The organism is Bacillus sp. DB-2 (assembly GCF_003315125.1).
Lineage (GTDB): Bacteria > Bacillota > Bacilli > Bacillales > Bacillaceae_G > Bacillus_A > Bacillus_A mycoides.
This window is the reverse complement of sequence record NZ_QNRN01000015.1, coordinates 115,343-173,013: the sequence shown is the minus strand read 5'-3', so window position 1 is coordinate 173,013 and position 57,671 is coordinate 115,343. Positions and strand designations below refer to the sequence as shown.

Genomic DNA, 57,671 nt, shown 5'->3' with positions numbered 1-57,671 from the left:
GATGAATTGTAAATTGTAAGTTAGTTTGATTTTTATGGTATTTTTACAATTCGTTTATTTTATATCCATATTTTATTGATACACTGGAAGAGATAAGAAATGAGAGGTAGGATGCTATGGAGAAGGTAAAAGCAATATTATTTGATAAAGACGGGACATTAATGGATTTTCATTCAATTTGGATAAAAGTAGCTGAAGAGCTTGTTGCAGAATGTATAAATTTATATCAATTACCAGAATCAATGCAGCAGGCTTTATTAAAAGAGATTGGCGTAGATGGAGCATTTGTTCATCCGCGTAGTGCGCTCGCTGCTGGAACGAGTCTTGATGTGGCCAAGGGGCTTTGTAAGTATATTGCATCATCTAGAGAAGAAGAGATGCATCAATGGGTGAGTGAAAAGTTGTTTGCTCTTATGTACGAGCATCGTTCACATATGAGAATGACGGCAGATTTACCGAAAGTTTTACAAGCGTTAAAGGATAGAGGGTTTATTCTAGGTGTCGTTACAGCTGATGATTTCGCGCCGACAGAATTATTTTTAAAGCAATATCAATTGGAAGCTTTTTTTGATTGTGTTATAGCTTCAGATACATTTCCAGCACAGAAGCCAGATAAAAAAATTGTAGAATCGTTTTGTGAGAGATTTAATTTAGAGACATGTGAAGTAGCAGTCGTCGGGGATACACCGACGGATTTATATTTAGCGAAAAATGGTGGCAACTGTTATGCGATTGGCGTACTATCTGGTACGGGTGATCGTCAAACGCTAGAACCACTTGCAGATTTAGTATTACAATCTGTTGAAGATTTAATTTCTCATTCAGGTGAGTTTATTTGGGAACAAGGAAAGTCTAATGTATAAATGAATAAGTCTATAAGGACTCTATATGAGTCTTTATAGACTTATTTTTTTATGCCGAGATAGTAAGAGAATGGGATGAATACTAGAAAGAGGAAGTTGGCATACATCTTGCAATATAAAGAGAAAACATTGTATAGAAAAGGATGGGGTACACAATGAACACAAAAAAATTTGCTAAAGTAAATGAACAAATTCCTGGACCGAAAGCAGCGTCTTTATTAGAACGCCGCCAAAATATAGTACCAAAAGGAGTAAGTAACGGCATCCCAACGTTTGTACAATCTGCAAATGGTGCACTCGTAACAGATGTGGATGGAAATCAGTACATTGATTTCGCAGGAGCAATTGGGACAATTAATGTAGGACACTGTCATCCAGCTGTTAAAGAAGCGCTTCATAAACAAGTAGATCAATATATTCATACTGGATTTAATGTGATGATGTATGAGCCATATATTGAATTAGCGGAAAAGCTTGCCGCAGTAGCACCAGGTAATTTCGATAAACAAGTGCTGTTTTTAAATAGTGGGGCAGAAGCGGTTGAAAATGCAGTGAAGATTGCTCGTAAATATACGAAGAGACCTGGAATTATCGCATTTTCTAAAGGATTTCATGGGCGTACATTAATGACAATGACGATGACAAGTAAAGTAAAACCATATAAATTTGGATTTGGCCCATTTGCTCCAGAAGTATATAAAGCGCCATTCCCATATGAATACCGTCGCCCAGAAGGGTTAACAGAAGAGCAGTATGATGACTTTATCATTGAAGAGTTTAAGAACTTCTTCATATCAGAAGTAGCACCAGAAACAATTGCAGCAGTTGTAATGGAACCTGTTCAAGGGGAAGGCGGATTTATCGTTCCAAGTAAGAAATTCGTTCAAGAAGTACGCAGCATTTGTTCAGAGCACGGTATTTTATTTGTAGCTGATGAAATTCAAACAGGCTTTAGTCGTACTGGAAAATACTTTGCAATTGATCATTATGATGTCGTTCCAGACTTAATTACGGTATCTAAATCATTAGGTGCTGGTGTACCGATAAGTGGCGTGATTGGGCGTAAAGAAATTATGAATGAGTCTGCACCGGGAGAACTGGGCGGAACGTATGCAGGAAGCCCACTAGGATGTGCGGCTGCATTAGCTGTGCTTGATGTAATAGAAAAAGAGAAATTAAATGATAGAGCGATAGAAGTAGGGAAAGTTGTAATGAACCGATTCCAAGAGATGAAAAACAAATACAATTGCATCGGTGATGTGCGCGGCTTAGGGGCAATGTGTGCATTCGAGCTCGTTCAAGATCGCAAGACGAAAGCGCCTGATAAAACATTAGCGTCTAATTTATGTGCAGAGGCAAATAAGCATGGATTACTTCTACTATCAGCAGGAACATATGGGAATGTTATTCGTGTTTTAATGCCATTAGTGATTACAGATGAGCAACTTGAGGAAGGTTTAACAATAATTGAAGAATCATTGCAAGCTTGTTATGAGCAAGCAAATATCGCTCGTGTATAAAGAATTGGGATAACTTAAAAAAGGGCATAAAGCTTTTCTTTTTAGGCGAAAGAGAGCATCTGGCCATGCATAGAATCGGTCAGCCCCTTTTCCTGCCCCATGCCAAGCTAAAACAAAGTGAGGGTGTGGTTGCGATGGCATTCTGTATTTTTCAAGGCAGCGAATTATGTGTTGAAAAATATAAATAGATTTGTATAAATAACAAATTGAAAACATTCTAGCTTACTCTATGTTAAATGCAGAAAATTCACTTTATAATAAAGGTAGTGAAGTGAATCGATGGATTTGAAGTAAGGGGTGGCTAGGATGGTTGCAGAAAAGGAACGAGTGTTGATGGATTTACAAGATGTATTTGAATATGCATTTGACGAAATTTTTGTTACGGATGATAAAGGAATCGTTGTACGTGTAAATAGCATGTGTGAAAGACATTATCAGCTCTCTGCTAAGGAATTAGTAGGAAAGCATGTAAAAGAACTACAAAAAGAAGGGATTTTTTATCCATCTGCAACGTTAGAAGTAATTGAAAAGAAAAGGCCAGTTGAACTTGTTCAAACAACGAAATCAGGAGAGTATTTGCATGTTCGTACAAGGCCTGTTTTTGATGATGAGGGAAATTTAAGAAGAGTGATTAGTTATTCTCGTGATCTTACAGAACTCTATCAATTACGTCAAAAGGTAGAGGAAATGGATAATCAGTTAAAAACATATAAAAAAGAATTAAGAGAAACATATGAACACGAAGGACTTATTTTTAAAAGTATCGCTATGCAAAAAATAATCGAAACAATAAAAAAAGTATCAGTAGTAGATAGTACTGTTCTCGTATTAGGTGAGACTGGAGTGGGAAAAAGCCGATTAGTACGCCATTTGCATGAAGTGAGTCACCGGAAGAATGAAAGTTTCTATGAAATTAATTGTGCGGCATTGCCGACGAATTTAATCGAATCTGAGCTTTTTGGATATTCAGGTGGGTCTTTTACAGGTGCAAATCGTGAAGGGAAAAAGGGGCTATTAGAATCAGCGCATAAAGGAACTCTTTTCTTAGATGAAATTGGTGAAATGCCGCTTGAAATTCAAGCGAAGCTTTTGCAAGTATTGCAAGAAAAAACGTTTCGTCCTATAGGCGGAAGAGAATTAAAAAAGGTGGACGTTAGAATTGTAGCGGCAACAAATAGAGATTTAAGTACGATGGTGAAACAAGGAACATTCCGGAAAGATTTATACTATCGTCTGAATGTCATTCCAATTTCAATTCCGCCACTTCGGGAGAGAACAGAAGACATTTTGCCGCTCATCTATCATTATTTACAGCATTTTAATAAAAAGTACGGACGTGATGTGAAGTTAGCACCTAGTACGTTACAAATGTTTGTAGGGTACCCTTGGGAAGGAAATAATAGAGAGATTGAAAATGTAATTGAACGAATTGTTATCACTGTTGATGATTTTGTAACGGTAGAAGATTTGCCACTATCTATGCAAGAGGCAACAGTTGAACAATCTGGACAAAGTCTTTATAGAATGCTGGAAGAGGTAGAGAGAAATATTATTCTTAAAGCGTATAAAACGTATGGATCAAGTTATAAAGTGGCTGAGTTTTTGCAAATAAGTCAATCTGCTGCTACTAGGAAAATTAAGAAGTTTATAGAGGAGGAAGAAAACATTGGATAAAAAAGCGACGTTCGTAAACTTAGATAAAAAAGCGATGTATATAAATGGTGAGTGGATTACACTGCAAGAACAAATCGAAGTGAATAATCCAGCGACAAAGGAAGTATTTGCAACTGTGCCAAAGGGCGGGATTACAGAGGCAAAGCAAGCAGTTGATGCTGCACATGAAGCCTTTAAATTATGGTCAAAATTAACGGCAGCGGATCGCGCAGTAAAGTTAAAAAAATGGTTCACGCTCATTGATGAAAATAAAGAAGAAATTGCAGCAATCATGACGAGAGAGCAAGGGAAGCCGTTTGCAGAAGCACTTGGTGAAGTGAATTATGCAAATAGTTTTGTTGAATGGTACGCAGAAGAAGGAAAGAGAATATACGGTGAAATGATTCCTGCTTCTCATCCGAATAAGCGTATTTTAGTTATGAAGCAACCAGTTGGGGTTATGGCAGCTATTACGCCTTGGAATTTCCCGGCTGCTATGATTACGAGAAAGGTAGCTCCAGCACTTGCAGCAGGCTGTACGGCAGTTGTGAAACCAGCGAGTCAAACGCCATTAACTGCATTGAAGTTAGTTGAATTAGCACATGAAGCAGACATTCCAAAAGGTGTAATAAATATTGTAACAGGTAGTGCAAAAGCAATTGCCGATACGTGGATGGAAGATGAGCGCGTTCGAAAAGTTTCTTTTACAGGATCAACTGAAATTGGGAAAGAATTAATGGCTAGCGCTGCGCAAACGATGAAAAAGGTTTCGCTTGAATTAGGTGGTCACGCTCCATTTATTGTTATGAATGATGCTGATTTAGATAAGGCGGTAGAAGCGGTAATTGGTTCGAAATTCCGTAATGCAGGACAAACGTGTATATGTACAAACCGCGTCTTTGTTCAAGAAGAAGTGTACGAAGAATTTGCAGTGAAGTTCACAAAAGCTGTAGAGCAGCTTAAAGTTGGAGATGGATTCTGCGAAGGAACAACTGTAGGGCCACTTATTGATGCGAATGCAGTTTCGAAAGTACAAGAACATATTGAAGATGCAATTCAAAAGGGCGGAGAAGTTTTATACGGTGGCCATAAATTTGCAGAGTTAGATGGTTATTTCATTCAGCCAACAGTAATTGGATTGGCAAATGACACGATGCTTTGTATGAATGAAGAAACATTTGGACCAGTTGCACCAGTTGCGAAATTTAAAACAGCTGAAGAAGTAATCGAGCGAGCAAATAATACACCATATGGCTTGGCTGCTTATATTTTCACAAAAGATATTAGTCAAGCATTCCAAATTAGCGAAGCGTTAGAGTACGGTATTATCGGTTTAAATGATGGACTTCCATCAGTTGCACAAGCACCGTTTGGTGGCTTTAAAGAAAGTGGTATCGGCCGTGAGGGAGGCCATTTCGGTATCGAGGAATATTTAGAAATTAAATATATTTCGTTAGGACTATAAGTAGTATACTAGAATCTCTATAAGGTAACAGAGAAGGAGATTCTAGTATGGTATATTGGCTATTATTACTTGTAACAATTATTTTTGAAGTAGCTGGAACGATTGCGATGAAGTTATCGAACGGTTTAACAAAGCTTGTTCCAAGTGTACTTATTTTCGTATTCTATGGAATTTGTTTCAGCGTGTTTGCTATCGTTGTTAAAAAGATTCATTTAAGTATTGCTTATGCAATTTGGTCTGGTGTGGGAACGCTACTTATTACAATCATTAGTGTGTACTTTTTTAAAGAGCATATTAATTTATTCCAAGCATTTTGTATTCTCTTTATTGTTTTAGGCGTAATTGGACTGAAAGTGTCATCGGCATCATAAAAGGCTATCTTCCGGCGTGGAAGATAGCCTTTTATTTTTATTAAAACGCCCAGTTACCTTTACGGAAGATCGGCTCATGTCTTCCATCAGCTGTAATGCCGTCGATATCAAGCTCAGCTGATCCAATCATGAAGTCTTCGTGTGTAATACTAGCGTTTGCGCCATTTTCAGCAAGTTCTTCTTTAGACATTGTTTTTCCGCCAATTAAGTTAAATGCATAAGCATTTCCGATTGCAAGGTGGCAAGATGCATTTTCATCAAATAGCGTATTGTAGAATAAAATATTTGTGTTTGAAATTGGTGAATCATGAGGTACTAAAGCTACTTCGCCTAAGAAGTGAGAACCTTCATCTGTTTCTACTAAATGTTTTAAAGCATCTTCACCAGATTCAGCTTTATAGTCTACGATACGTCCGTTTTCGAATGTTAATGTAAAGTTATCGATAATATTACCTGCAAATGCTAACGGTTTTGTGCTAGATACTTGGCCGTTCACACCTGTTTTAAGAGGCATTGTAAATACCTCTTCAGTTGGAATGTTAGCCATAAATGCTACGTTCTTTTCATTTAAGCTACCAGCACCAGCCCATACATGCTTCTCTGGAAGTTCGATTGTTAAGTCTGTTCCAGGGCCTGTATAGTGAAGAGCTTTATAATGTTTTTCGTTTAAGTAATCTACTTTTGTATGTAGTGTTTCATCATGTTCTTTCCATGCTTCCACAGGATTTTCTAAATCAGCACGAGCAGCTTTGAAGATAGCATCCCATAGTTTTGTTTCTTGTTCTTCTGGCGCTACGTCAGGGAATACTTTTGCAGCCCATTCTTTCGTAGGAACAGAAATTACGCACCAGCTTACTTTATCTGCTTGTACATAATCACGGTATACTTTCATCGCTTCTCCAGCTACTTTATGAGCTGTTGCAATTTTCTTTGGTTCTACACCTTTTAATAGATCAGGATTCTCTGCATAGATGGACATAAATGCAGCGCCTTCTTTTGCTAATTCTTCACGAGCATTTGCTTTCCAAGAAGGGAATTCAGAGAAAGCTTCTTCAGGAGCTAGATCGAACTTTAAGCGTGTTAACGTCTCATCATTCCAATCAACATATACGTGTTTTGCACCAGATTTATATGCTTTTTCTGTAACGAGGCGTACAAACTGTACAGCCTCAAGAGGTGCACTGATTGATAAAGTTTGTCCGGGTTGAATATTAACACCAACATTGACTGCAAGGGCAGCATATTTCTCTAACGTTTGTTCAAATGACATATGTATAATCTCCTTTAGTTTGAAAGATTTCTTACTATATATAATACAAGAAAATTCTAAAAATATATATAAATATAACGTAAAAAGAGAGCTCAAAATGTATTGAGCTCTAATAGTTATTTAATCGAAGAAGCAAATTGTTCTACAGTCGTTGTATGGTGTATGCGAACACGCTTCATTTTTAACAACTCATCAGGTTCACCCTTCGTAATGAATTGTCCAGGCTTCGTTGTTGTTGCAAATTGATAGTGTTTCTTTGTTTCTGCGACAACTTTATCATCTACATGACCGAAAGGATAAGCAATTGCGATAACAGGCTTACCTGTTATTTTCTCTAGCTTTTCTTTTGATCCTTTTAACTCTTCATCATAGTTTGTAATTTTCGGCAAGTCTGCGTGTGTTGCTGTGTGAGATTGTACAGAAAAAATACCTGAATCAACCATTTCTTTTATTTCAGATGTAGAAAGAGCTCCTTCTACATCAACGTTATCAACAATCATATATTCTGTTGCCGCTGGTTTAAATGTATCCTCTTTTAGTTTTTGTAAAACATGAAATGCATTCATATTATTTTTCATACCGTCATCAAATGTAACGAAAATCGGCTTGTTTACTTTATTTATATCGCCCCAGCGTTCAAACGTTAACAAAGTATAACCATTTTCTTTTAAATACTTCATTTGTGCTTCAAAGTTAGCAGGCGATACGAATAAATCTTTAATACCTTGTCCATGATAATCATCAATTGCGTGATACATAAGAACAGGAACTTTTTGCTCGAAAGTAATAGTAGATTTCGTAAGTGGAATAGCTTTTCCGCCCTCTGTTGTTCCTGTTGCTTCAATTTGGTATTCACCGCGTTTTCCTTCAAATTCTTTTATATCAAAAGGAAGTGTAAATTGTTTCTCCTTTTCTTTAGAAGAAAAAGATTTAGCGTGTTTCTTTCCATCAGCAGTGCGCCAAATTTTATATTGTACTTCGGTTAAAGAATCTTTTATGTCTGTAATATGAATATTTGCGTTTGTAGATTCGTGCGTAATTGGACTATAAGAAATTTTACCTTGTTCCCGCACCGTCTCTTCTTGTTTCTTAACCTCTTGAACCTTTTTCTCTTTTGCAGGTTCTGGGCTAGCATTATTTGTGTTACAGCCTGCTAGAATGGCAGACGTACATAAAGCAATTGCTGCGTATTTTCTCATAAAATCACCTTCTATTGTGTATTATGTTGCATACTTACATTAAAATCCCCACCTCTGTAAGAGAGGTGGGGATATACCCTTGTTCATCATATCATTTTTAGATATGGGATAGGTTAGTGACTTTGAATAGAGGTATTCTTTCGTTTTTTATTAGAATTGATAATAATATAACCGACTACAAAGATAAGAGGAATAATGAAGACATAGATAGGCATTCCCCATAAATAATAGCTTTTCATGGTCAAGACTAGTAAATGTAAGAAGTCGAAAAGGGCGTGAGCTTTCATAATATCCTCCAATATATTTTTACAAATTATAACATTTTCAATTTGTAATTTGTATATTTTGGTAAATAATTTAAGTTAATTTTAAAGTAAGAGAAAGGTTTATTAATATGCAATTTTGCATATTTAGAGTAGTTTCTATTAAAATATCAGGATCTTGGACTATAATAAGAACCGCTATAAATGTAAGTAAGAATGATGTACGGAGTGGAGAACAGAAATGAAATATAAAAAACTAGTATATATCCTTTTCATATCGCTATTCATAGTCGGTTGTCAAAGTGAAGTGAGTAAAGCGAATAGTGTGGAGGAGTATATTCCACCGCATCTTATGAATGCGGAAGTGACGGCGGATATTATGACGATTGAGATGGATCGTGATACTCGTAAAAAAGTAGAGGCTATTACTAAAAAAATGAGTGATCATGTGAAAAATGATAAAGAGTGGTATGTAAACTACATATCGGGGCATATAGATCAACAGGTGAAGCCATATCATCCTAATTTTGGTATTACAGAAGAAGAATATAACTTTTTTAGGAACGCCGTTGAGAATAGTAGTTTATCTAACACAAGTGATGGAAAACTGCAATTTAAACAAAAAAGTAACCATGAGATAGAAATTGTTTCAAGTAAAAACTTAGAGCTATTTCGAAATATAGTAATTGATACGGAGAAAAATATAGTAAAAACTTCGTTTGGAGAATGTCAGTATGTTGGAGAAGAAAAAACATCTTTGGAACAAAAGATAACGGGGCCCTGGCATGGCAAGCAATGGATGCTAAAAGAACAAAATTTAATTTATATATTTTCTTTGGGTAAGCTTGAAGGAGAGGATAAATCCATTATTGATATTTCAGTAAAAGGTATACACGAAGGAAAACTTATTAGTAAAGAGGAAGTAATTGAATTCCGTTCTATTTCATAAGGAATCAAAAAAATCACCTTACTTAAAAGAGTAAGGTGATTTTTTTATTAAATAAACAATCCAGCGATTGTTGCAGATAAAATAGAAGCAAGTGTTGATGCAAATAGCATTTTCCAACCAAATTTTGATACGATGCTTCCTTGTTTTTCAGAAAGGGCACGGATTGTACCAACAATCGCACCAATTTGGCTAATACTTGCGAAGCTAATTAAGAATACTGTAACGATTCCAACTGTACGTGGAGCTAATGTTGCAGCAGCGCCTTTTAAATCAAGGATTGCTACGAATTCGTTTAAGACAATCTTCGTACCCATAATACCACCAGCTGGGATAATATCTTGAGTTGGAATACCCATTAAGAATGCGAATGGAGAAAGTATATAACCGAAGATTTGTTGTAAAGTAACAGCATATCCCATTGCACCTGAAGCAGCGCTAATTACGTAGTTTACAACTTCCATAACACCAATGAAGGCAATCATTAACGCAGCAACGATACCAGCTACTTTTAAACCATCAAGCGCACCGTTAATCATAGCGCCGATAAGGCTATCTCCGAATAGGTTTCTATCAAATTTTTGAACCACTTCGTCTTCTTTTTTCGTATCAACTGGTGTTAATAATGAACAAACGATTAAGCTTGAGAATAAGTTTAGCGGAAGAGCCGCTAATACATATTTCGCATCTAACATCATAACGTATGATGCTGTAACAGAAGCAGAAACGGAGCTCATTGCAGAACAACAAATGATAAACATACGGTTTTTATTAAAATGTTGTAAATCATTTTTAATAACGATTAACGCTTCACTTGAACCAAAGAATACAGAATTTACTGCGTGGAATGATTCAACGCGTGGTAAACCAGTAATTTTTGAAAGTGCACCGCCGACAATACGAACGATGAATGGTAAAACACCTAAATAACTAAAGATAGAAAGTAGTGCTGAGAAAAATACGATAATTAGTAATACGTTTAAGAAAAAGACAAAATCTCTTTGAATTCCATTAAAGAGAAAATCGACACCTGTCGTACCAAGTTTAATTAGTTTGTTGAAAACTTTACTAATGAAGATGATAATTTGCTGTCCGATCTTTGTGCCAAACATAAACCAACCGATTAAAATTTGGAAACTAATCATAATAGCAATTGCACGGAAGTTGATTTTACTTCTATTGTTTGACAAAGCAAAGCATAAACCTAAAACGACAAGAATACCGATAATGCTCATTACATATTGCATGTAGTTGCCCCTTTCAGAAGTTCGTATAAAGTTTTTACATAAAACGCTCGTTATATTACTAAAAATAAAGTAATGGAAGTTTCATGTCATACGTAAGATGTCTGACCTTTTTGAAAAATAAAAAAAAGACTCCTATGGATTCACTTTCATCTATGAGAGAAAGCTAATCAATAGGAGTCTTTTTTATACATAGGCTAATATTCATTAGTTTTCCCCATAGTCCAGCAATTTAAGGTTGCCGGGTAGAAACTCTCGATCCATATTATCGACTATATATGAGGTAACATCGTCCGTATTAAATTAGTAGTAGCGTAACATTACTAGAGAACTATCGTCAATAGCTTTTTTTCTTCCAATAGAAATAGACCATATAAGTATGATAAAATGTAACGCAGTGTTATGAAAAAGAGAGGTCGGAAAATGAGTATAAAAATGACGCCACCAGTTGAAAAAAACGAGTTTATAGATGTAGTGTTTGAAGATTTAACACATGATGGTGCCGGTGTTGCGAAAGTGAAGGGATATCCTATTTTCGTAAAAAACGGATTACCAGGTGAGGAAGCGCAAATTAAAATTATTAAAGTGAAGAAAAACTTCGCGTTTGGTCGTTTAATGAAGCTTCATCAAGAAAGTCCATATCGTAAAGATGCAGAATGCCCCGTGTACAACGAGTGCGGAGGTTGTCAACTTCAGCACTTAACATATGAAGGACAATTAAAAGCGAAAGAAAAACAAGTACGTGACGTTATGCAGCGCATCGGTGGATTAAGTGATGTTCCTGTTCATCCTGTACTTGGCATGAAAAACCCGTGGGTATACCGCAATAAAGCACAAGTGCCAATTGGAGAACGTGAAGGTGGACTTGTAGCTGGTTTCTATCGTCAAGGAACGCATGACATCATTAATATGGAATCATGCTTAATTCAGGCGGAAGAAAACGATACATTAATTCAAGAAGTAAAACGTATTTGTGAAAAGCACGGTATTTCGGCTTACAATGAAGAACGTAACAAAGGAACACTTCGCCACGTAATGGCTCGCTACGGACAAGTAACAGGGGAAATTATGCTTGTCTTCATTACACGTACAGCTGAACTGCCAAATAAAGAAGCAATCATTGAAGAAATCGCAGCGAAATTCCCAGAAGTAAAATCAATCGTTCAAAACGTAAACACGAAACGTACAAACGTTATTTTCGGAGACAAAACGACAGTACTGTACGGATCAGAATATATTTATGACTTTATCGGTGACATTAAATTTGCGATTTCAGCACGTTCATTCTATCAAGTAAACCCAGAACAAACGAAAGTGCTATACGATAAAACGTTAGAATACGCAAAATTAAATGGTGACGAAACAGTAATCGATGCCTATTGCGGAATCGGATCAATCTCCTTATTCCTAGCGCAAAAAGCGAAAAAAGTGTACGGTGTTGAAATTGTTCCAGAAGCAATCGAAGACGCAAACCGAAACGCAGCACTAAACAACATGACAAACGCTGAATTTGGCGTAGGAGAAGCAGAAGTAGTCATTCCAAAATGGTACAAAGAAGGCGTAATCGCCGACACAATGGTCGTAGATCCACCGCGTAAAGGCTGTGACGAAGCATTACTAAACACAATCATCGATATGAAGCCAAAACGCGTCGTATACGTATCATGTAACCCAGCAACATTAGCACGCGACTTAAAAGTACTAGAAGAAGGCGGATATAAAACGCAGGAAGTACAGCCTGTTGATATGTTCCCGCATACGACTCATGTGGAGTGTGTGGCTTGGCTTAAGTTGGTATAATAAAAAAGCAGTTGATATAGAAAAATCTATACCATCTGCTTTTTGGTTTATAAAAATACCATTCAGCAACGATTTTAGTTAAAATGAATATTGCTGATTTTCACAAAATATAAATGCCCAAATGTACTTTTGCTATTTGGCTTTATATTTTTAAATTGAGAGTTTGAAATTGTATTCATATTGAGAGGATTTGAATTTGAAATGATAGATAATTTTTGGAATAATTTACCACGACCATTTTTCGTACTTGCACCCATGGAAGATGTGACAGACGTTGTTTTCCGTCACGTAGTAAGTGAAGCTGGTAGCCCAGATGTATTCTTCACAGAGTTTACAAACTCGGATAGCTATTGTCATCCAGAAGGTATGAAAAGTGTACGTGGCCGTTTAATTTTTACAGAAGATGAACAACCAATCGTGGCGCATATTTGGGGAGATAATCCTGAATATTTCCGTCAAATGAGTATTGGTATGGCAGAATTAGGATTTAAAGGCATCGATATTAACATGGGTTGCCCTGTACCGAACGTAGCATCAAGAGGAAAAGGTAGTGGTCTTATTCTACGTCCAGACGTTGCGGCAGAACTTATTCAAGCAGCAAAAGCAGGCGGACTACCTGTCAGCGTAAAAACACGACTCGGCTTTAAAGAGTTAAGCGAATGGGAAGATTGGTTAACGCATATTTTCAAACAAGATATCGCAAACCTTTCTATTCACTTACGTACAAGAGAAGAAATGAGCCAAGTCGATGCGCACTGGGAACTAATTCCGGAAATTAAAAAATTGCGTGATCGCATTGCACCAAATACGCTAATAACAATCAATGGAGACATTCCTGACCGTCAAACTGGAATGGAACTTGCTGAAAAATACGGTATTGATGGCGTTATGATCGGACGAGGTATCTTTAAAAATCCATTTGCTTTTGAAAAAGAGCCAAGAGAACATAGCAGTCAAGAACACCTTGATCTTCTAAGACTGCAGCTTGATCTTCAAGATCAATATGCAGAAGTACTACCACGTTCAATCACAGGGCTTCATCGCTTTTTCAAAATTTATGTAAAAGGATTCCCTGGAGCTGCTGAACTAAGAAATCAATTGATGAACACGAAATCAACTGATGAAGTGCGTGCGTTGCTTGATAAGTTTGAGGCGAGTGTTAATGTGGTAGAAGGTAGTGAAACAGTGTAACTTTTGAAAGTTACACTGTTTCATTTTAATTAAGGTGAACCGTATCATAAGTAAGTGAGGTATTCTATGTAAAAAAGGGTAAGAAAAGAATACAGGAGAAAAGTGAAAATGGTAGGTTGGTCTTGATTTTCAATGATAGTATCATGTTTATTTTATTATGCCTATAATTGGAGGCCATGTGAATGTTAAGTGATCAGGCGAGATATTCTAGGCTCGCGAATATAACAAAAATAATAAATACAAAATTAGAACTACGTGAAGTATTGCAGCGTGTAACAATGGCGATATCAGAGGAGATTGTTAAGTGCGACGCTGTTGGAATCTATTTACCCCAGGAAGATGGAACATTTAGAGGGTTTGCAGGAAAACCAGAGACAATAAATGGCGTAACGCTCGATACTCAGGTAATTGATCCTGAAATAGATTTACTGGCAAAAGAAGTTATTGAAACCAAAAAAACCATTTATATTCCTGATACATCAAAGGATCATCGGCCGGATCCGAGACCAGTTGCTGCGTTCAAAATTAAGTCCTTATTAGCTCTACCTATCTCATTTGGGCAAGAGTTATTTGGTCTGGTTTTTTTATTTGATTATGGAATTCCAATGAATTTAACAAATTCAGAAATTCAAAGTGTTGAAGCTTATGTAAATATGGCTGCGGTCGCAATTCAAAACGCAAATAATTTAACACAAAAGGAAAACCTTATTTCCGAGAAGCAGCTGTTACTAAATGTTACCCGTGATTTATCAATGTGTTCCTCGATACAGGAGAGTTTTGATAAATGTTTTCTTTACTTAGGACAGATTTTAGAGAGTAAAAACATGGCTGCCCACCTTTTAGACCCGCTAGACAAAACAACGATTAAAACAACGAAGTTAAGCAAGGACTGTGATTGGACAGAAGCGGATTGGGTGGAGAAAAGCTATGAAGCCAAGATCCAAGAGGTTATTCAAACAAAAAATATAGATAGTAAGGGTCTACTGATGATTCCATTGGTTTCAATGGGAGAAGTATTAGGAGTAATCGTCGTTGGCAAAGAGGGAAAAGCTCACAATTATGATAATTCCCAAATGCAACTGGCAAAATCTATCGTTGATGCCACAGCACCTACGTTTTCCAACTTGTTATATATGGATCGACTTGAAAGCATGGTGGAAGAGCGAACGAGAGAACTAGCTGTTGCTAATGAAAAGGTTACAAGTGTGATTGAAAGTATTACGGATGGATTTTTTACTTTGAATAATACATGGGAATTCACGTACGTAAATAAGCATCAATATTTTCCACAAAGAAAAACAGCAAAAGATGTATTAGGCAAGAATATATGGGAGATTTTCCCGAGTAGCGTTGAAGAAGTTATGTATAAGGAACTTCATCGTGCAATGTCAGAGCGAACTACAGTTTATTTTGAATTTTTTTCTACCTCTGATGAATATTGGCACGAAGTTATTGCATACCCGTATGATGATGGTATTTGTTGTATTTTTAAAAACATAACGGAAAAAAAGCAATATGAGCAGGAATTGAAAAGGTTATCGAACATAGATTTAATAGGGAAAATGGCAGCAGGTATCAGCCATGAGATTAGAAATCCAATGACAACAGTACGAGGGTTTTTGCAGTTATTAAAAGAAGAGCCCACCTATGGGAAACATAATAAGCACTTTAATTTAATGATTGAAGAACTTGACCGTGCCAATTCTATTATTACTGAATTTCTCTCAATGGGTAATACAAGGAAATCGGATTTGCAGATGTTAGATTTAAATTCAATTATCCGCGATATTATTCCTTTAATAAAGATTGATACGTATAATCAAAATAAATATATTCGAGTTGATACAAATGATATTCCAGAATTACTTTTAAATCGTAATGAGATACGGCAATTATTAATCAACTTATACCGTAATGGCTTAGAAGCGATGGACACAGAGAAAGTTCTAACCATTAGCACCTACAAAGAAGGTCGAGATTGTGTGGTGCTTGCAGTGCGGGATCAAGGAAAAGGTATCAGGCCTGAAGTATTAGAGAAACTAGGTACTCCATTTTACACAACCAAAGATAATGGAACTGGATTGGGGTTAGGTGTATGTTATGCCATTGCTGCCCGGCATAATGCGAAAATAGAAATTCAAACAGGATCGGAAGGCACTACCTTTTTTGTTAAATTTAATTATGAAAATAATGAACAATAACCTCATTTAGATTAGTTACGGTGAACCGTACCACAAATATTCATATTTGAGTTGCATAAAAAAATGGACAAACCTATATTAGGTTTGTCCATTTTCAAGTATGTTAATTAATAGTAAATCCCCATCCGTAATTTCGCACGATTATCCTATCCTTTTTTGCTTTATTAATATCATCCTCAAAGGAAGGTGATGTCCCACTACCAACTAAAATACCTTTTACAGTATTTAATTTTAATTCTTCTTTACATAGTTTAATATAATGTTTAATTTGATTTAAAGCGTTTCTATCAATAGGGCCTTTCTTAATTTCTACTACAATAAATTCGTTATTAGTAGTATCTCTTAATAACAAATCTAAACGTGATTCATCTGAGAAGATATGCTGTGATTTTTCAATTGTATAGTTTGCATCAAGTATTGAAGGGTTAGAAATGATGAATTTCTCGATATCTCTTTCTAAAATTTGAAATACTTCTTCAGCGGTTAAAACTCTATTAGTAAGTCTACCCTTGGACTCATTTTGTTCAATTAAATCTAATAATAAATTGATATCAGATGGATTCAATTCTTTCCAAGTACGAAGAGCAGAAGAAATTGCACTTAATAAAGTTTGATTAGGATTAAGGTTTGCAGACCTGGATAATTTACTCAATAATTCAGGTGTAATTTCCAAAGGAACTTGAAGGACTTTAGATTGAATAGGATTTCCAAACGCAATACATTCGCTTGGTGTCAGTTGCTGAATCTCTTTCTTTAGGTGAGGATTATCATATTTATTCATGATTAAAAGATTCTGTTTGATATCTTTTACAAGCACGACTTCTTCGACCAGATAATATGCGGTTATACAGCGCTTGTTATGTATTGTTTTATGAAAGAATAGAAAATCTCCCTTTTGTACTTTTAGGAGCTTTTCGGTATTAGCCCCTGACTCTCCATATGTATATTCTGTTAGCATTGGGTCCTCATGTCCGAAGTTTCGTTCAGCATCTTTATAACCAATTAGATAATTCACTATTGATTCCCTCCCGTATGAACTCTAGTATCATTATAATTCAATTGGTTTAAAATGGATAATCCCAAGTGCCTAAACAACATATATTGCTGTTTTAAACTCATCCCCAAAAGCATTAATCCACCTAAGACTACAAAACCTACCTCTAAAATGTTAAAGTAGTAACTTAACGATATTAATTTATACATGCTAAAAGCATTACTATAATCAACATTTCAGGAGGAAATACAATGGCAATGAGCAACAACGATATATTAAAAAGAGTAAGATACGCTTTAGATATAAGAGATATAGATATGGTAGAAATCTTTGAACTTGGCGGGATGGAAGTAACGAAAGAGGACGTACTTGATATGCTTACAAAAGTAAAGAGAAGTCCACAACATGAAGCGGAAGATGATGATGTAATCGAAGATGAGTACGTATTAACATGCGACATGATGATGCTAGAGGCATTTTTTAATGGATTTATTATTTTAAAAAGAGGGAAGCAAGATCCGAAACCAGGGCAACCGGCACCTGTACAGAGCAAGGAGAGTGCGAATAACCTTCTTCTAAAGAAAATGAAAATCGCACTATCTTTAACGACTGAGGATGTGCTTGATATATTAGATAGCGTAGGCGTTATCGTAACAAAAGGAGAGTTAGGCGCTCTATTAAGAAAAAAAGGCCATAAGCATTACAAAGTGTGCGGCGATAGATACGCAAGGAATTTCATTAAGGGATTGGCTGTAAAGTATAGAGGATAATAAGTTCAGTGAAACAGTAAATGATATAATAGATAGAGTAGGGTGTTTGTGTCCTATTCTTTTTTATTTGTAAAATAATACACTAGGTGATGAAATGGTACATACATATTTAGGTGAGACAATTAATTTTCATATAACTTATAAGAAGAAAAAGTCGGTGCGTCTTTTTGTAGATTCGTACGGAAATGTGGAAGTGCAGGCTCCAAAGGGAACACCTGTTGAATACTTAGTCCAATTGTTAGAGGAGAAATGGGACTGGATTCAGGCAACACGTAAGGAAATGCAGGATCGAGCGCTTGGACCACAGGAAAAGGGTTATGATCAAGGAGAGGGCTTTCTGTATTTAGGGAATACGTATCCGATACAGATTTCTCAAGATGCAAGTATTACGCAAGACAATGCAGTTTTTGAAGGGGATAAGCTACACATTTATGTGAATGAGCTTAAGGATGAGAAAATCCAGCAGGCTTTAAAACGATTTTACTATAAGCAGTGCAAGGCATTAGTAGAGAAGAGTATTAAAGCGTATCAAAGTAACTTTAAAACAAAACCGCGTTCTATTCGTATTACAGATAGTAGTCGTACGTGGGGAACTTGTGATTCGAATTTACAGTTAACATTCAATTGGAAGCTAGCAATGGCACCTCAGAGGGTAATTGATTATGTAGTTGTTCATGAAATGTGTCATATGGTTCATTTAAATCATGATCGCTCTTTTTGGCGTCTTGTCGGGAAGATAATGCCTGATTATAAGGAAATGGAAAACTGGTTAGCGTTATCGAGTTGGAAGATGACGGTTTAGTTATTACTTTAGATTGTGGAATGAAATAAAGTAGAACCCTAATGAATTAGGGTTCTCTTTGTACATAGATTATCGTCCAAACTTCACAGTGAAAGTATCGTCTATTCTCTCCATCGCATACCCACGATACCCCTCTGAAAGTAACGCTTGCTTTTCACTAACATCACTCATCGGAACACTTTTAACATTCGTCCAATCTCTTTCTGTGTCCTTACGCAATTCCTTCACAAAAACATACCGCATACTACCGCCATACTTCTCCTTCAGCGCAGCAATTTCCATCCCTTGCGCAAACTTATCTTTTAAACTAGGAATGTTAAAAGGTGCAACGGTGCAACAAACATAGTCGTACTGGCTGTCTTCTTTTTGTAATTCATCCATGATGACTGTGGCTAATATTTTTTGCATGCCATTTCCTCGGCAGTTCGGATGAACGTTTGAGATTTCTTGATAGATGACGCGGTGTAGTTCACTTTCTGGTAGACCAATATCAAGCCCTAAATGTTCATCGTCGATAGGAGGGACTAGTAGGGCACGAAATGCGATGAGCTCGTTTTGTATAAACGCCCCGATCATCATGCCGTTTCCTTCTAGAATGTATTGAAATTCTTCTAGCGAGAGTGGTTGTAAACGACCTTTATCTTCTAGCGCTTCAACTATAACGTTTTGTAATGATAAAATTTGTTCCATATGTTCTAAAGATAGTAATGTAACGTGAAATGAATCGTTGTTTTGTTTTAATTTTCCTTCGTAAAGAATCGTCATGCGTTAGTCCTCCTTTAGCGTACAACGTCTTGAAAGACGGTTAATTCTTGTAATGTATTTTCGTTTATTTCAATGCCGAGTCCCGGCTTTTCGTTCAAGCGAATAAATGGTACGTCGTAATGTAAGTTTCCGATGTCTTTCGTGAATTTTAATGGTCCTGTTAGTTCGACGCTAGTAATGATTTTTTTTGAGAAAGCGACATGGAATCCAGCGGAAGAGGCAACAGATGATTCAACCATGGATCCAACTTGGCATTCAATACCTGCCATTTCAGCTTGATGAGCGAGTTTTACAGCTGGATATATGCCGCCGCATTTCATTAGTTTTATATTCACTTTATCAGCTGCGTCTAATTTAATAATTTGGCGCATTTCACGAGAGCCTTTTAGTCCTTCATCAATCATAAGCGGAAGGTCTGTTTTAGAACGAATGTGAGCCATTGCGTCAATATCATCCGCTATAACAGGTTGTTCAATCCAGTCAATGTTTAAATGACCTAATGAACGAAGTGCTGTTAATGTGTTTGCGCTATTTTTCCAGCCTTGGTTTACATCAACACGAATCGCGATATCATTTCCTACACGTTCACGTACAGCTTCAATTCGTTTTACATCTTCTTTTACATTTGTGCCGACTTTCATTTTGAAAGATTGGTAACCTTTCTTAATCATGGAAGCCGCTTCTTCAGCCATATTTTCTGAATCGGCGATACTTAAGACGTGAGTGACAGGAAATTCTTCATGGTAGCGTCCTCCAATTAATTGATATACAGGTTGATTTAGTTTTTTACCCAGTATATCAAAACAAGCGATATCAATCGCAGCTTTCGCAGTAGGAATACCGTAAATTGTATTGTCCATCATATCGTGTATTTTTTCGATATTCATTGGATTTTTCCCAATTAGAGCAGGAGCTAGTGTATGTTTTAAAACATGGAAAGTACTTTCCCATGATTCACCTGTAACGTGATCATCAGCAACGCCTTCACCGTAACCGATAATACCTTCATCTGTTTCCATTTTGACGATAATAGAAGGCATATCAGAATAAGAACCATAACTAATAACAAACGGATCGCGAAGCGGTAAACGAATTGCGTAAAGGTGAATAGCTGTAATTTTCATTGAATAAAGACCCCTTCCTGTTTACAATGGTTTTGTACATTTGATATAGTTGACGTTAAATAGTCGTTAATTAATGATAAGGAGTTAGAGAAAATGATGATAAAAATTGCAGTTGTCGGTTCAAAAGAGTTTATGGAGAATCTTTTACCTATTGCTCATAAACTAGAAGAGATAGAGATTGATCCATATATTTACCTTCACCCGGCAGAATCTTCTGAACTATTAAAGCGTTTAAAACCTTGTGATGTTATCTTTTTCTCGGGTGCCCTACCTTATTATATGGCAAAAGAAATAAGAGAACAATTACCAATTCCAAGTACGTACTTACAGCAAGACGAGACAACTGTCGCTTCTTCACTTCTTTCTATAATATATCATCAAAGTATTCAACCTCATAAAATTTCAATTGATTTAGTAGATCGTTCGTTTATTAAAAATGTGTTCCATGATATCGGTCTGAAAGAAACTCCGCAAGTGATGGATTATGAAAATGTGTTATGGAGTAATGATGAAATTAAGAGAATCATTGATTTTCATTTAGCTAAATATCAATCAGGAGAGGCTGATTTAGCTTTAACTAGTATTCACGCTGTCTACGATGAACTTCAAAAAATAGGTATTCCTTCAGAGCGTATGATAGATCCAACGCAATCAATTATACATGGATTAAAAGATGCAAAAATAAAAGCTGAGTTAGCAAAAAGCCATTCAGCTACTGTTGGTGCTTGTATTATATCCTTTATAGAGTTACAAGAAAAATCGTTTGAACAATTAAATATAATTTCAAAAGAATTACGTGGTTCATTTAAACAAGTTGATGAAATGACTTTTATTTTGTATACAACTCGTGGTGATATCGAATCGAGTACAAAAACAAATACGATAGATCTTTTATTTACGAATATAGAAGGAGCTGTATCTATTGGATTTGGTTACGGAAAAACAGTAAATGAAGCGGAACAAAATGCAAAAATCGCTCAAGGTTTCGCAAAAAATAATCCGATAGAACGCTGCTTTTATATACTAACAAGTGATAAAGAATTATTTGGTCCGTTCCCGAAAGAACAGAGAGTACAAAGTTTAAAAAACGATAATCCAGAATTAATGAAAATAGCGAAGGAAACGAAGCTTAGCCCTGCAAACTTGTCAAAAATTATTCAGTTTAGTCAATCGCATCCATCATTGAAATTTACAGCGGCGGATCTTTCTGAGTACTTACAAGTGACTAGGCGATCGACGGAAAGGCTGTTAAAGAAATTAGTTGATTACAGATATGCCAATATTTGCGGCGAGGAAATGCCCTATCAACAAGGGCGCCCTCGCGCAATATATGAGCTGAATTTACCATCGTATTCGTTTCAAAAATTTTAAGCTTCTAGTTGTGCTTTTTGTTTTTTCAGTAGGTCTGCTTTTTCAATATCAGATAGCTTCGTGATTGTGAAGCCAGTTATACCATAAATGATTGAGATAATAGGTACGATGAAATTCAATATAGCATAAGGAGCATATTCGAATGCGCCTACACCAAGTGTTGCGAGTATAAATACACCACATGTATTCCAAGGTACGAAAACAGAAGTTAATGTTCCACCATCTTCTAATGCTCTGGATAAATTTTTAGAATGTAGTCCTTTTTCTGTGTACGCATTTGCATACATTCTTGAAGGAACAACAATCGAAATATATTGTTCAGAGCAAGTAAGATTCGTTGCAAAGCAAGATGCGATAGTAGAAGCGATAAGTCCCTTTGCTGATGTCGCTAATTTTAAAATTTGATTTACAATTGAGCGAAGAATGCCAGTATGTTCTAGTACTCCTCCGAAAGTCATAGCGACAATTGTCATAGAAACTGTATTCATCATAGAGCTTAAGCCACCACGGTTAAATAGTTCGTCTACTAGCTTATTTCCAGTGTCTATAACAAATCCACTTTGGAGTGCACCGACAGCTGATGAGACAGAACCACCTTGAATAAAGACTTGTGATAAGAATCCTAAAATAACACCTACGAGAATAGCTGGTATAGCAGGGACTTTTTTAGCGACCAATACCATAACAACTACTGGTATAATTAATAGAAAAGGTGAGATAACAAAGTTTTGTTGCAATACTTGTAACGTTTGATCGATGCTTTTTGAATCAATATTGTTATCGCCAAAGCTTCTTCCTAAGAACGCATAAACGATAAGAGTAATAATTAAACCTGGAATTGTAGTAAATAACATGTGACGAATATGTGTGAATAAATCTGTATTTGTTAATCCTGCGGCTAAGTTTGTCGTGTCTGAAAGCGGTGACATTTTATCGCCAAAATAAGAACCGGAAATTATAGCACCGGCAACCATTGGAGCTGGGATTCCCATACTTAGGCCAATTCCCATTCCAGCAACACCAATTGTTCCCATTGTAGACCAGGAGCTACCGATTGCTAATGCAACGATAGAACAAATAATTGTAATTGAAACTAAAAATAGTGATGGAGTTAAAAGTTTTAAGCCGTAATAAATCATAGTAGCGACGATTCCACCGCCAATCCAAGCACCGATCGTTAAACCTACTAGAATAATGATAACGATAGCGGGTAATGCAAGGCGAATTCCTTTATACATCGATTCTTCAATGTCATTCCATTTGTAACCGTATCGCCAAGCGACGATAGAAGCAACGGTTGTACCGATAATAAGTGGGACGTGAGGGCTTTGTTTTAATACAACAATTGTAACCATCATAACTGCAACTGTAATGATAATAGGGATTATTGCTATGCCAAAAGGTATTTCTCTTTTCATAAACTGCCTCCTCATTATGTATGTTTGTATTTTTAGAATTGTCGCAAAATAGACGTTTATTAAGTTATAATAACTAAAGATATATGCAAGCGTCAACAAAAAACAGAAAATAAGGAATGTTCTATCTGTATAAATATCTTTATAAAATGAGTAAATATTGGTATTAATAGCATTTTAAAATAAATAATTGACTTTTTTCTTAAAATTCAATATGTTCATAAAAACATCTGTTTTTTCAGAAATATAATTAACTTTAATGGTTTGTAATTTGGGAAGGAGAATGAAAAGTTGAAAACATTAGAACTACAAGAGCGTTTAACTGAAATTTTTCAGCATTTACATGAAAACCCTGAAGTAAGTTGGAAGGAATATGAAACGACAGCTTATATTACTAACTTTCTAAAAGAAGAAGGAATTTCATATAAAATATTTGATGATTGCCCTGGCGTGATTGCTGAAATCGGAAGAGGGAATCCAGTTATCGCGATTCGTGCTGATATGGATGCACTATGGCAAGAAGTAGACGGAGAATTTAAAGCGAATCACTCATGCGGCCACGATGCTCATATGACAATTGTGATGGGCCTTATTTTACAATTGAAAAATATGAGATGGGATAGCGGTACTGTTAGATTTATTTTTCAGCCGGCAGAGGAAAAAGGAAATGGTTCCTTAAAGATGGTAGAGAAGGGCGCCGTGGATGATGCAGATTTCTTATTTGGTGTTCATTTAAGGCCAATTGAAGAACTGCCTTTGAAACAAGCTGCACCATCTATTCGTCACGGAGCTGCAGGATTTTTAGAAGGGATGATTCATGGAGATGATGCACACGGGGCACGCCCACATCAAGGTATAAATGCAATTGATGTCATTTCGATGATCAATATTGGATTGAAAAATATATGGTTACCGCCGCAGACGTCTTATTCTGTTAAGATGACGAGATGCCAAGCTGGTGGTGATAATCTAAATATTATTCCAGGTAACGGGCACTTTAGTTTAGATGTAAGAGCAGAAAATAACATATTACTAGATGAATTGAAGCGAAAAATAGAGCAAGTAATTCAGTCAGCTGAATCAATGGGATCTAAACTTTCTTATGAGTGGATCGATCTCGCACCAGGAGCTGAAGTGTCAGAAGAAGCTGAGCGTTTCATGCGGAAAGGCATTCTTGAAGTGTACGGGGAAGAGGGATGCACTGGACCACTGTATACGACAGGAAGCGATGATTTCCATTACTATACAGTGAAAAGACCCCATTTAAAAGCTGTCATGCTTGGACTAGGGGCGAACTTACAACCTGGATTACACCATCCGTATATGAAGTTTGATCATAGCTGTATAATGGATGGAGTAGAAATATTGAAACAAACTGTATTGAAAGTATTAGAAGACAGGGGCTAGAAAGCTCCTGTTTTTTTTGGGTAGGAAGTTGTTGTTAAGTCGATATATTCGATTTCGCGATAATATAATTTCACGTACCAATTAATTTGATGAAAATGAGCATTCAGTACGTGGTGTATAATAATAGTAATATTTCTTAATAGGAGCAAACGAATGAACGAACAATATTACGATGCTGTATTACATATAAAAACTGTCGGGGAGCAAAAAGGATTTAATAAGTCTATGCATTATCACCGTTATGAACCGACGCCATATAGCGGATTAGATGAGTTATTGAATCAATATGAAATAACAAGTAGCGATCGAATTGTAGACTTTGGGTGCGGAAAAGGACGATTAAACTTTTACATGCACCATAAGTGTGGTGCTTCAGCGGTTGGGATTGAAATGAATGAAGAGTTTTATAAAGAAGCGATGGAAAACCGTGAGCGTTATGCCAGGAAGGTAAAAAACAGTAAAGATAAAATTCGGTTTGAATGTTGTTTAGCACAGGAATATGAGATTGATCCACGTGATAACCGGTTTTATTTCTTCAATCCATTTTCTGTCCAAGTGTTTATGAATGTAGTAAATAACATTTTGCTTTCAGTGGAAGCGGTGGAAAGAGAAATTGATATTATTTTATACTACCCTTCTGAAGATTATATTTTCTTCTTGGAGAATCAGACTGCATTTGAATTGAAGAAGGAAATAAGATTACCGGGTGCTTATGAGAAGAATGGGAATGAGAGATTTTTAGTGTATAGATTGGAGCGTTAATGTATGGGGGCTTGGGGAGTAGCGATATTGTCAGATGATATTGCTAAAGATATTCAGTTAATTTATAAGGATTTGTTAGGAAATGAATATTCAAATGAAGAAGCAAGTAGGATTGTAATTGAGGAATACCTGACTGAACTAGATGATGAAGAGATTATTGTTTTTTGGCTAGCATTTGCTTGCATACAATGGAAGTTAGGAAGACTTCAAGAGAATGTTAAACTTGAGGCATTGCAAATAATAGAGAGTGGTGCAGATTTATCCCGCTGGGAGGATGAACCTAAATTACAGAGAAAACGTGAAGTAGTGTTAAATAAACTTAGAGAACAGTTACATTCTCCGCAGCCACAAGCTAAAAAAGTACCGAAGCGATTTATAGCGAATACTTCTTTAAAAGCAGGCGATGCTGTTAGTTACGAATTAGTATCGGGGAATTATATTATTCTTAAAGTCATTGAGATTATTGAGGAATGGTACGGGGATCGATATCCTCTATTTGAAATGTGTGATTGGGAAGGGAATGAGATTCCTTCAAAAGAACAAATTGACCAATTAGACTTAAAGAAAAGGATTTATGAAGATGGAAAGCAGGAAATAATTAAGCTTGCTATTTATTCTTCAGGAAAAAGAGATACCCCGGCCAAAAGAATACAAGTAGTAGCAGAAGATATAAATGTAGTATTAGATATAGAACCACCGTATGATTTAATATGTTGGAAGGCATTTGACGACCATTTACATACAATGTAATAAAAAAGACGCGCTACCAATAGGTAGCGCGTCTTTTACTCACATCTATATAATTAGTTACGGATTAAGTAATCAAATGCACCTAAAGCTGCATTCGCACCTGAACCCATAGAGATGATGATTTGTTTGTACGGATTATTTGTACAGTCACCTGCACCAAACACTCCTGGTACGTTTGTAGCGCCGTGCTTGTCTGTTACGATTTCACCGCGAACGCGTTCAACTGTTTCGCCTAACCAGTCTGTGTTTGGCACGAGACCGATTTGAACGAATACACCTTGTAATTCAACATGGTGTACTTCTTCAGTTTCACGATCGATGTAAGAAATACCGTTTACTTTATCAGTACCAGTGATTTCTTTCGTTTGAACGTTTTTCAGAACAGTTACGTTAGGTAAGCTGTTAAGACGTTCTTGTAATACAGCATCAGCTTTTAATTCTGGCATGAATTCAAGAACAGTTACGTGCTTAACAATACCTGCTAAGTCGATAGCTGCTTCAATACCAGAGTTACCACCGCCGATAACCGCTACATCTTTTCCGATGAATAATGGACCGTCACAGTGTGGGCAGTATGCTACACCTTTGTTTTTGAACTCAGCTTCACCCGGTACGCCAACATTACGCCAGCGAGCACCTGTTGAAACGATTACGCTCTTACTTTTCAGAATAGCGCCGTTTTCAAGTTCCACTTCAATAAGTTCTTTTTTCTCTAAACGTTTCGCACGTTGTAGATTCATTACATCGATGTCGTATTCTTTTACGTGCTCTTCAAGGCTTGCTACTAGCTTAGGACCTTCAGTGCGTTTTACGCTGATGAAGTTCTCAATACCCATAGTATCCATTACTTGGCCACCGAAGCGCTCAGCAACGATACCAGTGCGGATGCCTTTACGTGCTGCATAAATTGCTGCACTTGCACCAGCTGGGCCGCCACCAACAACAAGAACATCGTATGGATCTTTATCAGAAAGCTCTGATGCATCTAGACCGTTACCCATTTTAGCTAAAATTTCTTCAAGTGTCATACGACCGCTTCCGAAAGATTCGCCGTTTAGGTAAACAGTTGGTACTGCCATGATGTCTTTACTTTCTACTTCCTCTTTAAATGCAGCGCCATCAATCATAGTATGTGTAATACTAGAGTTTAGAACGCTCATCACGTTAAGAGCTTGTACAACATCAGGACAGTTATGACAACTTAGGCTGATATAAGATTCAAAATGATATTCGCCTTGAATGTTTTTGATTTGATCGATTAATTTTTGTTCAACTTTTGGAGCACGTCCACTAACTTGTAGTAAAGCTAACACTAATGAAGTAAATTCGTGTCCTAATGGAATACCAGCGAATACGACACCAGTTTCTTCACCAGGGCGATTTACGCTAAAGCTTGGTGTTCTCTCTAGTTCAACTTTTTCTACTGTAATCTTAGATGACATAGTAGCTAATTCATCTACTAGAGATAACATATCTTTAGATACGTTATCGTCTCCTGCGCTTACTTTAAGTAAAATATCGTTCTCCATTAACTGAAGGTATTGGGATAGTTGTGTTTTTATATCTGCATCTAGTATCATTTTGATCGAACTCCTTAGATTTTGCCTACAAGGTCAAGGCTTGGTTTAAGTGTTGCAGAACCCTCTTGCCATTTAGCTGGGCAAACTTCACCTGGGTTGTTACGTACGTATTGAGCTGCTTTAATTTTGTTAACAAGGATGCTTGCGTCACGGCCGATACCGTCAGCATTGATTTCCATAGATTGGATAATGCCGTCTGGATCGATGATGAATGTACCACGAGCAGCAAGACCTTCTTCTTCCATTAAAACGTTGAAGTTTGTAGTGATTGTGCGAGTTGGGTCACCAATCATAATGTATTCGATTTTGCCGATAGTTTCTGAGCTATCATGCCATGCTTTGTGAGTGAAGTGAGTGTCTGTAGATACAGAGTATACTTCAACGCCTAAGTCTTTTAGAGTTGCGTATTGGTTTTGTAAGTCTTCAAGTTCAGTTGGACAAACGAATGTGAAGTCTGCTGGGTAGAAACAAACTACGCTCCATTTTCCTTTTAAACTTTCGTCAGTAACTTGGATAAATTCTCCATTATGGTAAGCATTAGCTTTAAACGGTTTTACTTCTGTGCCGATTAATAACATATTAAAATTCCTCCTAAAGGTTGGTTTTGAGCATCGGAAATTAGTTTGCTCATAAAATATATTTTTTAATTAACTATAATAATTCTAATTCGATATTAATTATCATATAGAAGTGGTTATTTTGTCAAGAGAATAAACCAACTTTATACCAATTTAATTAATATTTATTCTCAATTAAGGCTGCTAGGGAATTAAAAGGTAATTTTCAAGTCATAAATTTTCAATGAGTGTTTGAAAGAGTAGTGTGTATGTTAGAGACATAGTGTAAGTATAAATTCTTAGGAAGGAAATATTTCTTAGAAGTTGTGGATTTGAAAAGGAACTGCTTACTTCTATTTTACAAAGAATTGTGCAATAAATAAAACAAAATGTATCGGAATCTTTGTGAACAATTATTGTCATCATAAATATATATAATAAGAAGTATATTGCAATGAGAAATAGAAACATTGACGCTCATTTCTAACAAGATATAATAAAAGCGAGATATGTATTGCAATAGAGAAGATATAGTATAGATTGAAAAAGTTTCAGTCTATTATTTTTTACGGCTTTTAGAAAACGTTTACATTTGGTATGGAGGGGAAACCATGTCTAAGTTCACGAAGTATTTTTTAATGGAAGCTAAAGATGTGATTGCATATGTGCAAGAGAAATTACCTAAGTTCGAGCATGCAAAGGGGCTAAAGTGTAAAGAAATAGGTGATGGTAATTTAAATTATGTGTTCCGCGTTTGTGATGAACAGAAGAGTATTTCTGTCATTGTAAAACAAGCTGGGGATACAGCGCGTATTTCAGATGAGTTTAAGTTGTCGACGAATCGAATCCGTATAGAATCAGATGTTTTACGATTAGAAGGAGAATTAGCACCTGGACTCGTGCCAAATGTATATTTGTTCGATAGTGTGATGAATTGTTGCGTGATGGAAGATTTATCAGATCACACAATATTGCGTACAGCACTCATAAATCATCAAATGTTTCCGAGGCTTGCTGATGATTTAACTACTTTTATGGTAAATACTCTTCTATTAACATCAGATGTTGTAATGAATCATAAAGAGAAGAAGGAACTCATGAAGAATTATATAAATCCTGAGTTATGTGAGATTACAGAGGACCTCGTATATTCAGAGCCATTCACAAACCATAATAAACGCAACGAATTGTTTCAATTAAATGAAGGATGGATTAGGGAGCATATTTATAGTGATAAAGAGCTTCGTATGGAAGTAGCAAAACTTAAGTTTTCGTTTATGACGAATGCACAAGCGCTACTTCACGGTGATTTACATACTGGTTCTGTTTTTGTAAAAAGTGATTCTACAAAGGTTATTGATCCTGAATTTGCTTTTTATGGACCTATGGGATATGACGTTGGGAATATAATGGCGAATTTAATGTTTGCATGGGTGAATGCAGATGCAGTGATGCAATCTGGTATTGAGAAAGATACATATATGAACTGGATAGAATCTACCATGATAGATGTAATTGATTTATTTAAGAAGAAGTTTTTAGATGCTTGGGATATTCATGTGACAGAGATTATGGCGAAGGAAGAAGGCTTTAACCGAGTTTATTTACAATCTGTATTAGAGGATACAGCTGCAGTGACGGGTCTTGAGTTAATTCGTCGTATTGTTGGTCTAGCGAAGGTAAAGGATATGACTTGTATTGAGAATGAAGAGGCGCGTGCTAGAGCGGAGCGAATTTGTCTTCAGACAGCGAAGAAGTTTATTTTACAAGCGAATCAATATAAAACAGGTAGCAGCTTTGTAGAAACGTTAAAAAAACAGTCAATGCATAGTGCGAAATAAGGGGAGAAGATGATGGCAGAGCAATTAATACCAATTCAGTGGAAAGATGATGCTTTAGTGTTATTGGATCAAACGGTATTACCGAACGAAATAGTCTATGAATCTTTTAAAACGGCTGAGGGTGTGTGGGATGCGATTCAAGTAATGAAAGTACGAGGAGCGCCGGCAATAGGTGTTTCAGCAGCCTACGGTGTGTATTTAGGAGTAAAGGAAGTTGCGGAAAGTTCGGCGGAAGAATTCATAGCGCAAGTAAAAAAGGTATGTGCATACTTAGCGACATCAAGACCGACGGCAGTAAATTTATTTTGGGCGCTTGAAAGAATGGAAAGTGTCGCGAAAGAGAATGCTCACTTATCAATTGCGCAGTTGAAAGATAGATTATTAGAAGAAGCAAAAGAGATTCATAGAGAAGATGAAGAAATTAACCGTCAAATTGGAGAACATGCATTAACATTATTCCATGATGGCATGGGGGTATTAACGCATTGTAATGCAGGTGCGTTAGCAACGACTAAGTATGGTACTGCGACAGCTCCAATGTACTTAGCGAAAGAAAAAGGATGGGACTTAAAAATCTATTCCGATGAAACACGCCCTAGATTACAAGGTTCAACGTTAACGGCATTAGAACTGCAGCGAGCGGGAATTGATGTAACGGTCATTACAGATAATATGGCAGCAATGGTCATGTCACAAGGGAAAATTGATGCGGTAATCGTTGGATGTGACCGCGTAGCAGCAAATGGGGATGTAGCAAATAAAATTGGAACATTAGGCGTATCTATTTTAGCTAAATACTACAACATTCCGTTTTATGTAGCAGCACCAACGCCGACAATTGATTTGAAAACACTGACAGGAAAAGAAATTCCAATTGAAGAAAGGGATGCTTCTGAAGTGATCAATCGTTTCGGACAATACTCTGCTCCGCAAGAAAGTAAAGTATACAATCCGGCATTTGATGTCACGCCATATGAAAATATAACAGCGATTATTACGGAAAAAGGAATTGTGAGAGCACCGTTTATGGAGAATTTAAAAAAGCTATTTCAATAAGTAGATAGTTTTTAGAAAAATAGTCATCATAAGTTTCTTACTAGGGGGATGTATATGTTACTGCAAAAAGAAAGAGAAGAAGTTGTAGCGTACGGAAAGAAAATGATTTCTAGTGGTTTAACAAAGGGGACTGGCGGTAATATTAGTATTTTCAATCGTGAACAAGGTCTTGTTGCAATTAGCCCAAGTGGTCTAGATTATTATGAAACGACGCCTGAAGATGTAGTTATATTGAATTTAGATGGTGAAGTGATAGAAGGAGAGAGAAAACCATCAAGCGAATTAGATATGCACCTTATCTATTATAGAAATCGTGAAGATATAAATGCGCTTGTACATACACATTCTCCTTATGCGAAGACAATCGCATCATTAGGATGGGAACTTCCTGCTGTATCATATTTAATTGCTTTTGCAGGTCCGAATGTTCGCTGTGCACCATATGAAACATTTGGTACGAAGCAATTAGCAGAGGCTGCTTTTGAAGGAATGATTGATCGTCGTGCAGTTTTACTTGCGAATCATGGTTTAATGGCTGGTGCAAATAATATAAAAATGGCGTTTACTATTGCAGAAGAAATAGAGTTTTGTGCTCAAATTTATTATCAAACGAAAAGTGTCGGAGAACCGAAATTACTGCCAGAAGACGAGATGGAGAATTTGTCGAAGAAGTTTGAAGGGTATGGACAGCAGTAGAATGAAATGAAAACACCCTCAAGAAAAAATCTTGAGGGTGTTTCTTACACTTTCTTAAGCAACAAATACATAAAGTAAGGTGCACCAATTAAAGCAACGACAATACCAGCTGGAATACCGCTAGGTTCGACGATATTTCGTCCAATTGTATCCGCTAGTAGTAATAACCATCCGCCGATTAAAACGGCGATAGGGATGAATATTTGATGCCTTGGACCTACTAAAGATTTGGCGATGTGAGGAGCCATAAGTCCGATAAAGCTAATGCCTCCTGTTACGGAAACAGCAGCGGCAGCAAGTGCAACGGCTGCGATTAATAAGTATCTTCGTTCTTTTTCAATTTCAATTCCAACACCGATTGCTACTGGTTCGTTTAATGCTAGTATATTTAATCGATTTGCTTTATAGAAGACAAATGGGATCAATACGATTAGCCATGGAAGCATTGCTAAAACAAATGTCCAGTCATCTCCCCAAATGTTTCCGGCAATCCATTTAGCGATAAAGTCTACTTTCATACGATCTGCAGATGAAATAAGTACAATCATCGCGCCAGATAGTGCAAAGGAAAAACCGATGCCGGTTAATGTTAATCTTATTGGCTGAAGGCCTGTGGATTTGCTATATGAAAATACGTAAATTAGAACAGCTGTTAGAAACGCACCGATAAATCCAACGACTGGTAGTAGGTAAAGAAATGAACCTACGTCTATCGGGAAATATAGAAAGAAAACAGAAACTGCAACACCAGCACCAGCGTTAATGCCGAGAATACCAGGTTCAGCTAAATCGTTTCGGGTAATACCTTGTAATATAGCACCTGATAAAGCGAGTGCCATACCGGCTAATAATGTAATGACGATTCTAGGTAGCCTTAAAGAATATAAAACGAATTCTTCTTTAAATGTACCTTGTCCCATAAGTGTTGGGATTAATCTGTCATAGGAGAGAGCGGCAGAACCGAGTCCCATTCCAATTACAATTGTTGTGATGGTAAGTATGAGTAATGCAAGTATGATAAGGCGTTGTTTCTTTAGAATAGATTGCATCATGAGAAAGTTCTTCCTCCTTTACGTACAATAAATAGGAAGAATGGTAATCCTACAATTGCGACGATTGCAGCAACTGGTGTTTCATACGGAGCGTTAATTGTACGTCCGATTGTGTCTGCGAGCAGCATAAAGGAAGCACCAGCAATCGCTGACATCGGTATAACAAAACGGTAATCTGGTCCAACGATTGGACGAACCATATGGGGTACCATAAGGCCGATAAATGCCATGTTTCCGACAAGTGCTACAGAAGCACCAGCAAGCAAGATAATAATGATAAATAAAATCGTTTTAATAACGATTATTTTTTGACCGAGTCCAACGGCAACTTCTTCACTGAAACTAAGAACTGTTAATTTCTTTGCAAGTAAGATAGCGATAAATATACTTATTGAAATAACCGGAATAATAATTTTTAATTGGCTCCAACTCGTTCCAATTACGCCCCCAGCCGTCCACATTGATACATCTTGTGAAATTTTAAAGTAAATGCCAACACCTTCTGAGATTGCAAGTAGAAATGCTGAAACAGCAGCACCAGCTAATACAATTCGAAGAGGGGAAAGTCCGCCCTTTTTCACCATGCCAATTCCAAATACCATAATAGCGCCAATTGCAGCACCGATAAAGCAAGCTAGTGTTAAGTAAAGGTAGCTTATAGAAGGATTGAAGGCAAGTGTTAGTGCAAGTGCAGCATTTGCGCCACCAGTTAGGCCAAGTAATCCAGGATCGGCAAGTGGGTTTCGCGTTAATCCTTGCATAATTGCACCAGAAACAGCGAGTCCAGCTCCTACAAAAATAGCAGCAACTTCACGTGGTAAACGTATTTCACGAAGGATGGATAGTTTATCTCCTTTAGCAGAGGAAGTAAGTGCTAACCATACGTCTTTTATAGAAGTATCTGCAGCGCCTAACACCATTGCAAACATAAAAATAAGAAAGAATGCAATGATACTCAAAATTAATTTGTATGTAAAAGCGTTGGAACGTAGGTTGTCTTGCTCTTTTTTCATTCGTTTCACATCTTTTCTTTTCATAGAATAAAGGAAGAGGAATTCTTAAATTAAGAATTCCTCATGTTTGTATTATTGACCAAGAAAGCTCTTCTTGAAGAAGTCTAGTTGGAAATCTAATGTAAGTGGATCATTGAAATAGAATTCCATCATGTTTGCTTCATATACACGATTATTTTTTACTGCTGGAATGTTTTTATATGATTCTGTCTCTTGGAATGAGTTATCAGTATCTTTGTTTTTACTTACGATTAAGTAATCACCAGCAAACTCAGGTAATACCTCAGTAGATAATGCGTAGTATCCTTCTTTTAAAGCTTTTTCTTTTACTTTTTCAGGCATTTTTAATTTCATTTCTTGGTAAAGAATTTCTGTTCCGCGGCCCCAGTTTTCGCCGTATACGTAAAGCTGTTTGTTGAAGTTTTCAACAACAGAAACGGTTGCATCTTCACCAATCTTCGCTTTAATGTCTTTTCCAGCTGTTTGTGCGCGTTTCTTGAAATCATCAACCCAAGTTTTTGCTTCTTTTTCTTTATTTAATAATTTACCGATTTCTAAGTGTTGTGTTAAGTAATCAACTTTTCCGTAAGTGTATGTTACAGTAGGAGCGATTTTCTTTAACTTATCAACATTTTTAATATTTGATAAACCAATGATTAAATCTGGATTTAATTCAGCAATCTTTTCAACATTCTCATCTGATACTTCAGCGACATTTTTCAGTTTGCTATCGAAACGTGGGTTTTGTTTAGACCATGAATCTACCCCAACAAGATTTACACCTAATGACATTACGTTACCAGCGAATGATGATAGGACAACAACACGTTGTGGATTTGCTGGAACTTCAACTTTACCATTTTCAGATTGGTATGTAATTGTTTCTGATTTCTTACCTTTTGCGTCGTTCTTCTTGTCTGTTGAACCATTGCTACAAGCACTCATAACAAGGACGAACAGAACTGTTAGTGAAATGAATAATTTTTTCATCGTCTTTCTCCTTTTGATAGATGATATGTGATATACAATAAATTGTTTGGCTTTGATCTTTTGAAAAGTTAGTGGTAATACAAAAGTCTTATTAACAATCTTGAACTTGAGATTTTACCATATAGTATTCACCATAGTAATAGAAGAAGATGTAATCTCACAGTTGCTAATAATTAACAAATTGATAATGATTATCACTATTGATTCTTTAAATACTATAATTTTATATAGGTGTATTGTCAATAGTGATTTTGATTGTAAAATTTATAAAAACAAGTTATATTTTATTGAGAATGATAATCAATTATTAGTAGCTGAGGAGTGACACGAATGAATCAAGAAGAATTGTTTGATGTAACTGTGATAGGCGGAGGACCTGCAGGGCTTTATTCAGCTTTTTATAGTGGACTAAGAGAGATGAAAACGAAAATAATAGAATTTCAACCACAGTTAGGTGGAAAAATACATGTTTATCCGGAGAAAATGATTTGGGATATTGGCGGATTATTACCGGTTACTGGTGATAAATTAATTGAGCAACTTGTACAACAAGGATTAACATTTCAGCCTGAAGTTGTATTGAATACAAAAATAGAATCAATTATTCGTAATCAGGATGGCATTTTTACATTGAAAACAAGCTCTGGGGAAGAACATTTTTCAAAAACAGTGATCGTCGCAACTGGGAGTGGTATATTAAATCCACAAAAGTTATCAATTGAAGGTGCTGAGAGATTCGAAGTCTCAAATTTAAATTATACAGTTAAATCGTTAAAACGTTTCAAAGATAAAACGGTAATTATTTCAGGCGGAGGGAACTCCGCAATTGATTGGGCGAACGAATTAGAACCAATCGCAAAAAAAGTTTATTTAACATATAGAAAAGAAGAATTATCTGGTCATGAAGCACAAGTAAAACAACTTATGAACAGTTCAGCAGAATGTTTCTTTAATACATCGATTACAAAATTAATTGCTGGTGATAACCATGAAGCGATTGAATATATAGAATTAACAAATCATGAAACTGGAGAAATTTCTCATTTATCTATCGATGAAGTTATTATTAATCATGGATATGAACGCGATATAACATTATTAGAAAATAGTGAGCTAGATGTTGCTATTGTTGACAATTATTATATTGCAGGGAATGCAAATAGTGAGTCCTCGGTAGACGGATTATATGCCGCTGGAGATATTTTAAAGCATGAAGGGAAATTGCATTTAATCGCAGGGGCATTCCAAGATGCTGGAAACGCTGTGAATAAAGCGAAACAATTTATTCAACCTGATGCAAGTGAGTACGGAATGGTTTCTTCTCATAATGAAGTATTTAAGAAGAGAAATCGAGAATTGATTAAGCAGATGATGAAATAATAAAGGAACAAGTATACCCCCATTTACATCTCTATTTCTATGGACGAGAGATACAAATGGGGTTTTTCCTGTTTACTATATTTTCAATCATTTTCATGACACCGTTTTCATTAGTTCATGTCATATGAATGTATTTCTATAAAAAGGGAATACAAAGACTTGAACATTTTATTTGTAAATCTTTCTAAGAAACAATGAATCTATAGTTGTTTTGTGCGGACCATTATTAAATTATGCGGTCCCTTTTGTCTGTTTATTAGGAAATGGAATATTTTGTATAGAAACAATATATTGTTTTCCATGTTGTCGAGCTAATGATTCTAATATTTGACGAACGCGTTTTGTAAGATTGCCTTGTTTTTTTATAGCTTCACAATATGCATCATAGAAAACGTATTTAGCCCAAAGGAAATCATCTTGTTGGAATAAGAAATGATTTTTGTACCATTCACCAATCGTATGATAACAATTATTTTCATGTACTGCTGCACTTTGTGAAAGAATACGATCGGATAAAGACTTAGATAGATGAGAAATTGTTTTTTCTGTTTCAACTCGTAATGTTTTTTCTAACATTGTAATGATGTGACGAGTAGCCATATGTTAACTCTCCTTTGTGTAAATGGGTAATACCATTCTATATTTAAAAAATACTTACTATAGTATTATACAATATATGGAATGCATCTACCTGCTTTTTAATTTGTATTTACAAAATCTTTTTTATTTGTTTACAAAAATAAAGTAAGATACATTATGTATATGAAAAAATAATAAAGGAATGAACACATTGTATATAACGATAGAAGAGGCTGCGGAGTATTTGAAATTACCAAAATCGTATGTTGAAGACTTAATTCAGCAAAAGAAAGTTCGTGCATTGTTTGATGGAGAGCAATATTTAATAAATAAGGAACAGTTTAATACACATTTAGAACAAATGGAGAAATATAAGCAGTTAGTGGAAGAAATATTAAATGAACCAATTCCAGAAGATATGGATGTTAAAGACGAAGATTAAATTTATAAAAAGCCCCCGTATTAAGATATGCAGAAATGTATCTTAATACGGGGGCTTTTTATATTAAGGGATGAAAAAGTCATCCGAAATCCTAGAGTTACTTTAAGGGAAAGAAGATTTTATAGGGATTAGTATTATTAGTTAAAAGCATATTTTTTCATAGCGGGGACAAACATAGCGAACATAACCTGTACAGATACATATACTATCAGTGCAAAAGCTTATAAATTAATGGAAGGGGTTTTCTCGTGAGTTTACTTCATTGTGATTTTTTGAAAGATTTAATTGGATCTTATGTAAGAGTAAACAGAGGTGGACCAGAATCTCAAAAAGGAACAATAGTATCAGTGTGTACGGACTACTTCGTATTAAAGAATGAAAAAGGAGAGCGCTATTACTATCAGCTTCGCCATCTGAAAAGTATTACAAAGAATACGAAAGATTGTGTAACAGATGATTGTGGCTGGTTGGAATATGACTGTGCAGAAGATTTTGAAAAGCTACTTCAAAGCTTCAAATACCGCTGGGTAAAAATTAATCGTGGTGGTCCAGAGAAAGTTGAAGGTATTTTACAAGACGTTTCTTGTGATTATGTAACGTTAATTATAAAAGAGGAAGTTATATTAATTGCACTAGCTCATATTAAAAGTGTTAGTTATAACGAATCAGTATGTGGAGAGAGCGATGAGAAAAGTGATGAAAGTAGCAATGATTCAAGTCGAGCTCGTGCACAAAGACAATCAAGAAGAGGAAGATAATAAGAAAGGAGGATATGAAATTGGAGAGTCTATTATGCTGTGATCAAATTAAAGGTTTAGTCGGTGAAAATGTAAAGGTAAATCTGCGCGGGCCGGAAAGTCGAGTAGGTGTACTTTTATCGTTGGGGAAAGATTACCTTACACTACAATTACCTCATGGAGAAGTAGTATATTATCAGTTGAAACATGTGAAGAGTCTAGTCAAGAAAGTGAAAGAAACAAAATGTGACGATTACTATGGTTCATGTTTCTATTCTGATGAAGATACTTTTTTAGATGTATTAAGTGACCTGAAGTATAAGTGGATAAAGGTTAATCGTGGTGGACCAGAGTGTGTGGAAGGTTTATTAAGTGAAGTACATGATGAATGCATTACGCTAGTAAATGGTGATGAAGTCATTTACGTGATTATTTATCATATTAAGAGTGTGAATCAAGTAGTTAAGTGTAAAAAGAATGAAGAAGAATAATGTTTGATAAATAAGAGGGGCATTATGATTGGAAGTGAAGAACGATTTCATAGTTCGCTACAATTATTAGCGATATATGAAAAAAAATTCTTACTACTAAAAGACAGAACATTGCCCTGATTATTTTTTTAGAAATGGAAGGCAGGAAAAGTAGTATTTTATAGAAAGGAGGATATAGATGAATGAGTTAAACAAAAATATTGGAGAAAATATATACGTTAAATTAATCGGTGAAAAAAGATTTAAAGGTGTATTAATTGATGTAGGAAATGATATTGTAGTTCTTTACAATGGACAAGACTATGTATATATATCTTTATACCATATCCAGTATTATAAATTTTTAAGAGAGCATGATGAAGAAATATTAAAGCCTGGTGTGGACTCTGTAATTAAGAGGGAATCACCTTCAATTTCTTTGAGAAAAGTATTAATCACATCTAAAGGGATTTTTACAGAAATTTATGTGGCAGGAAATGTTCCGATACACGGTTATGTTACAAGTGTGATGAACGATTATATTGTTTTTTATAGCCCTGTTTACAAAACTGTATATATATCTTTAAAGCATTTGAAGTGGTTAATTCCTTATAAAGAGAACCAAGTACCTTATTCCCTCAATAAAAATGAACTCCCCGTAAATCCATTAAATATTACTCTAGCTAGAACTTTTGAAGAACAGCTTATTAAAATGTCAGGGAAAATTATGGTGTTTGATTTAGGCGAGGAATCTAATAAAATCGGAAAGATGACGAAAATTGATGAAGGGCATATTGAAATATTAAAAGCACGTGACGCAAAAATGTACGTGAATATTCAACATGTGAAATCTGTCCATTGTCCGTAGGCTAGTTGAAAGGGCTGGCTTTTTCTTTTATATATAGGGAAGAAAAGGTCGAGCCTATTTGTTTAATTCGATTTGGATATGAGGGGAAAATGAATTGAATATCATATAGGTATGTGTGATCTTTGAAGGGGCAATCTTGTACTAAAGGTGTACGAGCTACCTTTTGGTGTATTCAACTCACTTTTTGAGGAAGAGCTGCTCAACTACTTTATTAAAGGGGTTTTGTTTGTGGAGCAGTTTCCAAATTCGTTTTCGATTACATTACTTGGCAGTGCTGGTGGAGCAGCAAAAGCAGTGTTAGCAATTTTGAATCAAGCGGTAGTAAATGAAAAAGATCCAATTTATGAAGTGATAAAGAATGTGAACTTCCATTTGGTGGATATGAAACAAAAAGATAACAGTTATTATGATGAGTTGTTTCCAAATCTGAAAGAGCAATTTTTTTTATATGAAATAAATCTTCAAGATGTAGTCAAATTTAAACATCATTTAAAGGAAAAAAGAACGAAGGTTGTTATTGATGTTTCAGGTGCAGATACGATTAGGTTGCTGAGTTGTTGTAATGACCTTGGCATTTGTTATATTAATTCGGCTTTGGAAAATGAGGCAGTAGATCAAGACGATAGTTTACTTGGTTTTCAGCTTACGGAAAGGTATACGAGGTTTGAGAAGGAGAAAGAAACATTTACAAATACAAGAGCGATTATAGGCTCAGGTATGAATCCTGGTGTTGTTCAATGGATGGCAGTTGAGCTTATGAAAGAACGTCCAAATGAAAAGCCGCGAGCATGCTATATTGTAGAACATGATAATTCATTTTTGAATGATAAAGAGCTTATAAAACCTCATACACTTTATGCATCATGGGCAGTTGAGCGTTTTCTTGATGAAGCGATATGGAGTTATCCTATGTATATGAGTCATCATCGTCCACTTTACTTTTATGAGGATGTATATGCTTCAGAGTATAAAGTAAAGTTAGGTGAAAAAGAATTTTATGGTTGCTTAATGCCACATGAAGAAGTTTTAATTTTAGGGAAATCTTTTAATATGGAAGTGGGTTTCCTTTATCGGATCAATGAGTATACAACAAACTTAATTAGACAGAACTTAGATAAAGTGGAAGATTTATGGAGTTGGAATCGTAAAGTATTTAATCCAGTAGAAGATGATATTATAGGAGAAGATTTAGTCGGTGTGTTACTCGTTTATGAACATAATGAGACATACATGTATAATGTAATGAATAGTAGCCAAGTTTTTCAAAAATATAAAACAAATGCGACGTACTTCCAAGTAGGGTGTGGAATTTATGCTGGCTTATGTAGTTTACTGTTAGATACTTTTGGAAAAGGTGCTTATTATGTAGAAGAATTATTATTAAATACTGAAAGTAAGTATGGGGAATATTTAAATTTATATATGAAGGATTTTGTAGTAGGACATAATAATTTTACAGATGGATTGCTAAATGATAGGGTAAGATGGATATAAATTGTAACTGAAAAGGAAGGAGCTGTATCTCCTTCCTTCCTTTTAGTATTAGAAGGTTACATGTTGCCCTGAAAGCAATTTCATAATTATAATTTAAAGAGATAACACTTGAAATGTTTTTTTGTATTGATCAAGAGGAGTTTTTATATGAACAAATACAAGAGCTTGATTTATGAAGAAAGAGAAGCTTTAAAAGTATTTATATTATTATTCTATATTATTTTCTTTTTATATGACGTTATCTATTATTTTGTTTATCCTGCTATGAATATTAATGAAGCAAGGGTAGGGTGGCCAGAAGGTGGTATGGGAATAGGTGTATATATATTAGTAATATCTTTATTTCCTATTTCAATATATCTTCAAAAACAAGGTTATGTATATTTTGTGAAATACTTATTTTTAATTGGGTACATGCTTATTGATCTTATTAATAACTTAATGATTTATTTACACAGTGATCGTGTTTTTGAAAATGGAAATATGGTTGAAATATTTTTAATTCTATTTGCACCGATTTTTGTGAACAGAAAATATTTTTATTTCGTTTCCTGTAGTGTAATTGGAAAATATGTATTTTTTACTTTGATATTACAAGATGTAAAAGTTGTGATTCCGCTTGTATTATGTATATTCTTTTTCATCATTTCGCATTCTTTATTAAAGAGATTTCAATCTTATGTAAGGACAGTTGTTGAGATGATGAACAGTATGAAAGAGACGGAAAATTTAGCTGTTATTGGGACAATGTCTACAACAATTGCTCACGAAATTCGAAATCCATTAACAGCTTTAAAAGGATTTACACAAATTCAAAAAGAAAGAAATCCTGAAGATACGATGAGCTATGAGATTATGCTGCAAGAAATTGAGAGAATTAATGGGTTTGTTAGTGAATTGATGTTATTAGGAAAACCGAAACCAACAAATTATGAATGGTGTAATATAGGGGAAATCCTTTTATATGTTGTACAGTTAATGGAAAGCTATGCGACTCAGTATAAAGTGAAATTTCATTTGCAAGTAGATGGAAATTTACCCGTTATAAATGGTGATGATAAGCAATTAAAACAAGTGTTGTTAAACATCATCAAAAATGGAATTGAATCGATGCCAGGAGGCGGGAATATTCGGATTCTGGCATATGAAAAAGCTGGAGAGAACTTGTGTATTTCTGTTGAAGATCAAGGTCTTGGGATAGAAAATGAGAAAATAGAAAAGATCGGAAAAGCTTTTTATACAACAAAAGAGAATGGTACAGGTCTTGGATTAATGATTACATATAAAATTATTGAAGAACATCAAGGGAGTATCGCGATTGAAAGTAGTATGGGGATAGGAACGAAAGTGGAAATTTATTTACCAACAGTGTAGTGCAGTAGACGAAATTACTTTTCAGAAAAGTGTTCTTGTTGTGTAAATATAAACATTTTATAAAATGTTTCAAGAAGGGTTTTTTTTATAAAAAACTTCGTTTATAATGGAGGAAAATATCGACATAGAGCTTTTAGCTCATGTAACGGTTCAGTAGTGTTATGAAAAGAAAAGAAGGGGTGCACGCGCATCCTTTTTTCTATGCGGATATGATGAAAGGGGTGGTATGATGGAATTAACATTAAATTCGACTGTATGCTTACACACGATTCAATTTCGAAAAGAGCAAAAGAACTATATTGTAAAAGATACGATTACAGGAGAGACATATGAAATGCCGCCACTTTGGATTGATGCACTAGCAATGATGCGTGACGGTTTTTTATTGGGAGAAATTGAGGAGAAATTAAAAGAAGAATATCCAGCAGAAGAAGTAAATATGGTAGCATTTACGAGGCAACTGTTAGAGCTAGAACTTGTCGAAATGGTAGATGGAGAAGAGATAGCTTGTACAAAGAAGAAAGATAAAGATTATTTAGCGTGGATACGACCAAAGGTGGAGCAATTCTTTTTTAACTTAAATAAAAAATATAAAAGCAAAGGTCAAAAGTGATCTTTGCTTTTTTTGTAGACCATGTTTAAAAAATAACAGCGAATGCCCTTGCGAAAGCACCGTCACTATTTTTAATTTTTAAAGGTGCTGCTGAGAAAAAGAATCGTTTCGCTTTAATGGCATCTAAGTTTGTTAAGTTTTCAATTAAGTAAATATTATTTCCTAACAGTATGTGATGAATCGGTGATGTTTCTGTCGTTACCTCATCAGGAGAAATAAAATCTAAACCGACAGATTTTACTTTTAATTGAACTAGTTCTTCAGCTAATTCTTCGGAAAGATAAAACGCTTCTTTCTCATAAGCTTCGGTATTCCATTTATTAGATAGATTGGAATGGAAAATGACAATATCGCCTTCTTTTATGTCGACAGTATGTAATACTTCCTTAGGTAATTTTCGCTCTTGAACATGAGTCACATCGATAAGGACAGCTTCGCCTACAAATTGATTTAGGGGTAATTGATCAATAGTGGTTGCGCCTGAAATGAAATGAGCAGGCGCATCACAATGCGTACCAACATGAACGACAGAATGAAAATTCGTAACTTGATAACCTGTTTCTTCAACGCTTGTAATGGCTTCTAGTTGGATTTTTGGTGTTCCAGGAAATTGAGACATATTATTTTCAAACGTTTGTGATAGATCAATTACTTTCATTTTACATACCTCCAATATATTTTTTTCAAATAATAAAAAGCCCATCCTTCATAATCAAGAAAGATGAGCTTTACATACTAGTTGAGTTTTATCTTCCAAAATGCAATGCATTTTGCAGGAATTAGCACCTATTCAGTTTGCATAAACTGAGGTTGCTGGGCTTCAAAGGACCGGTCCCTCTGCCTCTCTTGATAAAGGTTTATTCGGTTTTAAATTCGGAATGTTTGTGATATTTAAATTGTAATTCATTTCCTTTTTTCGTGCAATACAAATTAGGTGTTCACCCAAATAAAGTTGCTCGCATATTGTAGCTTATGTAAGTAGACTGTTGCGAAGGAGTGAGTGCAGTGACAGGGAATGTATTGAATTATTATGCCGGTGGAAATACAGCTAGAGGATTTCACAGCTTATACGAAGAGAATTTGAAGGGGCTAGACAGGTTGTTTATTTTAAAAGGTGGTCCAGGAACGGGAAAATCTTCTTTAATTAAGGCAATAGGTCGTGAATGGGTTGAAAAAGGATATGATATTGAACTTTTGCATTGTTCTTCTGATAATAAGTCAGTTGATGGGGTGATTATTCCGAAATTAAAAGTAGGAATTGTTGATGGAACATCACCGCATGTTATTGAGCCGAAAATGCCAGGAGTTATTGAAGAGTATATAAATTTAGGAGTTGCTTGGGACTCAGATAAATTAAGAAAGCAGAAGTTAGAAATTGAACGGTTTGTATCAGAAGCGGGAAAGGCTTTCAAATCTGCTTACGGATGTTTTAAAGAGGCATTAGTTATACATGATGAGTGGGAGAAAATATATATTAATAACATTGATTTTAATAAAGCAAATGAACTAACAGATCAGCTAATTCAGAAATTATTTGCAGATAAAAAGGAGAAACAATCGATTGTGAAACATCGTTTTTTAGGAGCTGCTACACCGAAAGGAGCAGTTGATTTTGTTCCTAATTTAACAGAAGGGTTACCACATCGTTATTTTATAAAAGGACGCCCGGGCTCTGGAAAATCAACAATGCTCAAAAAGTTATCGAAGGCAGCAGAAGAAAAAGGTTTTGACGTTGAAGTATATCATTGCGGATTTGACCCGAATAGTCTTGATATGGTTATCGTAAGAGAATTAGGATTTGCAATTTTTGATAGTACCGCACCACATGAATATTTTCCAAGTCGCGAAGGTGATGAGATTATAGATATGTATGCTCTTATTGTTAAACCGGGGACGGATGAGAAGTATGCTACAGAAATTCGTGACGTTTCCATTCAATATAAAGCAAAAATGAATGAGGCAATGTCTTTCTTAGCAAAAGCAAAATCAGTTCGTGATAAATTAGAACGAATTTATATTGCTGCTATGGATTTTTCAAAAGTGGATGCATATAAAGAGGAAATTCAAAAAGAGTTTGAACGAATTACTGCTACTGTAATTGAAAATAAAAAATAGGTGCTTTATTGAGCTGTCAGAAATTGTCTGACAGCTGTTTTGGTATATAGTAAAATTAGTCGTATATTTGTCGAATTCCCAGGGAAATAATCAAAAAATGGAGATGGTATGAAATGAGAGAGAAAATTGAATTAGAACTAGAGCGAATTGAAAAAGAGAATGGTGTGAAAATTTTATTCGCTGTGGAATCAGGGAGTCGGGCGTGGGGGTTTCCATCGAAAGATAGTGATTATGATGTTAGGTTTGTTTATATACACCCTGTAGAATGGTATTTATCAATCCATGATAAGCGTGATGTAATCGAATATCCAATTAGTGATGATTTAGACATAAGTGGTTGGGATATTAAAAAGGCTTTGCAACTGTTTGCAAAGTCAAATCCAGCGTTACTCGAATGGATTCGATCGCCGATTTTTTATTCGAAAAACTCGAACCTTCCAGAACAGCTTCAGCAAATGAGTGAAAAGGATTTTAATCCGAAATCAACGATATATCATTACTTACATATGGCTTCAAAAAACTATCGTGAATTTTTACAAGGTGAAAATGTAAAGTTGAAAAAGTACTTTTACGTATTACGTCCTATTTTAGCTTGTAAATGGTTAGAAGAGAAAGGGACATTGCCCCCAGTAGAATTTGACCGGTTAATTATGGAACTATCAGTAGAGCCTAGTGTATTAGATGAAATTGAAAAGTTGTTAATAAAGAAAAAAGCAGGTACGGAATTAGATGTTGGATTGAAAATTGAGGTGTTAAATCAATTTTTAGAAGAACAAATTGATTATTATGAGCAATACGTGAAAGGGATTGAAAAGGGATTAGGGATTGATATTGAGAGTTTGAATACATTATTTCGAAATATGTTGTTTGAAGTATATGAAAAAGAGCACAAGTGAGTTTGTGCTCTTTTTTATCCCGCATTAACGGGCAGTAAGACTCCCACCTCAAGATTCGGCTGGAGCGAAGAAGTTAGGTGGGAGGTCAACTGTCCGTAAACGCCCGATTGGTGAGGGCTGATTAAAGTTTCACTTTATTTTGTAGGAATAAAGAAAACAGATATAGCTGCGATAAGACCTGCAAAGGAGAATAAGTAAAAATTCCACGCCAAGTCATATTGCATTGTCATAATAATACCGACAAGAATAGGGCCAGCAATCGCACCAACTCGGCCAAGTCCAAGTCCCCAGCCTAAGGAGGTAGCTCGTACATGTGATGGGAAGTATTGTGTTACATAAGCATTTAATATTTGAGTAATACCGACTGATCCAATTCCAGCAAGACCAATTAAAAGATAAATGATTGTAACAGATGGTTTAATTGTTAATAGTCCAATACATATGGCTGCCATAAGATAGGAGATACTAATAACAATTTTTGCTCCTATACGATCGGCAATCGCCCCAGCAAATAATGCACCGATAGCTGCAGTAATATTTAGTATAAGTAGAAATGATAAACTAGATCCAAGAGGGTATCCTGCCTGGCGCATCATCTGTGGTAGCCAAGTATTTAAACCGTATATTAAAAACATTCCCATTATATAAGTGAGCCAAAAAAGTAGTGTTGCTTTTATGTAATCTTTTGAGAATAACGTAAGAAATCCATTTTTCTTTTGTATATTAGATGGTGTTTCAGGAATTTCATCTTTTACATGGAGTTCAATTTGAAAGCGATTAAGAATTTTATTCACTTCTTCTTGTCGATTTCGCGATAATAAAAATTGAATGGACTCAGGTAAATAACGAATAATGAAAGGAATGAGGAGTAGCGGAATCATTCCGATGCCAAACATAATTCTCCATCCGAAATCTTCTAGCATAAACATGGATAAAATAGCGCCTAACACGATACCTAAAGGATAGCCGGTAAACATAAGAGCATAAATAAAAGATTGCCGTTTTTTTGGTGAATATTCAACAGTAAGTGCTGAAGCCGTTGGGATAACACCGCCTAATCCGATTCCTCCGATGAATCGAGATAACCCAAATGATTCAGGAGAAGGAGCAATTGCAGCTAAGCCCATTGTGATAGAAAAAAGGGCTAAACAGCATATAAGTGTCCATTTTCGTCCAATTAGATCTGTAATGGTTCCAACTAGAATAGCACCAATAAACATCCCAAATAAAGCATAGCTGGCAATTGTTCCAGCGTGGGCTGGTGATAGTGCCCAGCTTTTGTCTTCTAGGAGCTTTGGCAGAACGGCGCCGTAAATACCTAAATCATATCCGTCAGCTAGAATGGCTAGCCAACAAATAAAAACAACAAGTTTTGTAATAGAACTTGAAAAGATAGTTTCTGTAGATTCTAGATGAGGTGGAGCAGAAGGTTGCATAGTATTCACCCCTTTTATTTGTAGATGAATATATTATTTTATTTAATGTTAATATTCCCCTTCTTATGTCGAAATTTATATGAAAAGGTGTCATGAAAAATAAAGAAGTTCAACAGGTTTCTTGTTGAACTTCTTTGTTTTTTTACTCGTTATCAACTCGTTTTAATGGTTGATCTGCAGGACCTTCCATAACATCCCCATCAATTGAAAAACGGGAACCGTGACAAGGGCAATCCCAAGTACAATCACCGTTATTCCATTCAACTTCACAGCCGAGGTGTGTACAAGTCGTATCGACGATATGTAATTTTCCTTCTTTATCTTTATAAGCACCTGCTCGTTTACCGTTAACATGTACAACAGATCCCTCGCCAACTTCAAGATCTTCTGGTTTACGTAATGCGGTTTCAATTTTCCCTTCAATTAAATGTTTAGCAACATCAATGTTCTGAGAGAGGAAAGTTTTTATATCCGGATTTGCATGAAAGCGTGATGGTGCAAACAGTTCTTTATATGGGCTGTGGACTTTTAGAATGGAGTCCTTCAGTAAATGAGCTGCTGCAGTTCCAGTCGTCATTCCCCATTTACGATATCCAGTTGCAACAAATATATTTGGATTTCTTTCGTTAATATGTCCGATATAAGGGAGCTTGTCTAGAGTAATTAAATCTTGCGCTGACCATCTATAGGGAACTTCATCTACTCCAAAAGTTGCTTCAGCAAAAGAATAGAGTGCTTCATAATGAAGCATCGTATTTATTCCCTGTCCCGTTTTATGGCTCTCTCCGCCAATCAAAATCAACTTTTCTCCATTGTTTGTTATATAGCGTAAGGAGCGTTTTGGATCATCAATACTTAAATACATGCCACCTGGATAATCTGTTTTTGCTTTTATTGCAAGAGCATATGAGCGTTCTGCATACATTCGCGTAAAGAAAAAGCTATTAGCATCATAAAAAGGAAAATGTGAACAAGAGACAATATATTTACAAGTGATGCGATGGTCACCCTTTGTAATGACTTGTGGACAATCACCTTTTTCCACATCAATAGCTGTTGTTTGTTCATAAACTTTGCCGCCCATCTCCACAAACTTTTCTAAAAGTGTTTTCAAATAAAGGAGGGGATGGAATTGTGCTTGGTTTTTCATGACAAGTGCAGATTGTACTGGAATCGGAATCGATAGAGATTGAACATAGTCACAAGGTATATTTAATTTTTGATAGGCCTCATATTCTTTCGATAAATTTCTTAATCCATTATCAGTAGTTGTATATAAATACGAATCTTCATTTGAGAAATTACAGTCGATTTTATATGTTTGCACAGTCTCATTTATGAATTGTAGAGCATGATTATTTGATTCATAGTAAAGTCGGGCTTTTTCCACACCGAAATGATTTATTAATTCATCATAAATAAGATCATGTTGTGCCGTTACCTTTGCGGTTGTATGCCCAGTCGTTCCATTTAAAATAAGACCAGAATCAATTAAAACGACTTTCATTCCTTCTTTAGCGAGTAAATAGGCAGTGGTAATGCCTGTAATACCAGCTCCGATAACAGCAACTTCTGTCTTTATATTTTCGGATAAATGAGGAAAAGTAGGAACTTGAGTAGATTCAATCCAATAGGATGATGGTAACTGCGGAAATGTGTCATCTGTCATTTTGAAAACCTCCAAATTAGAACAATTTTCCTTTTAATATTTCCATATTATATGGAATTCATGTATGTTGTTTTCGTAGCGTTCTATTTTTACTAAACGAAAGAAAAAATATTTTAATATAATTATTTTATTGGGGCAGTATGAAGAAGTAGGATTTATATAAAGCTAAATTCAAGTGATTCCATTTGTTGATTACATAGAGAGTTCTTGAATAAGATAGAGTCTATGTTGTTTAAGTGGATATGTATATATACCTGATAAAGCCTTATGAAATCTATGCTTTTTCTTTAGTGAAATAAAGTATGATTATAAAAATATAACCAACTTTTATTACTAGGTCATAAAAGTTGTTGACAATATAGAAATTCTATTGTTATGATTCATCATGTGGAAAGGTTGATAGAGAGTAAAAAGAGAAATGTTTTTCATTGATAATAAAAGCGAAAATTAAGTGACGATAGAGTGAGTATATTTTCCTTATGATAAATGCTTTTTGGATCACGTAGTAAAATCAATCTGGAAGCAAGAATTGATATATGCAAGTTGCGCGGGGCGCGGCATAAGAAAGGGGCAAAAGGATGAAGGAGCTTCATACGTTTGGGTGGTATGCAGCACGTGTAGCACCACATTTGCCGAAAAAAGCATTTAAACCAGTTCCTAATCGATTATTTGGTGGACTGGCTTATTTACTTGTGGCATTGGCTGGTTTAATAACGATCGGTGTATTTGAATTGAATGTGTGGGCAAATCTAGGAATTGCAATTGTTCTTGGATTATGTTTTGCTTCACTTGGATTTTTAGGACATGAAATTTTACATGGAACAGTTGTAAGAAAGGCATGGCTTCGTGATTTTTTAGGTGCGATAGCATTTATGCCATTATCAACTGGCCCAAAACTTTGGAGAAAGTGGCATAATGCAACGCATCATGTTCACACACAGCATGAAGAGAATGATCCAGATGCATGGCCGACATTTGAGAAACTGAAAAAGAGTAAGTTTTTGAGTTGGGTATATCGCATGCCTCTTCATGTACGTTCATTCTTTAGTTTCCTGTCACTAACAATTCAATTTACGTTACATTCGACTCGAATGTTCTTTCATTTTATAAAAGAATTTAAGTCATCCAATCAAAAATCTGTATGGCTTCAACTTCTTTTGCCCTGGACAGTTTGGATTAGTTTATTGTTTATTATGGGACCTACAAAGTGGTTCTTTGCATACGTGATTCCGTTGTTAATTGCTAACTTTATTGTAATGGCGTATATCGCAACAAATCACCGCTTAAATCCTATTGTTCCAGTAAATGATCCTTTAGCAAACTGTTTATCAGTAACAGTACCGCGCTGGGTAGACGTTTTACATTTCAATTTCTCATACCATACAGAACATCATCTGTTTCCTGCTATGAGTTCTAAATACTATCCATTAGTAAAAGATAAAATTAAAGAAATGTGGCCGGAACGCTATCACGAAATGCCGATGACAAAAGCTTTGGCAGCACTTTGGAATACACCACGTGTGTATTATCACGGAAGTGAATTAGTTGATCCGCATAGGGAGCATTTCTATGGTTCTTTAGGAAATGGATTGGATCCTCATAATATTTCATATCGTGAGGAACATATAGAGGAAAAAGAGACTATAAAAAAAGTAAATCAATAATAGGCATATTTTACGATGAAAAAGCAAGCTCTCTTAGAGCTTGCTTTTTGTTATAAAGAGACTTCTTTCTTGTTCTTCGTCTTGACCTGGACAGAGTTATTTTCTTTTCGTTGAAGTCGTTTTTCTAAAAGATTAACAAAATAAGTAAATAGAAGAACAAGTACGAGGTAATATAAACCAACAATTATGTATGTATCTAATTGTTGGAAGTTACTTGCAGCAATTGATAAACCTGATCCCCATAATTCGGACAATCCTACGTAAGCAACAAGAGAAGAATCTTTTAATCCAATAATAAATTGGTTCCCTAGAGGGGGAAGAGACAGACGAAATGCTTGTGGTAATATAATTCGGCGCATAGCTAAAGGGTAAGGCATACCTAAAGAGCGAGCGGCTTCCAATTGTCCACGGTCAACGGACTGAATGGATCCGCGGAAAATCTCAGTAATATATGCACCGTTATGGATTGCTAAAGCAATTGCTCCTGCCCAAAAAGGAGTGAAGACAATAATCGATGTAATACCGAAATAGAGAATGGCAATTTGAACAATTAAAGGTGTACCACGAATAATGGCGATATATACATGAGCAATACTATTTAAAACCTTATTGTTAGAGATTCGAAAGAAAGCGACTAGTAATCCAATTAGTGAACCGAGTAATAGGGATGTTAATGTTAATTGTAATGTGACAATAGTAGCCTTTAAGAGTGTGGGATAGGTAGAGATAAAAATTTCAAACATATGTGTCACCTCATATTGTATGGATTTTAGTAGTGAATGAAGTGCCCCACATACAAAGTGGGGCATGATTTATGAAATCTCTAAATGGCTAACTTACTTTGTTTTTGCCTCGTCTCCAAGAATATTACGCCCAAACCATTTTTTACTGATCTTTTCATACGTACCATCTTTAATGATTTCATCTAAAGCTTTATTTACTTTCTCAACCATTTCTTTATCATCTTTACGAATAGCAATTCCCATTTCATCAAGATTTAATGGTTTTCCAGCTTCTTTTATATTTGATTTACCTTCTTTGATCATACGTAAACCGACCATTTGATCAGTGATTACTGCATCAATACGTCCAGGCTCTAAGTCCATAAGTGCAGTAATATCGCTATCATATTCTGTGATTTGATCTGTATGTTTTGCAACAAGGTCTTTAAAGGTACTAGCTTTTACAACGCCAATTTTCTTACCTTTCAAATCTTCTGGAGAAGAGATAGATGCATTCTTTTTAGCCACAAAAATTTGGGCACCAGAGCGATAATAAGGATTGGAGAAACTAACAGCTTTTAAGCGTTCTTCTGTAATTGCCATACTGCCCAATATAGCATCATATTTTTTCGATTGTAGACCTTGAATTAGCGTTTCCCATGGATTTGTAATAGGAGTGGGTTTCATATTCATTTTTTTCGCAAGTGCCTCACCAATTTCCACATCAAAACCGGCAAGCTTTCCGTCATTTTCTTTATAGTTAAAAGGTTTATATAAGCCACTCATCGCATAACGAAATTCTTTTTCACCATTTGAAGAAGTAGTAGCACTTTCCTTACTACAGGCTCCTAGTATGAAGGATGTACATAATGTAATACTCGCAACAATGGTTAATAGTTTTCTTTTCATAAAACCCCTCCTATATATTGATCATACGGATGGTTTTAAGTATGTTACTGAGATATTTTATTTGGACAATTAGTTGTGCACCGTATGGATGTATTTCTTTTCATTTGAAACAGAAGTTACATTATAAAACGTTGCGTAAAAATTGCTTTGCCCGTTCATGCGATGGAGCGGAAAAAAATTGCGCTGGTGAAGCATCCTCTACAATTTTCCCGTCATCCATAAAGATAACGCGATCAGCCACATCTCTTGCGAAATTCATTTCATGAGTAACAATAATCATGGTCATTCCTTCTTCAGCAAGTTCTTTCATAACTTGCAATACTTCTCCAACAAGTTCAGGGTCTAAGGCTGAGGTAGGTTCATCAAATAGCATAATTTTAGGGTTCATAGCAAGAGCTCGTGCAATCGCAACGCGTTGTTTTTGACCACCTGAAAGTAAGTGAGGAGTTACATCCGCCTTATCTTGTAGGCCGACTTTTTGTAGGAGTTGATTACCAACATCCTTCGCGTCTGCTGTCTCTAATTTTTTTACGTGAATAGGTGCTTCTATGATGTTTTCTAGTGAGGTCATATGAGGAAAGAGGTTAAAGTGTTGAAAAACCATACCGACATTTTCACGGACTTTGTTTAAATTTGAATGCTTCGGATCAATTCGCTCACCTTGTAAGTGAATTTCACCTTCATCGTACATTTCTAAAAAGTTAAGACAGCGAAGTAATGTACTTTTGCCGGAACCACTGGCACCGATTAAAACAACAACTTCTTTTTCTTTTACTTCTAAATCAATTCCTTTTAAAACATCAAGTGAGCCGAATGATTTTACTAGATTTCGAACTTGAATCATACAAAACCCCCAGTCAAAAATATATTTTACAAATGTTGCCCCTTATTTCTGTTATTAGTCATAAATTGTCAGAATCCTTTATTTTTTTGACGGAATTTGATATTCAAGGGAATTATGATTTTTAAAATCTCTATATCTTTCTATAACGAAAATATGGATAATGATATATAGGTAGCACTTATATTGCTTATAAGAAGGGGGAAAGAAGAGATGGAAAAAGAAAGGAAGACATTTTCCTTTGGCTTACGTACACAACTTATGCTATTTACTACAGTTTTAGCTTTAATTACATATTCAACAAGTTTATTTTTTATTTACGTTATATATGATTATTTTCAAAGTTATGTAAGTCAAACTGTTTATAATATTATCGTTATGTTATTAGGTGTAGTATGGTCTGGAATTTTAGCGTATGGGGCAGCAATATTTTTAATTAAACCACTTCGAAAGTTGGAAGAAGCAGCAAGGAAGGCGGCCGATGGCGATATTCGTGAAGATGTCCCGTTACCAAAAACGGATGATGAGATTAAATCTTTAAGTGTTGCATTTAATATGATGCTCGAGAACTTAAGAGGTATGGTAAAAAATATTGATACTACATTTTCGTATACAAATAATCAAGTTCAGCAAATTAGAAGACAAACAGGGGAAGCGACAAAGCAAGCACGCGGTGTGTCTGAAACTCTTGCAGAGATTTCTTCCGGTGCCGAGCAATCAGCAGCATCGATTCAAGCGATCGTTTCTACTGTTGATACAACGACTTCTATTGCAAATGAAGTAGAAGGAAAAGCAAAACAGTCTGACGAGTTGTCTTCAGAAATGGTTCAAGCTTTAGGACAAAGTACACGTGTCTTTACTTCTTTAATTCAAGGTATTCAAACATTGGCGAGAGAAAATGAAGATTCGATGGAAAATGTACAGAAATTAGAAGAGCGAATGAAACAAGTTGAACATATTGTTTCTGTTGTGAGTGAGATTGCTAGTCAAACGAATTTATTAGCACTCAACGCTTCTATTGAGGCAGCTCGTGCAGGAGAGCATGGAAGGGGCTTTGCGGTTGTAGCAGAAGAAGTACGTAAACTTGCTGATGAAAGTGATCATTCCGCAAGAAACATATCGCAGTTATTACGGGATATGCAAGATGAAGTACAGCAAGTCGCATTGAAAATGACAGAGCAGGTGAAGACAGCTAAAGAAGAGGCGAAACGCGGAGAAGCTACAGAATTAATTTTAAAAGAAATGTCATCAAGTATTATGGAAGTAGCCGATGCAACCAAGCAAATTAGTAGTTATATGAATGAACAAGCGAGTCACATTCATCAAACAGGAGCACAAACAAAGGCTGTAGCAGCAATTGCGGAAGAAACGTCAGCTGGTTCACAAGAAGTGGCACGTGTGACATTACAACAGTCTAAAAATATGATAGCAATCGATCAATTATTAAAAGACTTAGAGAAGCAATCAGCGGATTTAAAACAAACAATTGAACGATTTTCAATGTAAAAAGGAAGAACAGAACTCTGTTCTTCCTTTTTACATATGGAAAGGAGGAATGCTTTGTTGAAAACGAAAAACATTACAAGGGTCATATGCTGTCTTCACTTTACGCAACCTTTGAAAATTAGAGCCATAATAACTAGTTTGCCAATTTTTTATGTCGATATCGGGCCAATTGACATAGTCTCCTAGTGTGTAAGGATCTAAGCTTTCTCTTAAATCTTTAACCCAGCGTATATTTCGATTTTCTTCATCGTTGCATTTCCAAGAAGTAATATATTCTTGAGCAATAATTGCCTTACGGTGGAAATAAGCTGTTTCATTAGGCGAAATGTTTTCCACAGCACCTACGAGTGATTGGTGCCAAATACTCGCATCTTTATTTGGTGCATGAGAAAGAAAATATTGTAAGATTTGAATGCCTTTAAGAGGGATTGGTTTATATACGTAGGAACCAGAGCGTTTGAATTTTTCAGGAATATTTCCGCTATTAAAGAATTGAACAGCCTTTATATACGGGACTTCATCTATAAAGAGAGAAGGATTACCAGTTTCAAGAAGAGGAGATAATAGATGATAGAGTTCAGGAGGAGAGCCGACAAATTCACCTTTCACCTCGATTTTATTTCGTTGTTTAGAGAATAATTCAATTGATGAAGTGAGGCGTTCATCTATATAAGGTGCCCAGTTTTGCCAAGCTTGAAATGCAGCAATAAAGTCTTTCCATTCCCATGTAAGTGAGAAAATTGATACGTTTTTAATAGGGTGGACTCGAAAGGTTAAGGAAGTAACAATTCCGAAATTTCCACCACCACCGCCACGGCATGCCCAAAATAGGTTAGGGTTTTCTTGTTCATTTGCACGAATGATTTTTGCACCAAATTTTCCGCACGCTTGTACCATTTCGACTTCTACTAATTGATCACATGTTAGTCCAAATAAGCGTGAAAGCATGCCAATGCCACCGCCGAGTGTTAGCCCCACAATTCCGACACTTGCACTTGTGCCAGCTGGTATTGTAACACCGTATTTCCAAAGTTCTTTATACACAGTGCCAAGATGTGCACCCGCTTCAATTGTTGCTGTTAATTTTCCTGTACTAACCGTAATTTGCTTCATTTCACTCACATCAATAATAAGCCCGCCATTTAAAAGAGAGAAATTTTCATAGCTATGTCGTCCACTTCTTAAGCGAAATGGTATATGACGCTCACGTGCCCATTTTAAGGCGTTACACACATCATTTTTATTTTGACAAAAAACAATAATACAAGGAAATTTTGGAATGCTTAAATTTAAATTTATTCGGGCTATGTCATACCCAGGATCCGAGGGAACGATGATACGACCAGTTAATTTTGTTTGTTTCAATTTATATCTCCTTTCTGAAATAATATGAGCTCGTATTAGTATATGAAGAGTGTATTTAACACGCATGGACGAGAAGAAGAGAAGAGTTAGATTTATCCCGTTATTTGCGAGAAGTAAGACAATCGGGCTGCTCGTAAAAGCTCGATTGGTAAAGGCTAATAATCAACGGGGAATGGACACCTCCTTAACGATTAAAGTTTCACTTTATCTTTGTGAGAAATAAATAAGGCATAAGGAAACTACATAGAGTTCAATGAAAACAGTTGCAAACTATTCATATTTTGTTATGATAGTGTTACGAAAACGTTTGCATAAAAAATCCGATGGGATGCAAAAGGAGAGAATTAGTATGAATAAGACATGGTGGAAAGAAGCTGTCGCTTATCAAATTTATCCACGTAGCTTTATGGATTCAAATGGTGATGGTATTGGAGATTTACAGGGGATTATTGCAAAGCTGGATTATTTAAAAGATCTAGGTATAGATGTAATTTGGATTTGTCCAATGTATAAATCACCTAATGACGATAATGGTTATGATATTAGTGACTATCAAGATATTATGGATGAATTTGGTACGATGGAAGATTTTGATATGCTACTAGATGAAGTTCATAAGCGTGACATGAAGCTTATTATTGATTTAGTTATTAATCATACAAGTGATGAACATCCATGGTTTATTGAATCAAGTTCTTCTAAAGACAATCCGAAGCGTGATTGGTATATTTGGCAGGATGGGAAAGACGGGACGGAACCAAACAATTGGGAAAGTATTTTTAATGGTTCTGCATGGGAGTATGATGAAGTAACAGAACAATATTATTTACATTTATTCTCGCGTAAACAACCAGATTTGAACTGGGAGAATAAAGAAGTTCGTGAAGTGTTATACGATACAGTTAATTGGTGGCTTGATAAAGGGATTGATGGTTTCCGTGTTGATGCAATTAGTCATATTAAAAAAGAAGATGGCCTCAAGGATATGCCAAATCCAAAAGAATTAAAATATGTACCATCTTTTGATAAACATATGAATGTGGACGGTATTCAACCTTTATTAGAAGAGTTAAAAGAAAACACATTCTCTAAGTACGATATTATGACTGTTGGTGAAGCAAATGGCGTTAAGATTGAAGATGCTGAGCTTTGGGTTGGAGAAGAACAAGGTAAATTCAATATGGTATTCCAGTTTGAACATTTAAGCTTATGGGATGCAGAAAAGAAGAAAGACCTTGATGTTGTAGGATTGAAAAAAGTATTAACGAAATGGCAAAAAGGATTAGAAAATAAAGGATGGAACGCTTTATACATCGAGAATCACGATAAGCCACGTATCGTTTCAACGTGGGGAGATGATAAACAATATTGGCGTGAAAGTGCAACAGCTCTAGGAGCGATGTATTTCTTTATGCACGGTACACCGTTTATTTATCAAGGACAAGAAATTGGTATGACAAATGTTCAGTTACCAAATATTGAAGATTACGATGATGTAGCAATTAAAAATTTATATCGAGAGAAAATTGCAGAGGGCGTATCACATCAAGATATGATGGAAATTATATGGGCTTCTTGCCGCGATAATTCACGTACACCTATGCAGTGGAATGATGAAATGAATGCTGGCTTCACAACAAGTACACCTTGGTTTAGCATG

Annotated in this window: 51 protein-coding genes and 2 riboswitches (1 of these 53 cut by a window edge); of the genes, 31 read left to right on the top strand and 20 right to left on the bottom strand. The window is 35.7% G+C overall.

Going from position 1 to position 57,671, the window contains the following annotated elements:
* The first annotated feature begins 116 nt into the window (after positions 1–116).
* From DET63_RS23685 to DET63_RS23660, 5 genes are all read left to right on the top strand, one after another.
* Positions 117–863 (top strand): HAD family hydrolase, encoded by a 747-nt coding sequence (locus tag DET63_RS23685; protein WP_113938032.1) that lies wholly within the window; start codon positions 117–119, stop codon positions 861–863.
* 155 nt (positions 864–1,018) lie between these two features.
* Positions 1,019–2,383 carry a 4-aminobutyrate--2-oxoglutarate transaminase gene (gene gabT, locus DET63_RS23680; RefSeq protein ID WP_016103209.1) on the top strand — a complete coding sequence of 455 codons (1,365 nt, stop codon included), beginning with the start codon at positions 1,019–1,021 and terminating at the stop codon, positions 2,381–2,383.
* A gap of 306 nt (positions 2,384–2,689) precedes the next feature.
* Entirely contained in the window at positions 2,690–4,057 is a 1,368-nt protein-coding gene (locus DET63_RS23670; protein WP_113938031.1) for a sigma-54 interaction domain-containing protein, read from the top strand.
* Entirely contained in the window at positions 4,050–5,501 is a 1,452-nt protein-coding gene (gene gabD / locus DET63_RS23665; RefSeq protein ID WP_113938030.1) for an NADP-dependent succinate-semialdehyde dehydrogenase, read from the top strand. Before DET63_RS23670 ends, gabD begins: the two co-directional genes overlap by 8 nt.
* A gap of 47 nt (positions 5,502–5,548) precedes the next feature.
* Positions 5,549–5,872, top strand: coding sequence for a DMT family transporter (locus DET63_RS23660; protein ID WP_000263259.1), 324 nt, complete (start codon positions 5,549–5,551; stop codon positions 5,870–5,872).
* 40 nt (positions 5,873–5,912) lie between these two features.
* Here DET63_RS23660 and DET63_RS23655 read toward each other — a convergent pair whose 3' ends face one another.
* Both DET63_RS23655 and DET63_RS23650 read right to left on the bottom strand, forming a co-directional pair.
* On the bottom strand, positions 5,913–7,142 hold the full coding sequence (locus DET63_RS23655; protein ID WP_113938029.1) for an aminopeptidase: 1,230 nt from the start codon (positions 7,140–7,142) through the stop codon (positions 5,913–5,915).
* Between the two features lie 116 nt (positions 7,143–7,258).
* Positions 7,259–8,341, bottom strand: coding sequence for a polysaccharide deacetylase family protein (locus DET63_RS23650; protein WP_113938028.1), 1,083 nt, complete (start codon positions 8,339–8,341; stop codon positions 7,259–7,261).
* A gap of 504 nt (positions 8,342–8,845) precedes the next feature.
* On the opposite strand from DET63_RS23650, the gene DET63_RS23645 reads away from it, so the two are divergent.
* Complete coding sequence (locus tag DET63_RS23645; RefSeq protein ID WP_113938027.1) at positions 8,846–9,553, top strand: hypothetical protein; 708 nt, start codon at positions 8,846–8,848, stop codon at positions 9,551–9,553.
* A gap of 47 nt (positions 9,554–9,600) precedes the next feature.
* Here DET63_RS23645 and DET63_RS23640 read toward each other — a convergent pair whose 3' ends face one another.
* A complete protein-coding gene (locus DET63_RS23640; protein ID WP_016093450.1) occupies positions 9,601–10,797 on the bottom strand; it encodes a NupC/NupG family nucleoside CNT transporter in 1,197 nt (398 codons plus the stop codon).
* A gap of 197 nt (positions 10,798–10,994) precedes the next feature.
* Positions 10,995–11,096, bottom strand: a riboswitch (purine riboswitch).
* Between the two features lie 121 nt (positions 11,097–11,217).
* Between DET63_RS23640 and rlmD the strand changes: the two genes are divergently transcribed.
* The 3 genes from rlmD to DET63_RS23625 all read left to right on the top strand — a co-directional run bounded on the left by rlmD (position 11,218) and on the right by DET63_RS23625 (position 15,986).
* Complete coding sequence (gene rlmD, locus DET63_RS23635) at positions 11,218–12,594, top strand: 23S rRNA (uracil(1939)-C(5))-methyltransferase RlmD (protein WP_044444283.1); 1,377 nt, start codon at positions 11,218–11,220, stop codon at positions 12,592–12,594.
* Between the two features lie 201 nt (positions 12,595–12,795).
* Positions 12,796–13,785 (top strand): tRNA dihydrouridine synthase, encoded by a 990-nt coding sequence (locus tag DET63_RS23630; protein WP_113938026.1) that lies wholly within the window; start codon positions 12,796–12,798, stop codon positions 13,783–13,785.
* 182 nt (positions 13,786–13,967) lie between these two features.
* Positions 13,968–15,986 (top strand): GAF domain-containing sensor histidine kinase, encoded by a 2,019-nt coding sequence (locus DET63_RS23625; protein WP_113938025.1) that lies wholly within the window; start codon positions 13,968–13,970, stop codon positions 15,984–15,986.
* A 103-nt stretch (positions 15,987–16,089) separates the two neighbouring features.
* On the opposite strand, the gene DET63_RS23620 is transcribed toward DET63_RS23625, so the two are convergent.
* On the bottom strand, positions 16,090–17,001 hold the full coding sequence (locus DET63_RS23620; protein ID WP_113938024.1) for an endonuclease NucS domain-containing protein: 912 nt from the start codon (positions 16,999–17,001) through the stop codon (positions 16,090–16,092).
* A gap of 230 nt (positions 17,002–17,231) precedes the next feature.
* Between DET63_RS23620 and DET63_RS23610 the strand changes: the two genes are divergently transcribed.
* Together DET63_RS23610 and DET63_RS23605 are read left to right on the top strand one after the other, a co-directional pair.
* Positions 17,232–17,750 (top strand): YehS family protein, encoded by a 519-nt coding sequence (locus DET63_RS23610; RefSeq protein WP_113938022.1) that lies wholly within the window; start codon positions 17,232–17,234, stop codon positions 17,748–17,750.
* 94 nt (positions 17,751–17,844) lie between these two features.
* Positions 17,845–18,552, top strand: a complete 708-nt coding sequence (locus DET63_RS23605) for a M48 family metallopeptidase (RefSeq protein WP_113938021.1) — start codon at positions 17,845–17,847, stop codon at positions 18,550–18,552.
* Between the two features lie 69 nt (positions 18,553–18,621).
* Here DET63_RS23605 and DET63_RS23600 read toward each other — a convergent pair whose 3' ends face one another.
* The gene (locus DET63_RS23600) at positions 18,622–19,317 is read right to left on the bottom strand and encodes a GNAT family N-acetyltransferase (RefSeq protein WP_113938020.1); all 696 of its coding nucleotides are present in this window, start codon (positions 19,315–19,317) and stop codon (positions 18,622–18,624) included.
* A gap of 14 nt (positions 19,318–19,331) precedes the next feature.
* Positions 19,332–20,441: a mandelate racemase/muconate lactonizing enzyme family protein gene (locus tag DET63_RS23595; RefSeq protein ID WP_113938019.1), complete on the bottom strand. Its 1,110-nt coding sequence runs from the start codon at positions 20,439–20,441 to the stop codon at positions 19,332–19,334.
* A 93-nt stretch (positions 20,442–20,534) separates the two neighbouring features.
* Here DET63_RS23595 and DET63_RS23590 point away from each other — a divergent pair, with 93 nt between their 5' ends.
* The gene (locus DET63_RS23590) at positions 20,535–21,812 is read left to right on the top strand and encodes a transcriptional regulator (protein WP_113938018.1); all 1,278 of its coding nucleotides are present in this window, start codon (positions 20,535–20,537) and stop codon (positions 21,810–21,812) included.
* Here the strand turns inward: DET63_RS23590 and nhaC are convergent.
* Positions 21,809–23,230 (bottom strand): Na+/H+ antiporter NhaC, encoded by a 1,422-nt coding sequence (gene nhaC / locus DET63_RS23585; RefSeq protein WP_016093442.1) that lies wholly within the window; start codon positions 23,228–23,230, stop codon positions 21,809–21,811. The two genes, DET63_RS23590 and nhaC, sit on opposite strands and share 4 nt — an antisense overlap.
* A gap of 288 nt (positions 23,231–23,518) precedes the next feature.
* Here nhaC and DET63_RS23580 point away from each other — a divergent pair, with 288 nt between their 5' ends.
* From DET63_RS23580 to DET63_RS23570, 3 genes are all read left to right on the top strand, one after another.
* A complete protein-coding gene (locus DET63_RS23580) occupies positions 23,519–24,634 on the top strand; it encodes a M20 peptidase aminoacylase family protein (protein WP_002159466.1) in 1,116 nt (371 codons plus the stop codon).
* A 153-nt stretch (positions 24,635–24,787) separates the two neighbouring features.
* Complete coding sequence (locus DET63_RS23575; protein WP_113938017.1) at positions 24,788–25,396, top strand: SAM-dependent methyltransferase; 609 nt, start codon at positions 24,788–24,790, stop codon at positions 25,394–25,396.
* A gap of 3 nt (positions 25,397–25,399) precedes the next feature.
* The gene (locus DET63_RS23570; RefSeq protein WP_113938016.1) at positions 25,400–26,146 is read left to right on the top strand and encodes a hypothetical protein; all 747 of its coding nucleotides are present in this window, start codon (positions 25,400–25,402) and stop codon (positions 26,144–26,146) included.
* A gap of 53 nt (positions 26,147–26,199) precedes the next feature.
* On the opposite strand, the gene ahpF is transcribed toward DET63_RS23570, so the two are convergent.
* Entirely contained in the window at positions 26,200–27,726 is a 1,527-nt protein-coding gene (gene ahpF, locus DET63_RS23565) for an alkyl hydroperoxide reductase subunit F (protein WP_113938015.1), read from the bottom strand.
* 14 nt (positions 27,727–27,740) lie between these two features.
* The gene (gene ahpC / locus DET63_RS23560) at positions 27,741–28,304 is read right to left on the bottom strand and encodes an alkyl hydroperoxide reductase subunit C (RefSeq protein WP_000924419.1); all 564 of its coding nucleotides are present in this window, start codon (positions 28,302–28,304) and stop codon (positions 27,741–27,743) included.
* 590 nt (positions 28,305–28,894) lie between these two features.
* Between ahpC and mtnK the strand changes: the two genes are divergently transcribed.
* Genes mtnK through DET63_RS23545 form a run of 3 tightly spaced genes read left to right on the top strand, consistent with a single transcriptional unit; the run spans position 28,895 to position 31,876 of the window.
* A complete protein-coding gene (mtnK, locus tag DET63_RS23555) occupies positions 28,895–30,124 on the top strand; it encodes an S-methyl-5-thioribose kinase (protein ID WP_113938014.1) in 1,230 nt (409 codons plus the stop codon).
* Between the two features lie 12 nt (positions 30,125–30,136).
* A complete protein-coding gene (gene mtnA, locus DET63_RS23550) occupies positions 30,137–31,180 on the top strand; it encodes an S-methyl-5-thioribose-1-phosphate isomerase (RefSeq protein ID WP_113938013.1) in 1,044 nt (347 codons plus the stop codon).
* Between the two features lie 54 nt (positions 31,181–31,234).
* Positions 31,235–31,876, top strand: a complete 642-nt coding sequence (locus DET63_RS23545) for an L-fuculose-phosphate aldolase (RefSeq protein ID WP_002010177.1) — start codon at positions 31,235–31,237, stop codon at positions 31,874–31,876.
* 44 nt (positions 31,877–31,920) lie between these two features.
* On the opposite strand, the gene DET63_RS23540 is transcribed toward DET63_RS23545, so the two are convergent.
* Genes DET63_RS23540 through DET63_RS23530 form a run of 3 tightly spaced genes read right to left on the bottom strand, consistent with a single transcriptional unit; the run spans position 31,921 to position 34,931 of the window.
* Positions 31,921–32,928, bottom strand: coding sequence for a FecCD family ABC transporter permease (locus tag DET63_RS23540; protein ID WP_044444293.1), 1,008 nt, complete (start codon positions 32,926–32,928; stop codon positions 31,921–31,923).
* Positions 32,925–33,965, bottom strand: a complete 1,041-nt coding sequence (locus tag DET63_RS23535) for a FecCD family ABC transporter permease (protein ID WP_002091286.1) — start codon at positions 33,963–33,965, stop codon at positions 32,925–32,927. Before DET63_RS23535 ends, DET63_RS23540 begins: the two co-directional genes overlap by 4 nt.
* Positions 33,966–34,013: 48 nt before the next feature.
* Complete coding sequence (locus DET63_RS23530) at positions 34,014–34,931, bottom strand: iron-hydroxamate ABC transporter substrate-binding protein (protein ID WP_000732562.1); 918 nt, start codon at positions 34,929–34,931, stop codon at positions 34,014–34,016.
* Positions 34,932–35,261: 330 nt separating this feature from the next.
* Here DET63_RS23530 and DET63_RS23520 point away from each other — a divergent pair, with 330 nt between their 5' ends.
* Positions 35,262–36,311, top strand: a complete 1,050-nt coding sequence (locus tag DET63_RS23520) for an NAD(P)/FAD-dependent oxidoreductase (protein ID WP_113938012.1) — start codon at positions 35,262–35,264, stop codon at positions 36,309–36,311.
* 231 nt (positions 36,312–36,542) lie between these two features.
* On the opposite strand, the gene DET63_RS23510 is transcribed toward DET63_RS23520, so the two are convergent.
* On the bottom strand, positions 36,543–36,911 hold the full coding sequence (locus DET63_RS23510) for a hypothetical protein (RefSeq protein ID WP_113938011.1): 369 nt from the start codon (positions 36,909–36,911) through the stop codon (positions 36,543–36,545).
* A gap of 181 nt (positions 36,912–37,092) precedes the next feature.
* Between DET63_RS23510 and DET63_RS23505 the strand changes: the two genes are divergently transcribed.
* The 7 genes from DET63_RS23505 to DET63_RS23475 all read left to right on the top strand — a co-directional run bounded on the left by DET63_RS23505 (position 37,093) and on the right by DET63_RS23475 (position 42,888).
* Positions 37,093–37,332 carry a helix-turn-helix domain-containing protein gene (locus DET63_RS23505; RefSeq protein ID WP_002010190.1) on the top strand — a complete coding sequence of 80 codons (240 nt, stop codon included), beginning with the start codon at positions 37,093–37,095 and terminating at the stop codon, positions 37,330–37,332.
* Positions 37,333–37,580: 248 nt separating this feature from the next.
* Entirely contained in the window at positions 37,581–38,090 is a 510-nt protein-coding gene (locus tag DET63_RS23500) for a spore coat protein (RefSeq protein ID WP_113938010.1), read from the top strand.
* A gap of 20 nt (positions 38,091–38,110) precedes the next feature.
* Positions 38,111–38,560, top strand: a complete 450-nt coding sequence (locus tag DET63_RS23495) for a spore coat protein (RefSeq protein WP_113938009.1) — start codon at positions 38,111–38,113, stop codon at positions 38,558–38,560.
* A gap of 178 nt (positions 38,561–38,738) precedes the next feature.
* Positions 38,739–39,407: an LSm family protein gene (locus DET63_RS23490; RefSeq protein ID WP_002016710.1), complete on the top strand. Its 669-nt coding sequence runs from the start codon at positions 38,739–38,741 to the stop codon at positions 39,405–39,407.
* Positions 39,408–39,635: 228 nt separating this feature from the next.
* Positions 39,636–40,901 (top strand): S-adenosylmethionine decarboxylase related protein, encoded by a 1,266-nt coding sequence (locus DET63_RS23485; protein ID WP_113938008.1) that lies wholly within the window; start codon positions 39,636–39,638, stop codon positions 40,899–40,901.
* Positions 40,902–41,048: 147 nt separating this feature from the next.
* The gene (locus tag DET63_RS23480; protein WP_113938007.1) at positions 41,049–42,275 is read left to right on the top strand and encodes an ATP-binding protein; all 1,227 of its coding nucleotides are present in this window, start codon (positions 41,049–41,051) and stop codon (positions 42,273–42,275) included.
* A gap of 229 nt (positions 42,276–42,504) precedes the next feature.
* Positions 42,505–42,888 carry a hypothetical protein gene (locus DET63_RS23475; protein WP_033715352.1) on the top strand — a complete coding sequence of 128 codons (384 nt, stop codon included), beginning with the start codon at positions 42,505–42,507 and terminating at the stop codon, positions 42,886–42,888.
* A 25-nt stretch (positions 42,889–42,913) separates the two neighbouring features.
* Here the strand turns inward: DET63_RS23475 and DET63_RS23470 are convergent, their stop codons facing one another.
* Entirely contained in the window at positions 42,914–43,546 is a 633-nt protein-coding gene (locus DET63_RS23470; RefSeq protein WP_002091277.1) for a cyclase family protein, read from the bottom strand.
* An 85-nt stretch (positions 43,547–43,631) separates the two neighbouring features.
* A riboswitch (SAM riboswitch) is annotated at positions 43,632–43,744 on the bottom strand.
* A gap of 149 nt (positions 43,745–43,893) precedes the next feature.
* Here DET63_RS23470 and DET63_RS23465 point away from each other — a divergent pair.
* Together DET63_RS23465 and DET63_RS23460 are read left to right on the top strand one after the other, a co-directional pair.
* Entirely contained in the window at positions 43,894–45,003 is a 1,110-nt protein-coding gene (locus DET63_RS23465) for a PRK06851 family protein (protein WP_113938006.1), read from the top strand.
* Positions 45,004–45,116: 113 nt separating this feature from the next.
* Positions 45,117–45,899, top strand: coding sequence for a nucleotidyltransferase domain-containing protein (locus DET63_RS23460; protein ID WP_113938005.1), 783 nt, complete (start codon positions 45,117–45,119; stop codon positions 45,897–45,899).
* 134 nt (positions 45,900–46,033) lie between these two features.
* Here the strand turns inward: DET63_RS23460 and DET63_RS23455 are convergent, their stop codons facing one another.
* Both DET63_RS23455 and DET63_RS23450 read right to left on the bottom strand, forming a co-directional pair.
* Positions 46,034–47,335 carry an MFS transporter gene (locus DET63_RS23455; protein ID WP_113938004.1) on the bottom strand — a complete coding sequence of 434 codons (1,302 nt, stop codon included), beginning with the start codon at positions 47,333–47,335 and terminating at the stop codon, positions 46,034–46,036.
* A gap of 142 nt (positions 47,336–47,477) precedes the next feature.
* Complete coding sequence (locus DET63_RS23450) at positions 47,478–49,004, bottom strand: FAD-dependent oxidoreductase (protein WP_113938003.1); 1,527 nt, start codon at positions 49,002–49,004, stop codon at positions 47,478–47,480.
* A gap of 578 nt (positions 49,005–49,582) precedes the next feature.
* Between DET63_RS23450 and desB the strand changes: the two genes are divergently transcribed.
* Positions 49,583–50,668: a Delta(10) desaturase DesB gene (desB, locus tag DET63_RS23445; protein WP_002091268.1), complete on the top strand. Its 1,086-nt coding sequence runs from the start codon at positions 49,583–49,585 to the stop codon at positions 50,666–50,668.
* A 50-nt stretch (positions 50,669–50,718) separates the two neighbouring features.
* On the opposite strand, the gene DET63_RS23440 is transcribed toward desB, so the two are convergent.
* The 3 genes from DET63_RS23440 to DET63_RS23430 form a co-directional block, all read right to left on the bottom strand.
* Entirely contained in the window at positions 50,719–51,411 is a 693-nt protein-coding gene (locus DET63_RS23440) for an amino acid ABC transporter permease (protein ID WP_113770341.1), read from the bottom strand.
* 93 nt (positions 51,412–51,504) lie between these two features.
* Positions 51,505–52,299, bottom strand: coding sequence for an ABC transporter substrate-binding protein (locus DET63_RS23435; protein WP_113938002.1), 795 nt, complete (start codon positions 52,297–52,299; stop codon positions 51,505–51,507).
* A gap of 121 nt (positions 52,300–52,420) precedes the next feature.
* The gene (locus DET63_RS23430) at positions 52,421–53,143 is read right to left on the bottom strand and encodes an amino acid ABC transporter ATP-binding protein (protein WP_088293259.1); all 723 of its coding nucleotides are present in this window, start codon (positions 53,141–53,143) and stop codon (positions 52,421–52,423) included.
* Positions 53,144–53,353: 210 nt separating this feature from the next.
* Here DET63_RS23430 and DET63_RS23425 point away from each other — a divergent pair, with 210 nt between their 5' ends.
* A complete protein-coding gene (locus tag DET63_RS23425) occupies positions 53,354–54,646 on the top strand; it encodes a methyl-accepting chemotaxis protein (RefSeq protein ID WP_113938001.1) in 1,293 nt (430 codons plus the stop codon).
* A gap of 30 nt (positions 54,647–54,676) precedes the next feature.
* Here the strand turns inward: DET63_RS23425 and DET63_RS23420 are convergent, their stop codons facing one another.
* A complete protein-coding gene (locus DET63_RS23420) occupies positions 54,677–56,011 on the bottom strand; it encodes an FAD-binding oxidoreductase (RefSeq protein ID WP_113938000.1) in 1,335 nt (444 codons plus the stop codon).
* 349 nt (positions 56,012–56,360) lie between these two features.
* Between DET63_RS23420 and DET63_RS23415 the strand changes: the two genes are divergently transcribed.
* Positions 56,361–57,671: the 5' portion of a glycoside hydrolase family 13 protein gene (locus tag DET63_RS23415; RefSeq protein ID WP_113937999.1), read on the top strand. Its footprint extends 354 nt past the window's final position; only the first 1,311 of its 1,665 coding nucleotides appear in the window; the start codon lies at positions 56,361–56,363; its stop codon lies off the right edge, out of view.

Excerpts from the sequence above, each read along its gene's own strand:
- DET63_RS23595 (WP_113938019.1), bottom strand. The coding sequence starts at position 20,441 with ATGAAAATTACAGCTATTCACCTTTACGCAATTCGTTTACCGCTTCGC.
- ahpC (WP_000924419.1), bottom strand. The coding sequence starts at position 28,304 with ATGTTATTAATCGGCACAGAAGTAAAACCGTTTAAAGCTAATGCTTAC.
- DET63_RS23640 (WP_016093450.1), bottom strand. The coding sequence starts at position 10,797 with ATGCAATATGTAATGAGCATTATCGGTATTCTTGTCGTTTTAGGTTTA.
- DET63_RS23530 (WP_000732562.1), bottom strand. The coding sequence starts at position 34,931 with ATGAAAAAATTATTCATTTCACTAACAGTTCTGTTCGTCCTTGTTATG.
- DET63_RS23660 (WP_000263259.1), top strand. The coding sequence starts at position 5,549 with ATGGTATATTGGCTATTATTACTTGTAACAATTATTTTTGAAGTAGCT.
- DET63_RS23460 (WP_113938005.1), top strand. The coding sequence starts at position 45,117 with ATGAGAGAGAAAATTGAATTAGAACTAGAGCGAATTGAAAAAGAGAAT.
- DET63_RS23490 (WP_002016710.1), top strand. The coding sequence starts at position 38,739 with ATGAATGAGTTAAACAAAAATATTGGAGAAAATATATACGTTAAATTA.
- DET63_RS23510 (WP_113938011.1), bottom strand. The coding sequence starts at position 36,911 with ATGGCTACTCGTCACATCATTACAATGTTAGAAAAAACATTACGAGTT.
- desB (WP_002091268.1), top strand. The coding sequence starts at position 49,583 with ATGAAGGAGCTTCATACGTTTGGGTGGTATGCAGCACGTGTAGCACCA.
- DET63_RS23430 (WP_088293259.1), bottom strand. The coding sequence starts at position 53,143 with ATGATTCAAGTTCGAAATCTAGTAAAATCATTCGGCTCACTTGATGTT.
- DET63_RS23645 (WP_113938027.1), top strand. The coding sequence starts at position 8,846 with ATGAAATATAAAAAACTAGTATATATCCTTTTCATATCGCTATTCATA.
- DET63_RS23625 (WP_113938025.1), top strand. The coding sequence starts at position 13,968 with ATGTTAAGTGATCAGGCGAGATATTCTAGGCTCGCGAATATAACAAAA.
- DET63_RS23605 (WP_113938021.1), top strand. The coding sequence starts at position 17,845 with ATGGTACATACATATTTAGGTGAGACAATTAATTTTCATATAACTTAT.
- DET63_RS23610 (WP_113938022.1), top strand. The coding sequence starts at position 17,232 with ATGGCAATGAGCAACAACGATATATTAAAAAGAGTAAGATACGCTTTA.
- DET63_RS23630 (WP_113938026.1), top strand. The coding sequence starts at position 12,796 with ATGATAGATAATTTTTGGAATAATTTACCACGACCATTTTTCGTACTT.
- DET63_RS23435 (WP_113938002.1), bottom strand. The coding sequence starts at position 52,299 with ATGAAAAGAAAACTATTAACCATTGTTGCGAGTATTACATTATGTACA.
- mtnK (WP_113938014.1), top strand. The coding sequence starts at position 28,895 with ATGTCTAAGTTCACGAAGTATTTTTTAATGGAAGCTAAAGATGTGATT.
- DET63_RS23505 (WP_002010190.1), top strand. The coding sequence starts at position 37,093 with ATGAACACATTGTATATAACGATAGAAGAGGCTGCGGAGTATTTGAAA.
- DET63_RS23455 (WP_113938004.1), bottom strand. The coding sequence starts at position 47,335 with ATGCAACCTTCTGCTCCACCTCATCTAGAATCTACAGAAACTATCTTT.
- ahpF (WP_113938015.1), bottom strand. The coding sequence starts at position 27,726 with ATGATACTAGATGCAGATATAAAAACACAACTATCCCAATACCTTCAG.
- DET63_RS23590 (WP_113938018.1), top strand. The coding sequence starts at position 20,535 with ATGATGATAAAAATTGCAGTTGTCGGTTCAAAAGAGTTTATGGAGAAT.
- rlmD (WP_044444283.1), top strand. The coding sequence starts at position 11,218 with ATGAGTATAAAAATGACGCCACCAGTTGAAAAAAACGAGTTTATAGAT.
- gabT (WP_016103209.1), top strand. The coding sequence starts at position 1,019 with ATGAACACAAAAAAATTTGCTAAAGTAAATGAACAAATTCCTGGACCG.
- DET63_RS23520 (WP_113938012.1), top strand. The coding sequence starts at position 35,262 with ATGAATCAAGAAGAATTGTTTGATGTAACTGTGATAGGCGGAGGACCT.
- DET63_RS23470 (WP_002091277.1), bottom strand. The coding sequence starts at position 43,546 with ATGAAAGTAATTGATCTATCACAAACGTTTGAAAATAATATGTCTCAA.
- DET63_RS23600 (WP_113938020.1), bottom strand. The coding sequence starts at position 19,317 with ATGACGATTCTTTACGAAGGAAAATTAAAACAAAACAACGATTCATTT.
- DET63_RS23570 (WP_113938016.1), top strand. The coding sequence starts at position 25,400 with ATGGGGGCTTGGGGAGTAGCGATATTGTCAGATGATATTGCTAAAGAT.
- DET63_RS23655 (WP_113938029.1), bottom strand. The coding sequence starts at position 7,142 with ATGTCATTTGAACAAACGTTAGAGAAATATGCTGCCCTTGCAGTCAAT.
- DET63_RS23425 (WP_113938001.1), top strand. The coding sequence starts at position 53,354 with ATGGAAAAAGAAAGGAAGACATTTTCCTTTGGCTTACGTACACAACTT.
- DET63_RS23480 (WP_113938007.1), top strand. The coding sequence starts at position 41,049 with ATGAACAAATACAAGAGCTTGATTTATGAAGAAAGAGAAGCTTTAAAA.
- DET63_RS23575 (WP_113938017.1), top strand. The coding sequence starts at position 24,788 with ATGAACGAACAATATTACGATGCTGTATTACATATAAAAACTGTCGGG.
- DET63_RS23670 (WP_113938031.1), top strand. The coding sequence starts at position 2,690 with ATGGTTGCAGAAAAGGAACGAGTGTTGATGGATTTACAAGATGTATTT.
- DET63_RS23535 (WP_002091286.1), bottom strand. The coding sequence starts at position 33,965 with ATGAAAAGAAAAGATGTGAAACGAATGAAAAAAGAGCAAGACAACCTA.
- DET63_RS23650 (WP_113938028.1), bottom strand. The coding sequence starts at position 8,341 with ATGAGAAAATACGCAGCAATTGCTTTATGTACGTCTGCCATTCTAGCA.
- DET63_RS23450 (WP_113938003.1), bottom strand. The coding sequence starts at position 49,004 with ATGACAGATGACACATTTCCGCAGTTACCATCATCCTATTGGATTGAA.
- DET63_RS23475 (WP_033715352.1), top strand. The coding sequence starts at position 42,505 with ATGGAATTAACATTAAATTCGACTGTATGCTTACACACGATTCAATTT.
- nhaC (WP_016093442.1), bottom strand. The coding sequence starts at position 23,230 with ATGAAAAGAGAAATACCTTTTGGCATAGCAATAATCCCTATTATCATT.
- DET63_RS23545 (WP_002010177.1), top strand. The coding sequence starts at position 31,235 with ATGTTACTGCAAAAAGAAAGAGAAGAAGTTGTAGCGTACGGAAAGAAA.
- DET63_RS23440 (WP_113770341.1), bottom strand. The coding sequence starts at position 51,411 with ATGTTTGAAATTTTTATCTCTACCTATCCCACACTCTTAAAGGCTACT.
- DET63_RS23685 (WP_113938032.1), top strand. The coding sequence starts at position 117 with ATGGAGAAGGTAAAAGCAATATTATTTGATAAAGACGGGACATTAATG.
- mtnA (WP_113938013.1), top strand. The coding sequence starts at position 30,137 with ATGGCAGAGCAATTAATACCAATTCAGTGGAAAGATGATGCTTTAGTG.
- DET63_RS23540 (WP_044444293.1), bottom strand. The coding sequence starts at position 32,928 with ATGATGCAATCTATTCTAAAGAAACAACGCCTTATCATACTTGCATTA.